Origin of the sequence: Pseudochrobactrum sp. B5, assembly GCF_001939785.1 — a bacterium.
GTDB lineage: Bacteria > Pseudomonadota > Alphaproteobacteria > Rhizobiales > Rhizobiaceae > Pseudochrobactrum > Pseudochrobactrum saccharolyticum.
In genome coordinates this window covers 400,868-458,538 of sequence record NZ_MOYL01000001.1, presented here as the reverse complement: position 1 = coordinate 458,538, position 57,671 = coordinate 400,868, and the positions used below count along the sequence as shown (strand labels likewise).

At 52.9% G+C, this 57,671-nt stretch carries 42 protein-coding genes, 2 pseudogenes and 1 riboswitch (1 of these 45 cut by a window edge); of the genes and pseudogenes, 26 read left to right on the top strand and 18 right to left on the bottom strand.

Features of this window, described 5'->3' with window-relative positions; all coding sequences use genetic code 11:
• The first annotated feature begins 204 nt into the window (after positions 1-204).
• From BKD14_RS02090 to BKD14_RS02060, 7 genes are all read left to right on the top strand, one after another.
• Positions 205-492, top strand: a complete 288-nt coding sequence (locus tag BKD14_RS02090) for an integration host factor subunit beta (RefSeq protein WP_033315997.1) — start codon at positions 205-207, stop codon at positions 490-492.
• A 149-nt stretch (positions 493-641) separates the two neighbouring features.
• The gene (locus tag BKD14_RS02085; protein WP_022710697.1) at positions 642-968 is read left to right on the top strand and encodes a LapA family protein; all 327 of its coding nucleotides are present in this window, start codon (positions 642-644) and stop codon (positions 966-968) included.
• A gap of 385 nt (positions 969-1,353) precedes the next feature.
• On the top strand, positions 1,354-2,328 hold the full coding sequence (locus BKD14_RS02080) for an ornithine cyclodeaminase family protein (protein WP_075654087.1): 975 nt from the start codon (positions 1,354-1,356) through the stop codon (positions 2,326-2,328).
• 183 nt (positions 2,329-2,511) lie between these two features.
• On the top strand, positions 2,512-3,687 hold the full coding sequence (locus BKD14_RS02075; protein ID WP_075654086.1) for a class I SAM-dependent rRNA methyltransferase: 1,176 nt from the start codon (positions 2,512-2,514) through the stop codon (positions 3,685-3,687).
• Positions 3,684-4,547, top strand: coding sequence for an RNA methyltransferase (locus BKD14_RS02070; RefSeq protein ID WP_075654085.1), 864 nt, complete (start codon positions 3,684-3,686; stop codon positions 4,545-4,547). Before BKD14_RS02075 ends, BKD14_RS02070 begins: the two co-directional genes overlap by 4 nt.
• A 28-nt stretch (positions 4,548-4,575) precedes the next feature.
• Positions 4,576-5,058 carry a signal peptidase II gene (gene lspA / locus BKD14_RS02065; protein ID WP_022710695.1) on the top strand — a complete coding sequence of 161 codons (483 nt, stop codon included), beginning with the start codon at positions 4,576-4,578 and terminating at the stop codon, positions 5,056-5,058.
• 460 nt (positions 5,059-5,518) lie between these two features.
• The gene (locus BKD14_RS02060; protein ID WP_225688275.1) at positions 5,519-6,298 is read left to right on the top strand and encodes a GNAT family N-acetyltransferase; all 780 of its coding nucleotides are present in this window, start codon (positions 5,519-5,521) and stop codon (positions 6,296-6,298) included.
• Between the two features lie 40 nt (positions 6,299-6,338).
• Here the strand turns inward: BKD14_RS02060 and BKD14_RS02055 are convergent, their stop codons facing one another.
• Complete coding sequence (locus BKD14_RS02055) at positions 6,339-6,704, bottom strand: VOC family protein (RefSeq protein WP_075654084.1); 366 nt, start codon at positions 6,702-6,704, stop codon at positions 6,339-6,341.
• A 20-nt stretch (positions 6,705-6,724) separates the two neighbouring features.
• Positions 6,725-9,412, bottom strand: a pseudogene (gene mutS / locus BKD14_RS02050) (DNA mismatch repair protein MutS); the annotation flags it as partial.
• Positions 9,413-9,913: 501 nt separating this feature from the next.
• Between mutS and BKD14_RS02045 the strand changes: the two are divergent.
• The 4 genes from BKD14_RS02045 to trpS all read left to right on the top strand — a co-directional run bounded on the left by BKD14_RS02045 (position 9,914) and on the right by trpS (position 18,159).
• Complete coding sequence (locus tag BKD14_RS02045) at positions 9,914-12,229, top strand: NADP-dependent malic enzyme (protein ID WP_075654083.1); 2,316 nt, start codon at positions 9,914-9,916, stop codon at positions 12,227-12,229.
• 143 nt (positions 12,230-12,372) lie between these two features.
• The gene (locus BKD14_RS02040) at positions 12,373-15,192 is read left to right on the top strand and encodes a [protein-PII] uridylyltransferase (RefSeq protein ID WP_075654082.1); all 2,820 of its coding nucleotides are present in this window, start codon (positions 12,373-12,375) and stop codon (positions 15,190-15,192) included.
• A 68-nt stretch (positions 15,193-15,260) separates the two neighbouring features.
• Positions 15,261-16,862, top strand: a complete 1,602-nt coding sequence (gene murJ / locus BKD14_RS02035; protein ID WP_075654081.1) for a murein biosynthesis integral membrane protein MurJ — start codon at positions 15,261-15,263, stop codon at positions 16,860-16,862.
• 229 nt (positions 16,863-17,091) lie between these two features.
• Positions 17,092-18,159, top strand: a complete 1,068-nt coding sequence (trpS, locus tag BKD14_RS02030; RefSeq protein WP_022710686.1) for a tryptophan--tRNA ligase — start codon at positions 17,092-17,094, stop codon at positions 18,157-18,159.
• A 40-nt stretch (positions 18,160-18,199) separates the two neighbouring features.
• Here the strand turns inward: trpS and BKD14_RS02025 are convergent, their stop codons facing one another.
• The gene (locus BKD14_RS02025; RefSeq protein ID WP_075654733.1) at positions 18,200-18,946 is read right to left on the bottom strand and encodes a class I SAM-dependent methyltransferase; all 747 of its coding nucleotides are present in this window, start codon (positions 18,944-18,946) and stop codon (positions 18,200-18,202) included.
• Between the two features lie 265 nt (positions 18,947-19,211).
• Between BKD14_RS02025 and BKD14_RS02020 the strand changes: the two genes are divergently transcribed.
• Positions 19,212-19,739: a universal stress protein gene (locus BKD14_RS02020; protein WP_028233568.1), complete on the top strand. Its 528-nt coding sequence runs from the start codon at positions 19,212-19,214 to the stop codon at positions 19,737-19,739.
• A gap of 89 nt (positions 19,740-19,828) precedes the next feature.
• A complete protein-coding gene (locus BKD14_RS02015; protein WP_075654080.1) occupies positions 19,829-20,395 on the top strand; it encodes a NifU family protein in 567 nt (188 codons plus the stop codon).
• Positions 20,396-20,467: 72 nt separating this feature from the next.
• Here BKD14_RS02015 and BKD14_RS02010 read toward each other — a convergent pair whose 3' ends face one another.
• The gene (locus BKD14_RS02010; RefSeq protein ID WP_075654079.1) at positions 20,468-21,088 is read right to left on the bottom strand and encodes a L,D-transpeptidase; all 621 of its coding nucleotides are present in this window, start codon (positions 21,086-21,088) and stop codon (positions 20,468-20,470) included.
• A 142-nt stretch (positions 21,089-21,230) separates the two neighbouring features.
• On the opposite strand from BKD14_RS02010, the gene BKD14_RS02005 reads away from it, so the two are divergent.
• The gene (locus BKD14_RS02005) at positions 21,231-21,725 is read left to right on the top strand and encodes an MmcB family DNA repair protein (protein ID WP_075654078.1); all 495 of its coding nucleotides are present in this window, start codon (positions 21,231-21,233) and stop codon (positions 21,723-21,725) included.
• 33 nt (positions 21,726-21,758) lie between these two features.
• Here BKD14_RS02005 and BKD14_RS02000 read toward each other — a convergent pair whose 3' ends face one another.
• The 3 genes from BKD14_RS02000 to hrpB all read right to left on the bottom strand — a co-directional run bounded on the left by BKD14_RS02000 (position 21,759) and on the right by hrpB (position 26,613).
• A complete protein-coding gene (locus tag BKD14_RS02000; protein WP_075654077.1) occupies positions 21,759-22,322 on the bottom strand; it encodes an ActR/PrrA/RegA family redox response regulator transcription factor in 564 nt (187 codons plus the stop codon).
• Positions 22,323-22,537: 215 nt separating this feature from the next.
• Positions 22,538-23,842, bottom strand: coding sequence for an ActS/PrrB/RegB family redox-sensitive histidine kinase (locus tag BKD14_RS01995; RefSeq protein WP_075654076.1), 1,305 nt, complete (start codon positions 23,840-23,842; stop codon positions 22,538-22,540).
• Positions 23,843-24,135: 293 nt separating this feature from the next.
• The gene (hrpB, locus tag BKD14_RS01990) at positions 24,136-26,613 is read right to left on the bottom strand and encodes an ATP-dependent helicase HrpB (protein ID WP_075654075.1); all 2,478 of its coding nucleotides are present in this window, start codon (positions 26,611-26,613) and stop codon (positions 24,136-24,138) included.
• Between the two features lie 150 nt (positions 26,614-26,763).
• Between hrpB and BKD14_RS01985 the strand changes: the two genes are divergently transcribed.
• The 5 genes from BKD14_RS01985 to fghA are packed head-to-tail and all read left to right on the top strand — an operon-like array spanning position 26,764 to position 30,147.
• Entirely contained in the window at positions 26,764-27,045 is a 282-nt protein-coding gene (locus BKD14_RS01985) for a metal/formaldehyde-sensitive transcriptional repressor (protein WP_075654074.1), read from the top strand.
• Between the two features lie 29 nt (positions 27,046-27,074).
• On the top strand, positions 27,075-28,187 hold the full coding sequence (locus BKD14_RS01980) for an S-(hydroxymethyl)glutathione dehydrogenase/class III alcohol dehydrogenase (RefSeq protein ID WP_075654073.1): 1,113 nt from the start codon (positions 27,075-27,077) through the stop codon (positions 28,185-28,187).
• On the top strand, positions 28,187-28,654 hold the full coding sequence (locus BKD14_RS01975; RefSeq protein ID WP_075654072.1) for a GNAT family N-acetyltransferase: 468 nt from the start codon (positions 28,187-28,189) through the stop codon (positions 28,652-28,654). Before BKD14_RS01980 ends, BKD14_RS01975 begins: the two co-directional genes overlap by 1 nt.
• On the top strand, positions 28,651-29,313 hold the full coding sequence (locus BKD14_RS01970) for a DUF1345 domain-containing protein (protein ID WP_075654071.1): 663 nt from the start codon (positions 28,651-28,653) through the stop codon (positions 29,311-29,313). The genes BKD14_RS01975 and BKD14_RS01970 overlap by 4 nt, the downstream gene beginning before the upstream one ends.
• A 3-nt stretch (positions 29,314-29,316) precedes the next feature.
• A complete protein-coding gene (gene fghA / locus BKD14_RS01965; RefSeq protein WP_075654070.1) occupies positions 29,317-30,147 on the top strand; it encodes an S-formylglutathione hydrolase in 831 nt (276 codons plus the stop codon).
• A 238-nt stretch (positions 30,148-30,385) separates the two neighbouring features.
• Here the strand turns inward: fghA and BKD14_RS01960 are convergent, their stop codons facing one another.
• Positions 30,386-31,813, bottom strand: a complete 1,428-nt coding sequence (locus BKD14_RS01960; protein ID WP_075654069.1) for a cytochrome P450 — start codon at positions 31,811-31,813, stop codon at positions 30,386-30,388.
• A gap of 336 nt (positions 31,814-32,149) precedes the next feature.
• Between BKD14_RS01960 and BKD14_RS01955 the strand changes: the two genes are divergently transcribed.
• From BKD14_RS01955 to gyrB, 3 genes are all read left to right on the top strand, one after another.
• Complete coding sequence (locus BKD14_RS01955) at positions 32,150-32,539, top strand: hypothetical protein (protein ID WP_139316310.1); 390 nt, start codon at positions 32,150-32,152, stop codon at positions 32,537-32,539.
• 69 nt (positions 32,540-32,608) lie between these two features.
• Positions 32,609-34,303, top strand: a complete 1,695-nt coding sequence (gene cueO / locus BKD14_RS01950; RefSeq protein ID WP_075654068.1) for a multicopper oxidase CueO — start codon at positions 32,609-32,611, stop codon at positions 34,301-34,303.
• 331 nt (positions 34,304-34,634) lie between these two features.
• Entirely contained in the window at positions 34,635-37,058 is a 2,424-nt protein-coding gene (gene gyrB / locus BKD14_RS01945; RefSeq protein WP_238481690.1) for a DNA topoisomerase (ATP-hydrolyzing) subunit B, read from the top strand.
• Positions 37,059-37,108: 50 nt separating this feature from the next.
• On the opposite strand, the gene BKD14_RS01940 is transcribed toward gyrB, so the two are convergent.
• The 7 genes from BKD14_RS01940 to polA all read right to left on the bottom strand — a co-directional run bounded on the left by BKD14_RS01940 (position 37,109) and on the right by polA (position 48,539).
• Entirely contained in the window at positions 37,109-37,882 is a 774-nt protein-coding gene (locus BKD14_RS01940; protein WP_075654066.1) for an ABC transporter ATP-binding protein, read from the bottom strand.
• The gene (locus BKD14_RS01935; RefSeq protein ID WP_075654065.1) at positions 37,879-38,883 is read right to left on the bottom strand and encodes an iron ABC transporter permease; all 1,005 of its coding nucleotides are present in this window, start codon (positions 38,881-38,883) and stop codon (positions 37,879-37,881) included. Before BKD14_RS01935 ends, BKD14_RS01940 begins: the two co-directional genes overlap by 4 nt.
• Positions 38,883-39,755 (bottom strand): ABC transporter substrate-binding protein, encoded by an 873-nt coding sequence (locus BKD14_RS01930; RefSeq protein WP_075654064.1) that lies wholly within the window; start codon positions 39,753-39,755, stop codon positions 38,883-38,885. Before BKD14_RS01930 ends, BKD14_RS01935 begins: the two co-directional genes overlap by 1 nt.
• 2 nt (positions 39,756-39,757) lie before the next feature.
• The gene (locus BKD14_RS19645; RefSeq protein ID WP_175576049.1) at positions 39,758-41,662 is read right to left on the bottom strand and encodes a TonB-dependent receptor; all 1,905 of its coding nucleotides are present in this window, start codon (positions 41,660-41,662) and stop codon (positions 39,758-39,760) included.
• Positions 41,663-41,842: 180 nt separating this feature from the next.
• Positions 41,843-42,042: riboswitch (cobalamin riboswitch) on the bottom strand.
• Between the two features lie 208 nt (positions 42,043-42,250).
• Positions 42,251-43,261, bottom strand: coding sequence for an Ldh family oxidoreductase (locus BKD14_RS01920; protein WP_075654732.1), 1,011 nt, complete (start codon positions 43,259-43,261; stop codon positions 42,251-42,253).
• A 147-nt stretch (positions 43,262-43,408) separates the two neighbouring features.
• A complete protein-coding gene (locus BKD14_RS01915; protein ID WP_075654062.1) occupies positions 43,409-45,247 on the bottom strand; it encodes a DEAD/DEAH box helicase in 1,839 nt (612 codons plus the stop codon).
• A gap of 349 nt (positions 45,248-45,596) precedes the next feature.
• Positions 45,597-48,539, bottom strand: a complete 2,943-nt coding sequence (gene polA, locus BKD14_RS01910) for a DNA polymerase I (RefSeq protein ID WP_075654061.1) — start codon at positions 48,537-48,539, stop codon at positions 45,597-45,599.
• 498 nt (positions 48,540-49,037) lie between these two features.
• On the opposite strand from polA, the gene BKD14_RS01900 reads away from it, so the two are divergent.
• A complete protein-coding gene (locus BKD14_RS01900) occupies positions 49,038-50,429 on the top strand; it encodes a dipeptidase (RefSeq protein WP_075654059.1) in 1,392 nt (463 codons plus the stop codon).
• Between the two features lie 82 nt (positions 50,430-50,511).
• Positions 50,512-51,132, top strand: a complete 621-nt coding sequence (locus tag BKD14_RS01895) for a ribonuclease D (protein ID WP_075654058.1) — start codon at positions 50,512-50,514, stop codon at positions 51,130-51,132.
• Positions 51,133-51,174: 42 nt separating this feature from the next.
• Here the strand turns inward: BKD14_RS01895 and BKD14_RS01890 are convergent, their stop codons facing one another.
• The gene (locus BKD14_RS01890) at positions 51,175-52,263 is read right to left on the bottom strand and encodes an acyltransferase family protein (protein WP_075654057.1); all 1,089 of its coding nucleotides are present in this window, start codon (positions 52,261-52,263) and stop codon (positions 51,175-51,177) included.
• A 342-nt stretch (positions 52,264-52,605) separates the two neighbouring features.
• Here BKD14_RS01890 and BKD14_RS01885 point away from each other — a divergent pair.
• A pseudogene (locus BKD14_RS01885) lies at positions 52,606-54,618 on the top strand (transglycosylase domain-containing protein); the annotation flags it as partial.
• A gap of 420 nt (positions 54,619-55,038) precedes the next feature.
• Here BKD14_RS01885 and BKD14_RS01880 read toward each other — a convergent pair.
• Positions 55,039-55,506, bottom strand: a complete 468-nt coding sequence (locus BKD14_RS01880) for a GNAT family N-acetyltransferase (RefSeq protein ID WP_075654056.1) — start codon at positions 55,504-55,506, stop codon at positions 55,039-55,041.
• Complete coding sequence (gene glpK, locus BKD14_RS01875) at positions 55,507-57,003, bottom strand: glycerol kinase GlpK (RefSeq protein ID WP_075654055.1); 1,497 nt, start codon at positions 57,001-57,003, stop codon at positions 55,507-55,509.
• A gap of 139 nt (positions 57,004-57,142) precedes the next feature.
• Here glpK and BKD14_RS01870 point away from each other — a divergent pair, with 139 nt between their 5' ends.
• Positions 57,143-57,671, top strand: partial view of an SDR family oxidoreductase gene (locus BKD14_RS01870; protein ID WP_022711309.1) — the 5' portion only. 218 nt of this gene lie beyond the right edge of the window; the window shows 529 of its 747 coding nt (coding positions 1-529); its start codon is at positions 57,143-57,145; its stop codon lies beyond the right edge, outside the window.

The window sequence follows — 57,671 nt, the reverse complement described above, 5'->3', positions numbered from 1 at the left end:
AGCATAGGCATATTATTCATACTAAGCTGTCTCTGTTCCGACGGGGACAGCCCGCATACAGGTTCTGAGAGTATTCTTTTAGGGCGCATTCCCCGATCCTTATTAAAGGTGCGGGTCAGATGCGCAGTATATCAAAACCGGAAGCGCAGCGGTCCGTTTCAGACGGCCGGATTAAGCGCTAATATTGCAGAGAGGTCGAACGCAGTGATTAAATCTGAACTCGTGCAGATCATCGCCAGCCGCAATCCGCATCTTTTCCAGCGCGACGTGGAAAATATTGTCGGTGCAGTTTTCGATGAAATTACTGAAGCTCTGGCGGAAGGAAACCGCGTAGAGCTCCGTGGCTTCGGCGCCTTTTCCGTGAAAAACCGCCCTGCCCGCAACGGACGCAACCCGCGCACGGGCGAATCGGTCGATGTTGAGGAAAAATGGGTTCCGTTCTTCAAAACCGGCAAAGAACTGCGTGATCGCCTCAATAACGGCCACGATTAATCAATAATAGCTGCAGCGCATATACAAGCGTCTTTATGCGCAACATGCGAGCGGTGATATAAAATCAGGCACTTCTGCTATCGGGCATATTTATGCCTGATAGCACTTATATTTTATGCAGTGCAGCCCGAGAATTACGGATATTAAACATGACCAACCGTTTTCTGACACTTGTCATTGCCTTGCCGCTCGCAGTGATTTTAATTGTACTGTCGGTCGCCAATCGCAGTGCAGTCAGTGTGACGCTTGATCCGTTCAATCCCGGCAATCCTGCTCTGACCTATACAGCACCATTGTTTCTCTGGGTGCTGGGAGCTTTTCTTGTTGGTATTGTTACCGGCGGCCTGCTGATCTGGTTCACACAGGGACGGCACCGCAAACTGGCACGCAAGCGCAAAGCAGAAGCCGATGCACTCCTGACCCGCGCCAAACAGGCGGAAGCCAAGAACCTGCCATCCGCATCTTCCCTGTCCTGATCTCGGCGCTGCATCCATACAGACCACATATATTATCAGGCTTTTTCATCAACTTCATACAGATCGGCGCTTGTCTCCCACCCTCAGGCATGGGAACAATCTGTTGTTGTGAGAGCGCGTTTTGTGCGCCCGATCGGGCACACGGCGCTCTAAAACATGTCGCGGAAAAACGGGCACCGGTTTTCCGATAACGACATGCGTGAAAACAAGGAGATCGAACGAGCGCAGTGGGTATAATTAAATGCGCTACGCTCTAGATTCTTTATTTGGTCGCATTATCACGGGCGTCAAGTTGATCCAACTTGACTGTGAAATGCTCTAATGAAAATAAATGTCCGTGCATTGCAGGAGACAATGGGCGGCATCATAAAAGGCCTGACAAATAATGCTTCATATTTCCGCTGCTGCCGTTGATGATCTGATGACCTGGCCGGAACTGGTCGATGCGCTGGACAGCGCCTTCCGTAACGGTATGATCCAGCCTGTGCGTCATCACCATCCGGTTGAACGCCCTGAGGGCAGCCCGTCCATGTTGTTGCTGATGCCTGCATGGTCAGATTTCCATAAACTTGAGCATCAGTCGCAAGGCTATATGGGCGTTAAAATCGTCACCGTGTCACCGGATAACGGCCTGATCGACAAACCTGCGGTTATGGGTGTGTACCTGCTGCTTGACGGCATTACCGGCGAACCGAAAGCTTTGATCGACGGCCAGAGCCTGACCCGCTGGCGCACGGCCGCAGCCTCCGCTCTTGCCGCCCGCTATCTGGCACGGGAAGATGCATCGCGTCTTGTCATTATGGGTGCCGGAGCGGTTTCTTCCAATCTCGTCCGCGCCCATAGTTCTGTGCGACCGATCACCGATATTGCGCTTTGCGTGCGCAATCCGAAACGGGCAGAAGCAACACTCAAAGAACTGCGTGATGAAGGCTATAATGCCTATATTGCTGAAGATCATATCGCAGCCATTCAGCAGGCGGATATTGTTGCCGCCGGCACTCTGGCAACCGAACCATTGATTCACGGGAAACATTTGCGTCCCGGCACCCATGTGGATCTGGTCGGCGCTTTCACGCCGGATATGCGTGAAAGCGATGACGAAGCCGTGCTGCGCTCCCGTGTTTTTGTCGACACCAAAGACGGCGCTCTGAAAGAAGGCGGCGACATTACCCAGCCTTTGCGTGACGGCATTATCAAACCGGATCATATTCTCGGCGATCTGTTTGATCTGGCACGCGGAACAGTCAAAGGCCGCGTAAGCGATCAGGACATTACACTATTCAAATCCGTTGGTGCAGCCATGGAAGACCTTGCCGCCGGCATTATGGTCTATGAAAAGAGCCTGAAACAACAAGGCTGATCCTGTCCATCTCTTGCCCTGAAAAGCTTCAAACCATGAAGTTTTTCAGGGCACAGATGCATTTATAAGACATTCCCGTTTAGATTCAGCTTTCCCAAAAGGCTGCCATGCTCTACGAAACAGAAAATATTGCACCATCTGATGGTATAGTATTTTGAGTTTAACAGTTTCGGAGCAAACAGGGTGAAACCGCCAAAAGGAAAAGCCGCCAAATCTCATAATGGTTCATCAGCGCGATCTGCGGGCAAACCGGCCGCACAGTCACGCGATAACCGTAAAGCGGTGTCGGCTGCACCTTCGCAGGGTTTTAAAAAACCGCGCCCGAAATTTGCTAAAACCGAACAGAATGCTGCGGCTTTTGAAAATGCAGCACCGGCTGCACCGAAAAAAGTAACAGCTGAACCGGCTGTCGCCCAGCGCTCATTGCTGAAACTGACAGGCGAGCGACCTCAGCAAAACCTTCCTGTCATTCTTGAGACCAGCCCGAGCGAAGATTATGCGCTGCTCGACAGCGGTAACAGTCTCAAGCTTGAACAATACGGCCCTTACCGCATCATCCGCCCTGAGGCGCAGGCAATCTGGCAGCCTGCATGGCCGCAAAGCGAATGGGATAAGGCAGACGCTGTTTTCACCGGCAATACCGATGAAGAAGGCATGGGACGCTGGCACTTTCCGAAACAGCAACTGGGTGAAACCTGGCCAATGGCGTTGCAGGATGTGCGCTTCTTCGGCCGCTTCACCTCGTTCCGCCATGTCGGCGTTTTTCCGGAGCAGGCCGCGCACTGGGCTTTCATGGCGCAGCAGGTGCGCGATGCCCGTAAAAAACAGATCAACCGCTCCGTGCGTGTCCTCAACCTGTTCGGCTATACCGGCGTTGCCTCGCTGATTGCCGCCCATGCCGGTGCTGAAGTGACCCATGTGGACGCTTCCAAAAAAGCTATCAACTGGGCGCGTGAAAATCAGGCGCTGGCCGGTCTGGAAGACAAGCCGATCCGCTGGATCTGCGAAGACGCAACCAAATTTGTGGCGCGCGAAGAGCGCCGTGGCAACACTTACGACATTATCCTGCTTGACCCGCCCGCTTATGGCCGCGGCCCGAATGGTGAAGTCTGGCAGCTTTTCGACAATCTGCCGCAAATGGTCGATATGTGCCGCGCTATTCTCTCGCCGGATGCCCTCAGCGTTGTGCTGACTGCCTATTCGATCCGTGCCTCGTTCTTTGCCATTCACGAGCTGATGCGCGACCGCTTTACCGGTCGCGGCGGCGTGATTGAATCAGGCGAGCTGATCCTGCGTGAACGCTCTGCCGAACGCGCACTTTCCACTTCCATGTTCTCCCGCTGGATTGCCAATTCATGACCCAGAATAATGATTTTTCCCGCAAAGATACTCCGCGCACCGGTAGCGTTAAAGAAGTTACCAGCCTGACCAATCCGATCGTCAAAGACCTGCGTGCTTTGTCGATGAAGAAGTTCCGCGACCAGCAGGGCGTGTTTCTGGCGGAAGGTCTGAAACTGGTGATCGATGCCATTGATCAGGGCTGGCGCATCCGCACTTTGGTGTTTTCCAAAGCCGGTAAAGGCAACCCGCTGGTAGAAAAAGTGGCAGCCCGCACCAAAGCCGGTGGCGGTCTGGTGCTTGAGGCTTCAGAAAAAGTGATTGCGGCGATCACCCGTAAAGACAATCCGCAAATGGTTGCCGGTGTTTTTGACCAGCGTTTTGAAACACTGGATCACCTGCGCCCGCAGGGCAATGACACCTATATCGCTCTTGATCGTGTGCGCGATCCCGGCAATCTCGGCACTATCATCCGTACCGCTGATGCGGTCGGTGCCAAAGGTATTATTCTGATCGGTGACTGTACCGACCCTTATTCGATGGAGACTGTGCGCGCGACCATGGGTTCGGTTTTTGCCGTGCCGCTCTATCGCGCCAAGCATGACGAATTCATCAACTGGCGCAAATCCTATAAGGGTGTGCTGGTAGGAACGCATCTCAAAGGTGCGGTTGATTACCGGACGATTCCTTACACCAAGCAGCCGGTTGTGCTGATGATGGGCAATGAACAGCAGGGTTTGCCTGATGATCTTGCTCAAATTTGCACACATTTGGCACGTATTCCTCAGGCTGGCCGTGCGGATTCGCTTAATCTTGCCATTGCCACAGGCGTCATGCTCTATGAAATCCGCCGTGATGCTCTGGTTCTGGATGATCGCTAAACTAAGACACGCAGGAGTTTAAGCCCCTATGTCCCAACGTGCCACTCTCTGGTCTGTCCTGATTATCGTTTTCGCTGTCACCTCAGACCAGTATATCAAATTTCTGGTTGAGAGCGGCATGGACTATAATCAGCAGATTGATCTGCTGCCGTTTCTGGCGCTTTACCGCACCCATAATGAGGGCATCGCTTTCTCCATGCTGTCGTGGCTGCATGACGGCGGCCTGATAGCCATGACTGTTGCTGTCATCGGTTTCGTCTCCTATCTGTGGTGGACAACTGCACCGGAACGGGTGATCAGCCGCATCGGCTTTGCACTGATTATTGGTGGTGCATTAGGCAATCTCATCGACCGCAGCTTGCTCGGCTATGTGGTGGATTATATCCTGTTCCATCTGCCAAGCTGGTCTTTTGCTGTCTTCAATATGGCTGACGTTTATATCTCTACCGGTGCCGGACTGATTATCCTCGACGAACTGGTGCAATGGAGAAAGTCCCGCTCTGCGGGCTGAGGGGAGAAAGTCCCGCTCTGCAGGTTGAGGGCAAGTAGTCCCGCTTTGCTGGCTGAAACGCCTCAAAATCTTCACCAAATCCGGTCATTTCCCTGACAAAATCTCCGGCAAATCAATTTAAACGGATTTGCCGGCGGCTTTTTCACACGCTGCCGTTCTCCATACCTGTCAGTTTCACCGGCCTGACAAGACAATCTAAAAGGCATATGTCACATGCCTGACGCAGACATCCTCTATAAATACCGCAACTCAGAAACGTGGCTAAGCAGACAAAATACTTGCGGACAGCACTGAGACAGTTGAATCCGGCGGAGGATATATCTTGCCACAGGCTCTTGGAATTTTTTCACAAACCGCGCATGATGCACGCATGAAGCAAACACCACCAGATACGCTTGAAATAGGCGCCATTTTAGCTGATGCCGGTTTTTCTTCACTGGCCGGCCAGATACTGGGGCGTATGGGCAGTCTTATTGTGCGGATTGCGGATAATCCGGACACGATCCGTATTGCGCAAAAACTGCGCTACGATGTTTTTTACACCGAGCTCGGTGCGCAAAAATCTCAGAATACCATTCTCGAAGAACGCGACAGCGACCATTATGATGCGATCTGTGATCATCTGGTGGTTTATGACACATCAATCTCCGGCGGCGAGGCAGAGCAGCTTGTCGGCACATACCGGCTGATGCGCAGCGACATGCTCGCGGCTGGGCATACATTCTATTCTGCCGGTGAATATGAAATCACCAAACTGCTTGAACGCAAGCCCGGCCTGCAATTTCTTGAACTCGGCCGCTCCTGCGTCAAGCCGGAATACCGCTCCAAGCGTACGGTTGAATTGCTATGGCAGGGCATCTGGTCCTATTGCCGCCAGCACAGGATTGAAGTGATGTTCGGCTGCGCCTCTTTCCACGGTACGGTGCCGGAAGCCCATGCGCTACCGCTTTCTTTCCTGCATCATAATTGCCGCGCCGATGCGGAATGGGATGTCCGTGCGCTTGAGCAACATTACCGCTCGATGGATATTGTTCCGCAGGAAGCCATCAACCCGAAAGTGGCGCTGTTTTCCATGCCGCCACTGATCAAAGGCTATTTGCGCCTTGGCGCAATGATCGGTGACGGTGCCGTGGTTGACCATCAGTTCGGCACTACGGATGTGCTGATTGTTCTGCCGGTCGAGCGTATTTCCAGTCGCTACATCAATTATTACGGCGCTGAAGCTGACCGTTTTGTATGATGTGATGAAAACAAAAAGACCGGCAATATACCGGTCTTTTTTATATCTGATGCGATAAGATATTTATGACATATCCGAGCGGATCACGGACATAAAAACGCTGCACACCCCACGGTTCTTCCGTGAGCGGATAGATGATCTCAAATCCTGCAGCCTGTGCGCGATGATAGACTTCATCCAGATTATCGACCTCAATGGAAAGACGGGGCACATCCGTTCCGCCGCCGCCCTCTGTCGCTAAACTGAGCTGTTGGACAGGTCTGTTTTCTGCGGCCGCTCCGGCAGCCAGCGTTACGATCCACCCGTGATCCATAATCACATCCAGCCCCAGCAGTTCCTCATAGAAGACCCGCGCAGCCTGAAGATCAGAGCCTGCCAGATTAGCTACGATCCTCAGAACTGCCATGTCGTCTCTCCTGCCGGGTTTTAGTTTTTAACCGATAGCTGTTTCAGGCGGTATAAGGCTTCCAGCGCCTCACGCGGTGTCAGATCATCCGGATTAATCTCATTCACGGCGTTTAGCAAAGCGCTATCCTGCGCAGGTTTTGCCACTTCACGCGGTTTGGCCACGACAGCAAAAAGCGGCAGATCATCAATGATTTTTTCAGCCTTGCCGGAGGTTTCCCCCTCCTCCAAGCGATGCAACACATCGCGCGCCCGTTCAACCACCGCATCCGGCAGACCGGCAAGACGCGCAACCTGCACACCATAGGAGCGATCAGCGGCACCTTTGGCCACCTCGTGCAGGAACACGACATCGCCTTCCCACTCTTTCACCCGCATGGTGACATTGGCAAGCCGTGCCAGCTTCTCTGACAGTGCCGTCATTTCATGAAAATGCGTGGCGAACAAAGCGCGACAGCGGTTTTTCTCGTGCAGATATTCCACACTCGCCCAGGCAATCGACAACCCGTCGAAGGTTGCGGTACCACGACCGATTTCATCGAGAATGACCAATGAGCGTTCACCGGCGAGATTGAGAATGGCCGCGGTTTCGACCATTTCCACCATGAAAGTGGAACGGCCACGCGCCAGATCATCCGATGCACCGACACGACTGAACAGACGATCAACAATCCCGATATGCGCCGATGTGGCCGGAACATAGGAGCCCATCTGAGCGAGAATTGCGATGAGCGCATTCTGGCGCAGGAAGGTCGATTTACCGCCCATATTCGGACCGGTCAAAAGCCAGATCGCACCGAATTTCTGATCGCCCAGCGGTGACAAATCGCAATCATTGGCCACGAAAGGATTAGCGGCCTGTTTTTTCAGCGCCTGCTCGACAACCGGATGACGGCCGCCATCAATGGCAAAGTTCAGGCTATCATCGACTTTCGGGCGGCAATAGCCCTGCTCATCGGCCAGAACACCCAGCGCTGCCGACACATCCATCACCCCAAGAGCCGCAGCACCGGCACGAATAGCATCAGCATTTTCAACTGTGTGACGGATTAATTCTTCGAAAATCCCCAGTTCAATCGACAGTGCACGATCAGCGGCATTGGCAATTTTGGTTTCAAGTTCCGCCAGCTCCGTGGTGGTGAAACGCATAGCGCTGGCCATAGTCTGGCGATGGATAAAGCGTGCTTTGGCCTCATCCGTATCGGTCAGTGCACCGGCATTATTGGCAGTCACTTCAATGAAATAACCAAGCACATTATTATGCTTGATCTTGAGCGATTTAACGCCCGTCTCTTCCATATAATCGGCCTGAAGACCGGCAATCACACGGCGCGACTGATCACGGAGACTGCGCATTTCATCCAGTTCAGCATGATAGCCCGTGCGGATAAAACCGCCGTCACGTTTCAGCAATGGCAGTTCTTCCGCCAAAGTCTGATCGAGCAATTGCGCATATTCTTCCGGCAGTGCGAGAATAGCGCGGCAGGCCTGCGCCAGTTCTTCCGGCAATTGCTTATCCTGAAAGAGTTGGCGCACCAGATGTGCGGCCTGAAAACCGGCATGCAAAGCGCCGAGATCACGCGGGCCACCGCGCCCGACCGCCAGACGTGACAAGGCACGCGGCATATCCGGCACACCGCGCAAAGCAGCACGCAGCCCCTGTGCCAATGATGTTTCACTTAGAAAAAACGCAACGGAATCCTGTCTTGCAGCAATTTTTTCCGGCTCAGTCAGCGGCGCAGTCAAGCGCTCGGCCAGCAAGCGTGCACCGGCACCGGTGACTGTGCGGTCAACGGCTTTGAGCAGTGAGCCTTCACGATTGCCGGAGAGCGTTCGCATCAGTTCCAGATTGGCGCGGGTTGCCGGATCAATAAACAGCGACGAACCATCCGTCTCACGCTCTGGGCGCATCAACGGCGGACGCTCGGCAATCTGGGTTTTCTCTAAATATGCAATAGCACCGGAAATGGCGGAAAGTTCGGTGCGGTTGAACTCGCCGAAGCCATCCAAAGTTGCCACGCCATAATAGCGCTTGATGCGTTCTTCTGCCGTTGAACTTTCAAACAGGCTCGGATGCTGCGGCATGACAATCCGCCCGAGCAGATCCAGTACCGGACGGATTTGCGGATCCTGAAAGGCGGTTTCCGGCACGATCAGCTCGCTCGGATCAACGCGCATAATGTCGGCATAGAGTTTTTCAGGCGTGGTTTCCGTCATACGGAACTGGCCGGTGGAAATATCAATCCATGCCAGCGACAACCTGCCCTCTTCCGCACCTCTTACGCCACTTCCCATTTGTGCGCTACGCACACGGCCGAGGATCATCAGAAAGTTTGCACGCGCCGGATCAAGCAGTTTTTCTTCCGTGATCGTGCCTGGTGTGACAAGACGGATCACATCGCGTTTGACCACCGATTTCGAGCCGCGCTTCTTCGCCTCTGCCGGATCTTCCACTTGCTCACAGACGGCCACGCGGAAGCCCTTGCCGATCAGACGCTGCAAATAATCATCGGCCGTATGCACCGGCACACCGCACATCGGAATATCTTCACCCAGATGTTTGCCGCGCTTGGTGAGTGTAATCCCGAGAGCCTCTGATGCCTCAATCGCATCATTGAAAAACAGCTCATAAAAATCGCCCATACGATAGAACAACAAGCTGTCGGGATAGGCAGCCTTGATCTCAATATATTGTTCCATCATCGGCGTCGGACGCGCGGTGAGACCTGCATCATAAGTGCTCTGCGGCTCATCTGCGAGTTCAGGCGTCCGGTCAGGTTTTACTGAGGCTGTATCATGCTGCGTCATAGGGAATACACATGTTCCTGAAATAATTTTTCAAAATCCTGCACGAGCATTTCCGGTTTTGATTAAACCAATAGGAAATGCTCTGCCATTTTGTTTTCCGCGTATCTTGTTCCGAAAACCGCTTAACACTTTTCGGGATACGCTTCAGTTTAAAACTTCGAACAAAGCCCTGTGAAGCAGCCAGTTGCTTATATCCCCGTGATTTTCGCCGGAATGCGCCGATTATACGAATATTGTCTTTAAACATCGGAATCTTTTCAAATATTGCGCTACACAAACAGGCCGACTTGATATAAACACACTGCCCAGCCATCCGAAGGATGTTTCAATATATTATAATACTATGGCCGTTCACGCTGCATAAGCTGACAACCGCCCTCGCAGAGAAAATCGGAGGGGTCAATGACCAACGATAAGACCACCCAGAAGCCGCAATCTGGCCAGAAACCACAAGCCGGAAAAGGCACATCCCTGACGGAGCAAGAGGCGCTGGATTTCCACTCCCGCGGACGTCCGGGCAAACTGGAAATTACTCCGACCAAGCCAATGGCTACGCAGCGCGATCTGTCGCTGGCCTATTCTCCGGGTGTTGCTGTACCGGTCAAAGCGATCGCAGAAGATCCGGCCAAAGCCTATGACTATACATCCAAGGGCAATATGGTTGCCGTGATCTCCAACGGCACCGCCATTCTGGGTCTTGGCAATCTCGGCGCGCTGGCTTCCAAACCAGTGATGGAAGGCAAGTCTGTGCTGTTCAAGCGCTTTGCCGATGTGGATTCCATCGATCTCGAAGTCGATACCACCGATGTAGAAGAATTCATCAATTCCGTACGTTATCTCGGCCCGAGCTTCGGCGGTATCAATCTGGAAGACATTAAAGCGCCTGAGTGCTTCGTCATCGAAAGCCGTCTGCGCGAACTGATGAATATTCCGGTTTTCCACGATGACCAGCATGGTACTGCAATCATCGCCGCTGCCGGTATGCTCAATGCCCTGCACCTCACCGGCCGCGACCTGAAGACCACGAAAATGGTTTGTAACGGTGCCGGCGCTGCCGGTATTGCCTGTATCGAACTGGTCAAAGCCATGGGCTTTGCGTCCGAAAATGTAACGCTGTGTGACACCAAAGGCGTGGTCTGGCAGGGTCGTACTGAAGGTATGAACCAGTGGAAATCCGCCCATGCGGTCAAGACTGACAAGCGCACACTGGCGGAAGCCATGGAAGGCGCGGATATTTTCTTCGGTGTTTCCGCTAAAGGCGCGCTGACCGAAGATATGGTTCGCTCCATGGCCGATAATCCGATTATCTTCGCCATGGCCAATCCTGATCCGGAAATCACACCGGAAGAAGTTGCATCCATCCGCTCCGATGCGATTGTTGCGACCGGCCGCTCCGACTATCCGAACCAGGTCAACAACGTCCTCGGCTTCCCGTATATTTTCCGCGGTGCGCTCGATGTTCGCGCCACCACCATCAATGATGCGATGAAAGTTGCTGCGGCCAATGCGCTGGCAGAACTGGCACGCACGGATGTGCCGGATGATGTGGCTGCCGCCTATCAGGGCAACCGCCCGCGCTTTGGTCCGAATTACATCATTCCGGTACCGTTTGACCCGCGCCTGCTCTCCACCATTCCGGTTGCCGTTGCCAAAGCCGCAATGGACAGCGGTGTTGCAGGTAAGCCGATTGAAGATCTGGATGCCTATGCACGGTCTCTGGCTGCACGCCGCGATCCGATCGCCTCGACAATGACCGGTATTTATGACCGTATCCGCCGTCATACCAAGCGCGTGATTTTTGCCGAAGGTGAAGAACCGCAAATCATCCGTGCCGCCGTTTCCTTCACATCGCAGGGTCTGGGCAAAGCCATTCTGCTCGGCCGTGAAGACCGCATTCGTGAAACAGCCGAACAGGCCGGTATCGACCTTGGCAAAATCGGCATCGAAATCACCAATGCCCGTCTGTCCAAGCGCACCTCGGAATATGCCGATTATCTCTATGAGAAATTGCAGCGCAAAGGCTACCTGTTCCGCGACTGCCAGCGCATGATCAATAATGACCGCAACCATTTTGCGGCCTGCATGGTCGCCATGGGCGATGCGGACGGCATGGTTACCGGCGTAACCCGCAATTATGCCACCAGCATTGAAGATGTGCGTCGCGTGATTGATGTGAAACCGGGTCACCGGATGATCGGTGTATCGCTGGCTTTGTGCCGTGGCCGTACCGTTTTCATCGCCGATACTGCGGTGCATGAACAGCCGACAGCGGAAGAACTGGCTGATATTGCCGTGGAAGCCGCCAATGTTGCACGCCGCATGGGTTATGTGCCGCGCGTTGCCATGCTGGCTTATTCCACCTTCGGTCATATGTCCGGTGCGCGCTCGGAAAAAATTCAGGAAGCCGTGCGTATTCTCGAAAAACGCCATGTGGACTTTGAATTTGACGGTGAAATGAGCGCCGATGTGGCTCTCAACGGCAAGCTGATGGAATCCTATCCGTTCACCCGCCTGACAGGCCCAGCCAATGTGCTGGTGATGCCGGATTATCATGCGGCCTCCATCGCCGCGGATATGCTGCAGGAACTGGGCGGCGCAACACTGATCGGCCCGTTGCTGACCGGTCTCGACAAGGCTGTGCAGATTGTACCGCTGAGTGCCAAGGATTCCGACATTGCCAATATGGCGGCCTTTGCCGCCTATGCGGCAACCAACTGATTATTTCAGTACCCGAACTCAAAAGGCCGGAGCACTCTCCGGCCTTTCTTGTTTAGAGCAGAATGCAGACTTACCGTTGCGTTCAGCTTTAATCCATGCTCAGTTTTCTGCATCGTAACTTTGCTACTACGGAACCATGATCCATGCGCTTGTCCGATCTTCATCTTGACCGCATCATTGACAGGCAGGCGCTTGCTGCCGCGCTCACAGAGATCGTCAATGCAGATGCAAGCAAAGACCAGATGCGCAATCAGGTTCTGAAAACACTAAAAACCACATGGAAAGACGGTAAAGCCCGTGCCGAGACCATGTTGCTGGAAGACGGCGGCGGTATTGCCTGTGCCAGACGCATCAGCGGATTGATGGACCAGATCATTGCCGCACTTTATGATTTTACCGTTGAGCATATTTATCCGGCGGTGAACCCGTCCAAAGCGGAAAGCCTCGCCATTATCGCTGTCGGCGGTTACGGACGCGGCGGTCTGGCACCGGGTTCTGATATCGATCTGCTGTTTCTGCTGCCCTATAAGCAAACGCCATGGGGCGAACAGGTTGTGGAATATATGCTCTATATGCTTTGGGATATGGGGCTGAAAGTCGGGCATTCCACGCGCAATATTGATGATGCTATCCGCCTGTCGCGCGAAGATATGACCATCCGCACTTCACTGCTGGAAGCGCGTTTTCTCACCGGCAGCCAAGAACTTTTTGACGAACTCACCACCCGTTTCGATCAGGAAATCGTTGCCGACAGCGGTGCGGAATTTGTACAGGCCAAGCTGATTGAGCGCGATATCCGCCACAAGAAAGCGGGTTCAACGCGCTATCTGGTCGAGCCGAATGTTAAGGAGAGCAAAGGCGGGCAGCGCGACCTGCAGACCCTGTTCTGGATTGCCAAATATATTTACCGCGTTCATTCCACGGAAGAACTGATCAAGCGTGGCGTTTTCTCCCGCAGCGAAGCAAAACTGTTCAGCAAAGCTGATGATTTTCTCTGGGCAGTGCGCTGCCATATGCATTTTCTCTATGGCAAGGCGGAAGAGCGCCTGTCTTTTGATATTCAGCGCGAGATTGCCACCCGCCTCGGCTATACCGATCATCCGGGGCAGACCGGTGTTGAACGCTTCATGAAACATTATTTTCTGGTCGCCAAGGATGTCGGAGATCTGACCCGCATCATCAGTGCCGCGCTGGAAGAAGAGCAGTTCAAAGAAACACCGGGCACCGGCCAGATCTATTCCACACTGACCCGCAAAAAGCGCAAAATTGCCGGCAGTACAGATTTTATTCTCGACCATAACCGCATCAATATTGCTGATGATGAGGTGTTTCAGCGCGATCCGGTTAATCTGATCCGGCTGTTTTATCTGGCCGACAAGCACGGGCTGCAATATCACCCGCATGTCATTCAGCGCGTCAGCCGCTCACTGAAACTGATCAAAAGCGATGTGCGCAATGATAGGCAAGCCAACAAACTGTTTCTGGAAATTGTCGCCTCGCCGCGCACACCGGAACGTACCTTGCGCCGCATGAATGAATCCGGTGTGCTGGGGCAATTCATTCCTGATTTTGGTAAGATCGTCGCGATGATGCAGTTTAATATGTATCATCATTATACGGTTGATGAGCACCTGCTGCGCTGCATCGCCATCATGTCCGAGATTGAACATGAGACGCTGAAAAACGAGCATCCGCTCGCCCACAGCCTGTTGCCGACACTCAAAAACGACCGGCATCTGCTCTATGTGACCTTGCTGCTGCACGATATTGCCAAAGGCAGGCCGGAAGATCACTCCACCGCCGGAGCCAAAATCGCCCGTAAATTATGCCCGCGTTTCGGGCTTAATCCGTCAGAGACAGAACTGGTGGCATGGCTGGTGCAGGAACATCTAACCATGAGCAAGGTTGCGCAATCGCGTGACCTCAACGACCGCAAAACCATTGCCGATTTTGCCGCCATTGTGCAAACCACCGAGCGGCTGAAACTGCTATTGCTGGTAACAATCTGCGATATTAAAGCGGTCGGCCCCGGCGTCTGGAACGGTTGGAAAGGCCAGTTACTGCGCACCCTCTATCATGAAACAGAATTACTGCTGACCGGTGGTTTCTCAGAAGTGAGCCAGACCGAACGCAGCAATCAGGCACGTTGCCAACTGGCCGAACAACTCGGCCACTGGCCGGAGGAAAAGCGGAAAGCTGTTCTGGCGCTGCATTATGATAATTACATGCTGACAGTGCCGCAGGAAGACCAGAAGCGCCATGCGGATTTCATCCGTGCCAGCGATGAAGCAGGCAAAATCCTCAATATTCTGGCTCGCCCGCATGAGTTTGAAGCGGTGACCGAACTGACAATTCTGTCGCCCGATCATCCGCGTTTATTGTCGATCATTGCCGGTGCTTGTGCGGCCGCCGGTGCCAATATTGTTGATGCGCAGATTTTCACCACCACGGACGGACGCGCGCTTGATACCATCCTCATCAGCCGTGAATTCGACACCAATGATGATGAAATGCGCCGTGCAGCACGTGTTGGTCAACTGATTGAAGATGTGCTGACCGGCACCACCTATCTGCCGGAGGTTCTGGCACGCAAGACCAAAGCACGGCGCTCTGCCCGTGCTTTCCATGTCACGCCGCGGGTGCATATCAACAATACGCTCTCGGAGAAATTCACAGTGATTGAGGTCAAAGGGCTGGATCGCACCGGTCTGTTGTCGGAAATTACCAATGCGATTTCCGATCTTTCGCTCAATATTGCCTCGGCTCATATTACGACATTCGGTGAGAAAGTGATTGATACTTTCTATGTTACCGGTCTAGACGGGCAAAAAATCACCGGTACGACCAAGCAGGCCAATATCCAGAAACGCCTCCTCAGCTTGTTTGACAAGAGCGGGAGTGATAGCAGAGCACCAGATAATAAAAACGGCGATCCGAAAAAATTGCGCGAAACGGCAGGTTAATCCGGCTTGCGTCTTTTTAAAGTTTGCCGCACTGCCTGCCTGTCCTTCCCTATTCACGAGATGAATTCATGAGCCTGCTGAAAAAATTCGCAACTGTTGCTTCCGGCACGCTGATGAGCAGAATCTTCGGCTTTACCCGTGAAATGCTGATGGCAGCGTTTCTCGGAACCGGCCCTGTTGCGGATGCTTTCAACACCGCTTTCCGCTTCCCGAATACTTTCCGGCGCTTATTCGCCGAAGGTGCATTCAACGCCGCTTTCGTGCCGCTTTTTGCCAAAGAGATCGAGCAAAATGGTATGGATGGTGCCAAGCGCTTTTCTGAAGAAGTCTTCGGTGTGCTGTTCACCATTCTTCTCGGCCTGACCATTGCCATGGAGCTTTCCATGCCGTTTCTGGTCAGTACAGTTATTGCACCGGGCTTCACCAGTGATCCGGTGAAGTTTGAGAATACGGTCAATCTGGCGATGATCATGTTCCCCTATCTCGCCTGTATGTCGCTGGCGGCGATGATGGGCGGCATGCTCAACAGCCTGCATAAATATTTCGCGGCAGCCATTGCGCCGGTTTTTCTGAATTTCATTCTGATCGGCGCGCTGCTGCTGGCATGGGCGCAGAATTACGACCCGCTGCAAATCGGTTATGCCCTGTCCTGGGGCGTGATGGCGGCAGGCGTTGTACAGCTCGCCATTGTCTGGTTTGCAGTACGCCGCGCCGGTATCAAAATCGGCTTTCGCCGCCCGAAACTGACCCCCAATGTACGCCGCCTGCTCGTGCTGGCACTGCCTGCCGCAATTACTGGCGGCATTACCCAGATCAATCTGCTGATTAATACCAATATTGCATCCGGCTCAGCCGGTGCCGTATCCTCTCTCGTTTATGCTGACAGGTTTTATCAGTTGCCGCTCGGCGTGGTCGGTATTGCTGTTGCCACCGTTCTGCTGCCGGAATTGTCGCGTGCCTTGCGCGGCGGCCATATGCAGGAAGCCGGAAATCTGCAGAACCGTTCTGTCGAATTCACTCTGTTCCTGACATTGCCTGCGGCGGCAGCCCTGCTGGTTTTCTCCGAGCCACTGGTGCGCCTGTTGTTTGAACGCGGGCAGTTCGGTCCGGAATCCACGCTGATTGTTTCACAAATTCTCGCAGTTTACGGTCTCGGCCTGCCAGCCTTTGTGCTGATTAAAGCTTTTATTCCGGGGTTCTTTGCCCGTGAGGATACCCGCACACCGATGATCTTTGCCGGTATTTCGGTGGTGGTGAATGTGACACTGGCGCTGATCCTGTTCCCGCGTCTCGGCCCAACCGGCATTGCCACGGCGGAAATCACCGCCGGTTGGGTCAATGCCGTTCTGCTGCTGTCCGTTCTGATCTGGCGCAAACATTGGGATTATGATGCCGGTCTCATCCGCCGTATTCCGCGCCTGATTATCGCAGCAGCGATCATGGCCGCAGCTCTGTATTTTGCCGCTCAATATTTTGAAACCTATTTGAGCAGGCAGGCAGGACTACTGGTACAGGCAACAACGCTCGGCCTTCTCGTGATCGGCAGCATGATTGTTTATTTTGCGACGGTTTTTGCCATTGGCGGTGCCAGCCTCTCCGCCCTGAAAGGCAATATGCGCCGCCGTAAAAAAGCAGCGGCAACGCCGGAAAATACAGATATTTCCGCTTGATTGCTTTTCAGCACTCTGGCAGTAATAACGCATCCGGAAGACAGGATTACACGCCTGCCTTCCGGATATTTTTTATAATCCAAACTTTTTAGCCAAGACTGGCAGCATGCGTCCAAACCACATATGCCAGCCTTAAAAGCAACCCCAGAGCATCCCTGATTATCAAACCTTACGTTTCGACGATAATCACGCTCGACCGGCTCTCCACCAGCTTCAGGATTTATCAAGAATGAACACCTTCAAAGAACGCATTTTCTCCGGCGCACAACCAACCGGCAATCTTCACCTCGGCAATTATCTTGGCGCATTGAAGCGTTGGGTCGCCTTGCAGGACGATAAGGATTGCATTTATTGCGTCGTTGATATGCATGCGCTGACAATTCTGCCGGATCCTGTGGAACTTTTAAATTCCACACGCGAAATCACCGCCGCCTATCTGGCTGCCGGTCTTGATCCGAAGAAGAGCATTGTCTTCAATCAGAGCCGCGTGCGCCAGCATGCGGAACTTGCATGGGTGTTCAACTGTATTGCACGTATCGGCTGGATGAACCGCATGACGCAGTTCAAGGACAAAGCCGGTAAAGACCGCGAAAATGCCTCGCTGGGTCTGCTGGCCTATCCGAGTCTGATGGCTGCTGACATTCTGCTCTACCGTGCTACCGCCGTGCCGGTTGGCGACGATCAGAAACAGCATCTTGAACTGACACGCGACATTGCGCAGAAATTCAACAATGACTATTCCGACCGCATTGCCTCACTCGGCATCGGCGTGGAGATGGCTGTTGGTGATGAAACTGTATCGGGCTTTTTCCCGATTACAGAGCCGCTGATTTCCGGCCCTGCAATGCGTATCATGTCGCTGCGTGACGGCACCAAGAAAATGTCGAAATCCGATCCGTCCGATCTGTCGCGCATCAATCTGATTGATGATGAAGACACCATCACCAAGAAGATCCGTAAAGCCAAGACAGATGCCGATGCTATTCCTTCAGAAGTAGAAGGGCTGGAAGGCCGTCCGGAAGCGGATAATCTGATCGGTATCTTCGCAGCTCTGACCAACACGGACAAGGCAGCCGTCTTGCGTGATTTCGGCGGCAAGCAGTTCTCTGAGTTCAAAGCATCGCTTGCAGAACTCGCTGTTTCGCAGCTTTCACCGATCACCCATGAAATGCGTCGACTGGTAGCCGATCCGGCCTATATTGATGCCGTTCTGCGTGACGGTGGTGAACGCGCAAGCGTGATTGCCGAAGAAACCATGCACAATGTCCGCGACATTGTCGGCTTTCTGCAGAAATAAAAATACAAAAAAGGCAGGGAATTCCCTGCCTTTTTTATTTCTATTGCACCTCGAAGGTCAGAGTACCAACTGAGCCCGTATCAAAATCGCCTGATTGATAATCGCCGTAGATTTTGATTTGCGTAAAACCTGCCTCACGCAGTGCCAGTTCCAGCTCGAACACGCCCCACCAGCGTAAAGAAAATAGTTCCATCTCCGTTGCCACCAGTTGCGTGTCTTGCCATAGCTCATAACGCAGCTGCGATGTCACCACCTGTTTGACATAGTCCGTTGCAGTGCGCATTTCCTGCAAGGTCAGCAAATCTTCGCCATCCTGCCAGTGCCGTGCACGTGGTGCGTGATCCATGAAATCACCGACCACAGAAATATCCAGCAGTAATTTGCCGTTTGGAGCCAGCGCCTCTTTACTGCGTCGCAGGAAACTCATCGCATCAACAACATCGGTCATAAGCTGGAAAGAATCGGCTGGCAGCACAATCGCCGCAAATTTTTGCGCATAATGAAATGTCGTGAAACCCTGCCTGCTCAGCTCTGCATTTACACCATATTGCGCACAATTTGCTTTGCATAAAGCAAGCATTTCAGGAGACAGATCAAACCCGATGACGCTATGCCCCGCCTGTGCCAGCGGCACCAGCATACGGCCATTGCCTGTGGCCGGTTCCAGAACCGGCCCTGTGATGGTTTTCAGGCGTTCGAGATAGAATTCCACATCACCGAAAGAGCGCCCGACCGGTTTATCCAACTCGTAAACACGCGAGGCCAGCTTGCCATAAGTCTTCGTCATTTTTTGAATTTTTCCTTGTCCGCAGCAAGCAGAGACAGGCTTAAAAGCCGCAAAACTCTGCCGCACATAAAAAATCATTCCGCTACACAGTAATGTGAAACAGCAAGAAATGCAGGACGATAGCCTGTCCTTTCAAACACAAAGTGCCTGAAAACACAATATAAACGACGGGCATAGATTTTACGCTACAGGTTCTGGGACAGAAAATTGCGCAATTTTCATAAGGCAAATATGTAAAATTTCGCCCCGCCACAAAATTGTCATCTTGCAGTCGGGCCTATTGAGTGGCAAATTCCCGCGCATGGTTTCAAAACGTCTTAGCCGGGAAGCCGGCCACCGCCGTAAATTTCTTGTCTCAATTGATGAAACGCCCGAATGCGGACGTGCGGTTGCCTATGCATCACGCCGTGTGCGCAATACCGGCGGCGCATTGGTGTTGCTGTTCGTCATCGACCCGTCTGATTTCCAGCAATTCCTTGGTGTCGGCAATATTATGCGGGCAGAGGCACTGGAACGGGCGCAGACAGCCCTGAATAAATATGCAACGCAATTACGTGAGCAATACGGCATTGAGCCTGAACTGATTGTACGCGAAGGGCAGACTGCGGAAGAAATTCACAGCCTGATTGAAGAAGATCAGGATATTGCCATTCTGGTACTGGCTGCCGGTTCCGGCAAAGAAGGTCCAGGACCGCTGGTACAGTCGATTGCAGGGCGCGGCGCATCCTTCCCTGTTCCGGTCACAGTCATTCCGTCAGATCTTTCTGACGATGACATTGATGCCGTCGCCTGAAACACCTATATTAAGAGCAATCACGCAACTCTGTGGTCATGGTTGCCGTATTTTCTTTACAGCCCCTCATTTAACACGGGAGAACTTCAATGTTCATCCAGACTGAAGCCACACCTAATCCGGCGACCCTGAAATTCCTGCCGGGTAAAGTGGTTATGCCGGAAGGCACTGCTGATTTCCGCGATGCGGACAGCGCCGCCAATACCTCGCCTCTCGCCGCTAAACTCTTCGCAGTACCAGGCGTGAATGGTGTATTTTTCGGCTATGATTTCATCACTGTCAGCAAAGACGGTGCGGAATGGCAGCATCTCAAACCGGCTATCCTCGGTACGATCATGGAACATATGATGTCCGGCGCACCGGTCATGGCGTCAGAACAGTCCAAAGGTCACGATCATACCGAAGGCGAGTTCTTCGCCGATGCGGATGCGGAAATCGTTGAAACCATCAAAGAACTGATCGAAACCCGCGTGCGCCCTGCTGTGGCGCAAGACGGCGGCGACATCACATTCCGTGGTTTTGAACATGGCGTTGTTTATCTGCATATGAAAGGCGCCTGCTCAGGCTGCCCGTCTTCAACAGCAACACTGAAACACGGCATTCAGAACCTGCTGAAACATTTCGTTCCGGAAGTTCTGCAGGTTGAAGCTATCTGAGATTTCAGAAATATCATCAATAAAAAACGCGGCTTAAAAGCCGCGTTTTTTTATTATCTCTGCCATACCAGATTACAGCACAACAACCTTGGCACCGACACCGGCACGATCATATAGATCCATAATATCCTGATTAATCAGACGGATGCAGCCGGAAGATACATTCTTGCCGATGGACCACCATTCCGGCGTCCCATGGAGACGATAGCCGCTGTCACGTCCGCCTTTATACAGATAGAGCGCACGGGCCCCCAGCGGATTATTCAGACCGGGTTTCATGCCACCGGCATATTTTGCCAGTTCCGGCTGGCGCTTGATCATCGGTGCCGGTGGTGTCCATGTCGGCCATTCACGTTTCATGGCAACTTTGGCATTGCCTTTCCACTGAAAGCCCTCACGACCAACACCGATACCATAGCGCATCGCCTTACCATCCGGCTCAACATGATATAAAAACTTGTTCTGCGTATCGACGACAATTGTGCCGGGCGCTTCTGTCGTTTCATATTTAACCTGCTGACGGCGATATTCCGGTGCGATTTTCTGAACAGGAACCGTCGGCAGCACATAGGTTGCATCTGTAACACTGGAATAGGATGCCGTACTGGTCTGAAAAGGTGAGGTTGTCGAACAACCGGCCAGCGCCATTGTCAAAAAAAGACCCGCGGCAGAGAGTGCATTTCTGTATACCATTTTTCCCCTCAGAAAACCGTAATGACAGTCAACATTTGTTGGGAACAAGTTAACCATTGATTCTTAATCAATCATTAACCATGATTATCTTTTATAAAATCCGTTATCCAAGATAAACGGACACCTATACTGACAGAGACACATGCCAATTATCTCGCCTTTTCAACAACATCCTCTCAGTGACGGCCGTCAGTCCGAACTGGCATTGCTGGTGCGGCGCGGCGTGCAGCGCCTGTGCCTTGATCTGAATATTCATGTTTTACCTGAAATTTCTCTGCGTTCAGGCAGGCGCGCCGATCTGGTCGGGCTGACGCGCAAAGGTGAAATCTGGATTATTGAAATCAAATCATCTGTCGAGGACTGGAAAGCCGATCAGAAATGGCCGGATTACCGCAATTATTGCGACCGGCTGTTTTTTGCCACCCATGCACAGATGCCGCGTGAAATCTTTCCGGAAGATTGCGGTTTTATACTCTCGGACGGTTATGGCGGGGAAATTCTGCGCGATGCACCAGAGCACAAACTGGCACCGGCCACACGCAAAGCGCTGACATTACAGCTGGCACGGATCGGCGCAAACCGGCTGACACTTGCAGAAATGGCAGGCGTGTCGATGCCGCTCAGTGATGCCGACTGATGAAACCAGCCGGCATGATTATAAACATAAAGCTTAACGCGGAGCGCGTTTGGCCAGAATACGCTGCAATGTGCGGCGATGCATGTTCAGACGGCGTGCTGTTTCAGAAACATTGCGTTCGCACATTTCATAAACGCGCTGAATATGTTCCCAACGCACACGATCTGCGGACATCGGGTTTTCCGGCGGCGCAATCTTCTCACCGTCACGGCGGGTCAGCGCTGCAAAAACCTCATCCGCATCCGCAGGTTTGGAAAGATAATCAATCGCACCGATTTTGACGGCATTCACAGCGGTGGCAATATTGCCGTAACCGGTCAGCACAATTGCGCGGGTATCTTCACGCTTGCTGCGGATAGCTTCAATAATGTCCAGACCATTACCGTCACCGAGGCGCATATCAACAACGGCATAGGCCGGAGCTGCCAGCTTCACAGCAGCAATGCCTTCCTCAACGGATTCAGCTGTTGTTACTGTAAAACCACGGCTTTCCATAGCACGCGCGAGCCGCTGCAGAAACGGTTTGTCGTCATCAACCAGAAGAAGCGAAGGATCACTGCCGATGGCAAGGTGATCATCCTGACTCATATCATCCATCAGGTATTCCTTACTCGTCTTTTGTCTTTTTACTTATTGCTGCGCCTGCGTCAAAAAGTCAAATATGCAATGTAACTATTCATGTAAAACGACAAAATTCATAGCATTTCACAGAGATTTTACTCAAAATATGCCTGTAAAGGCCACAGTTTCAAACACTGAAAAACGAATCTTTCAGTCTCAGACACCCTCCCTGCTTCTCCGGAGAATCGGATTTATGCTGTCAGCGCCTGCCGCGACCAGACAATCGTAATTTCCGCACCGCTTTGACCCGGTTCAGGACGATTGGCAAAGGAGATATGCGCACCGGAACGCTCCAGCAGTGTTTTGGCAATGAACAGCCCAAGCCCCAATCCACCACCATTGCGCTCATCGCTGCGGCGCGACATATAAGGCTCACCGATCCTGTCGAGCATATCCACCGAAAAGCCTTTGCCGTCATCACGGATCGTGATGCGCACCGAATTCTCGTCCCAACCCCAGACGACTTGTGTCTCGGTCTTGGCAAAATCCACGGCATTCTCGATCAGATTACCCAGACCATAGATCACACCGGGATTACGACGGACAACCGGCTCGGCAATCATTGATTTCGGATCCGGATTTTTCTCAACATCAATCTGAATACCGAAATTGCGATGCGGCGCGATGACTTCTTCGATCAGAGAAGACAATGCCAGTTTCGACATATGCTCTTCGCCTTCCGAAGACAGGCTGGTGAGACGCTGCAGAATTTCGCGACAACGCTGCGCCTGAGAGGACAGCAGCTGAATGTCCTCGGCATAACGGTCATCATTTTTCAAAGCGCGCTGCATCTCCTTGACCACCAGTGTGATGGTCGCCAGCGGTGTTCCCAATTCATGGGCAGCAGCAGCAGCCAGACCATCCAGCGCCGATAAATGCTGCTCGCGCTGCAAAACCAGTTCCGTCGCGCTCAAAGCATCACCCAACAGGCGCGCTTCTTCAGCAATACGATAGACATAGACACCGCTGAAAATCAGCGTCGAAACAATGGCACACCAAACGCCGATGACGAACATCAGCGGCAGTTCCAGCGTCATGCCGCTATACCAAGGCAAAGGCAGATGCCACACCACCAGCACGTTGGCACAGGCAATCGCCATCAGGCCGAGCAGCAAAATACTGCGCACAGACAGAGCGGTTGATGCAATAATCACCGGCACGACCAACAGCACGGCAAACGGATTTTGCAGACCGCCGGTCAGATAAAGCAGGCCGGTGAGTTGCAGAATATCAAAGGCTAAGACCAACAGAACCGTACGTAAATCCAAACGATGATTGAGCTGGTAGCGGAAAGATAAGAACAGGTTCAACCATGCCGATACGGCAATCAGCGCGAAGCTGATACCGAGCGGAAACACAAAATGCAGCGACAGAGAAACGAACAAAACGGCTGCGGTCTGGCCGGTAATGGCAAACCAGCGCACGCGCACCAATGTTGTGAGACGCAAGCGACGGGAAAGCGACGAGGCCCGGTTTATCAGATCACCATTTGCCATGCAGTCATTCCCCGTAAATTATCGCGCATAAAATGCCTTATGCGGCAAAATCACGGCACACGCAAGTTAATCTGCGCCATCCTGCCGCAGGGCAATTGCGACGCTATATTTCAACTATGGCGAGCCGAAAACGGTGTTCATCGAGAACCGGAGCGGAGCGTACAATAGTACGTGAGCCTAGGTAAGCGCAGAAGAGTGCCATTTGCAGGCTGCCGAAGCATTGTTACTCCAGTCAAGTTGTTTCAACTTGACTGGAGTAACAATGCGACAAATCAAAAAAAGAGCCGAAATATTCAAGTCCCGCGTGGTTTGGCACGCCGAGTGGGATCAGCCTCTGCGGGATTTTCCGGCCAGACATGGCGGGGATAACGGCCGCGCATATCGGTGCGCACATCGGCCCATGAGCCTTTCCAGAAATTCGGCAAATCGCGGGTGATCTGGATCGGCCGGTGCGCCGGAGATAGTAACTCCAGTAGCAGCGGCACCGTATCGCGGGCAATGGAAGGATGCGTTGTCAGACCGAACAATTCCTGCACCCGCACGGCAATCACCGGTTCATCGCCCTCATAATTAATTGCGATATTGGAGCCGGTCGGCACAGTAAAATGTGTTGGTGCCAAAGTATCAATCTGCCGTTGCAGATCAAACGGCACGAGAGAGCGCAGGCCATTCATCAAAGCAGACTGACTGATTTTATCGAGCCGCGCCTCTCCGGTCAGAAATGGCAGCAACCAGTCTTCCAATGTTGCCAGCAGATGCTCATCATCCATCGACGGCCATGGCTCACCAAGCCCGCGATAAAGCCAGCCAAGACGGCGGCGCAGCGTTAAGGCTGACTTATCCCAAGGCAGAATATCCAAACCATATTGGCGCACAGCCTGAACTACACCGAGATCAGCAGCCTCACCCGATGGTGCTGCCAGATTTTTCTCCGACAGGGTTATTGCCCCCAACCGCACCGCTTCACGGGCACGCAAGGCCTTGCGTTCAGGATCGTAGATGATCTGTTGTCCGCCCTCGATCTGGCTCACCAAACTCTTGCGGATATCCTCTTCACTCACCTCAGCGGCAGAGAGAATACGCTGCGCCCCTGCCCGTCCGGTCAGATCAGCAACCACCAGCCACTGCACGCGGGAGAGATGTTGGCTGGCATCCAGCTCACCACCGCGCCCATTGGCCAGAATAAACTGACCGCCATTGCCACGCGCTTTGGCCACGCGATCCGGATAGGCATCCAGCAGCAGACGACCCGCATGGGCATCGTCTTTGCTTTGCGCATTTGCAGCCGGTAAGTCTTTAATCAGCGAGCGTGCCAAGCCACGCGCCTTTTGCGCACGATCACCGCGATCCCGACGAAAACGGGAAAGCCGAGCATCGAGATCAACCTCATTACCGCCAAGGCCGCGCTCGGTCATCAGCACGGCAAGCTCTGCTGCCTGCAAGGCCTCGCCGCGATTGACAGCCTCTGCCACCATATGGGCAAGCCGCACCGGCAAAGCCAGTTTTCTGATCTGCTCGCCGGATGCTGTCAGCCGCCCGTCTGCATCCAGTGCGCCAAGCCGTTTCAGCAAGGTCGCCGCTTCTTTCAGGCTGGCTGCTGAGGGCTGATCGAGCAAACGCAAATCGCTGACATTTTGCACGCCCCATGCCGCACAATCGAGCAGCAACGATGACAGATCAGCTTCCAGAATTTCCGGCGTGGTAAAGCGTGGCAGAGAAGATGTTTGCCCCTCATGCCAGAGCCGGATCGCTATACCAGATTGGGTTCGCCCCGCACGCCCTGCCCGCTGGGTAATCGCCGCCTGCGATGCGCGCACTGTCTCCAGCCGTGTCAGGCCGGTCGCCGGTTCAAAACGCGGCTGGCGCGACAACCCGCTGTCGATCACCACCCGTACGCCGTCGATGGTAATAGAGGTTTCAGCAATCGAGGTCGCCAGCACCACTTTGCGTTTACCTTCGGGTGCCGGTTTGATCGCTGCATCCTGATCGCGCCCGTCCATTGCGCCATAAAGCGGGCAGAGCATCACATGCTCACCAATGCGCCCTTCAAGGGCACGAACTGTACGCTCAATCTCGCCCTGACCGGGCAGAAAACACAGCAGGCTCCCCTGTTCATCCGCCAGAACGGCACGAATTGTCCGCGCCATAGCATCTTCAATCCGCTCATCGGCTTTGCGTTCCTGATAGCGGATTTCTACAGGAAAACTGCGGCCTTCACTCTCCACTACCAGCGCATTATCGAGCAGTTCCGCCACCCGCGCACCGTCAAGCGTTGCCGACATCACCAGAATTTTGAGATCGGGGCGCAAGGCTCCCTGCACATCCAGCGCCAGCGCCAGTCCGAAATCAGCATCCAGACTGCGCTCATGGAATTCGTCAAACAGCACCGCACTGATGCCAGACAATTCCGGGTCATCAAGGATCATACGGGCGAACACGCCTTCCGTGACCACCAGAATTTGTGTCTGCACATTATAGCGGCTGTCGAGGCGCATCCGGTAACCGACTGTTTTGCCAACCTCTTCGCCGAGCAAGCGTGCCATTTGTGTGGCCGCAGCGCGCGCCGCCAGCCTGCGCGGTTCCAGCACAATAATCCGCCCGTCCTTGCGCCAGTCTGCCTGTAAAAGATGCAGCGGCACCAAAGTTGTCTTACCCGCACCGGGCGGCGCAACCAGAACGGCAGAACCGCCAGCCTGCAAGGCATGATCCAGTTGCGGCAGTGCCTCACGGACAGGCAAAAACGGAAGGGATGAAACGGACTGCTGAGGCAAAGACAACGCACCTGATAAATGATTCTGATTGCTGCGAATTATAAACAGCCGCGTTATGCTTTACTATTCTTGAGGAGCAGATATGGCACATCAATTGACATACTCCCCCATAGTATATATTTTCATCACCATATTCATCGGTAGAAAACTATGCCCCACTCACCGGAAGCCAAGAAACGCGTCATGACACGCCTGCGCCGCATCAAAGGTCAGGCGGAGGCATTGGAGCGCGCGGTTGAGGAAGGCACAGAATGCGGTGCGCTTCTACAGCAGCTTGCCGCCATGCGTGGTGCCGCTACCGGCCTGATGGCGGAAGTTCTGGAAAGCCATTTAAAAGAGACCTTCCAACAGCCGCAGAAAGCCCTGTCTCCGACTGAAATGGATACAGAAATCGACCAGCTTATGCGGATTATCCGCTCTTATCTGAAATAAAAGACCACTGATTTAAGAGGAACAAAGCCATGAAATCGCGCGCAGCCGTTGCCTGGGAGGCCAATAAGCCACTCACTATTGAAACAATCGAAATCGGTGGTCCGAAAGCCGGCGAAGTTCTGGTGGAAGTGATGGCAACGGGTGTATGCCACACCGACGCCTATACGCTGTCCGGCCTTGATTCCGAAGGCAAGTTTCCGGCCATTCTCGGTCATGAAGGCGCAGGCATTGTGCGCGAAGTCGGTGCCGGTGTTACCACGCTGCGTCCGGGCGACCATGTGATCCCGCTTTACACACCGGAATGCCGTTCGTGCAAAACCTGCCTGTCGCAGCGTTCCAATCTCTGCACCTCGATCCGCGCCACGCAGGGTCAAGGTCTGATGCCGGATCGTACTTCGCGCTTCTCCTGCGACGGCGGCGAAATCTTCCATTATATGGGCTGCTCGACCTTCTCGAACTTCACCGTTCTGCCGGAAATCGCGCTGGCCAAAGTGCGTGAAGATGCGCCTTTCGACAAGATCTGCTATATCGGCTGTGGTGTTACCACCGGTATCGGCGCGGTGATTTATACCGCCAAAGTGCGTCCGGGTTCCAATGTTGTGGTGTTCGGCCTCGGCGGTATCGGCCTCAATGTTATTCAGGGTGCCCGCATGGTTGGTGCCGATAAGATCATCGGCGTTGATATTAATCCGGCCAAAGTGGAAATGGCGAAGAAATTCGGCATGACCGACTTCATCAATCCGCGTGAAATCGGCAATGACAAAGTGGTGCAGGCCATTCAGGATCTGACTGACGGCGGTGCAGACTATTCCTTCGACGCAACCGGTAATACCGATGTGATGCGTCAGGCACTGGAATGCTGCCATCGCGGCTGGGGTGAAAGCATCATCATCGGCGTGGCTGAAGCAGGCAAGGAAATCGCCACCCGTCCGTTCCAGCTGGTCACCGGCCGCGTCTGGAAAGGCACAGCATTCGGCGGCGCACGTGGTCGTACCGATGTACCGAAAATCGTTGACTGGTATATGGAAGGCAAGATCAATATTGATGATCTGATCACCCATAAAATGCCGCTTGATGAGATCAACACCGCTTTTGATCTGATGCATGAAGGCAAGTCGATCCGCTCGGTGATTACATTCTGATGACACAGTTTTTTTCCCGCTGGAACGAAATCGACGATCTGACACCACGCGCACTCTATGCAATGCTGAAACTGCGCATGGATGTCTTTATTGTCGAACAGAATTGCGCTTTTGCAGAAATTGACGGCAAGGATATCGGTGCATTTCACCTGAGCATTCTTGATGGTGAGGAACTCGCGGCAACGCTGCGGGTTCTGCCACCGGAAGAGAATGAAGCAGTAAAAATCGGCCGTGTTGTGGTAGCGCCAAACTATCGGGGCTATAAACTCGGCCAGCGCCTGATGCAGGAAGCTGTTGATTTTGCGCAAGCACGCTTTCCTGACCAGCCAATTGAGCTGGGCGGGCAAAACCATTTGCAGAAATTCTACGGTTCTTTTGGCTTTGTCGCCATTTCCGAAGAATATCTGGAAGACGGCATTCCGCATATCGACATGCGTCTGGAACCGGCAAACGGAGCCTCTGTATGAATTTTCTGCTGCGCCGTCATATGTCCTTCTATATTGCAGCGGCATGCGGCGCGGCAGTCTTTCTGATCTGCCGGATTTTTTCTCTCTCACCGGCACCGGTAATTGCGGTCAATTGTTTCTTCATCCTCTATCTGCTCATGGCTTTAAAAGCCTTGCCGCATTTAAGTTCAGCTTATTTGAAGAAACATGCTGCAAGCACTGACGAGCCGGTCTGGATTATTTTTCTGGTCACGTTTGCGACTGTGATTTCCTCCATCACCTCGCTGTTCATTCTTATAAACCAGCAGCAACAACAGCATGATCTGTTCACATTTGCTGCGACACTGGCTGCAGTGCCGCTTGGCTGGTTCACCATTCATATGATGACAGCGCTGCATTATGCCCATCTGTACTGGGAACCGGATCAGACCACGCCCAAAAACGGAAGCTCAGGACGCAACCATAAAGGCGGCTTTGAATTTCCGAATACGCCGGAGCCCTCCGGTTATGACTTTGTCTATTTTGCTTATGTGATAGGCATGACCGCACAAACCTCCGATACCAGCGTCACGACACCGGCCATGCGCAAGGTCACTCTGCTGCACAGTATCGTTTCCTTTTTCTTCAATACCGTACTTGTTGCTGCGGCGGTTAATGTCGCTGTGGCTCTGGGGAGTTAGTTCATGGAAATCATTTCAAAGGCAAAAGCCTTCGGCGGCACGCAGGGCGTCTATCGCCATAAAAGTGAAGCCTGCCAGTGTGATATGACTTTTGCTTTGTTCCTGCCACCGCAGGCAGAGCACGGCCCCGTGCCTGTCCTCTGGTATCTCTCCGGCCTGACCTGCACCCATCAGAATGTCATGGATAAAGGTGAATATCGCCGTCTTGCCACCGAGCTTGGCATTGCTATTCTCTGCCCTGATACCAGCCCGCGCGGTGATGATGTGCCGGATGAGCCGGATAACTGGCAGTTCGGTAAAGGCGCAGGCTTCTATCTCGATGCTACAGAAGCGCCTTTTGCCAAAAACTATCAGATGTACAGCTATGTTACAGAAGAACTGACCAAACTGGTGGCTCAGGAATTCCCGCTGGATATGTCCCGTCAGGCAATTACCGGCCACTCCATGGGCGGCCATGGCGCAATCACCATTGCGCTGAAAAATCCTGAACGTTTTAAATCTGTCTCAGCTTTTGCACCGATTGCCCAGCCTTCTACTGCCGGATGGTCAAAGCCTGCCCTTGAGAAATATCTCGGCAGTGATCAGAGTGCATGGCGCACTTATGACACAACCGCGCTGATTGAAGACGGTCACCGGATTGAAAGCCTGCTGGTTGATCAGGGGACTTCGGACAGTTTTCTGGATGATGGACTGCGCCCGTGGCTGCTACAGGAAGCCTGTGCCAAGGCGGCCATCCCACTCACATTGAATATGCGGGAAGGCTATGACCATTCCTATTATTTCATCTCAACCTTTATGGATGAGCATTTGCGTTGGCACGCTGCCCGCCTGTGATATTCCGGCTTTGATGGTCTGCAAATGGCGCGTTTCTGCGCTTCCGGTGCTCATGTGCACACGGCACCGCACGCCCAACAGGGCGTGCAAAGGATGCCGTGATCTAAATAGCTGCATAATCTTATCTTTAATCAAAGAGGATTAAAGGATTATGCAGGGTACACTGCGCGCCGGTTCTCGAACCACACCATTTTCGTCACATCAAAAACGGAATATGTGTCATGTGCCGCGCTGAAACTCAGCGCGGCGTCACCTTCATCAGCAAACCGTTTTTAGGCTGAGTGGTCAGTTTCTGTACCGGCCACGGCTTCGCATTTCCCACCATATCAAAACGATGCTTTGACAACAGAACCGCCAGAGCAATCACCGCTTCCTGCATGGCAAAACTGCCGCCGATACAGACGCGCGGGCCTGCACCGAATGGCAGATATTGAAAACGGTCAATCTTGTCGCGGTTTTGCGGATGGAACCGCGCCGGAATAAATGCCTCCGGATTATCCCAATATTTCCGGTGCCGGTGGATTGTCCACGGCATCACGATCACCGCCGTACCTGCCGGAATTTTCAGGTCGCCAAACTGATCATCCGCAAGCGCCTCACGATTGATCGAGGGAGCAGGCGGATAAAGCCGCATCGCCTCCTCAAAAGCGGCGCGAGTCAGAGGAAGCTTTTCCAGCCATTGATGCGGCGGTAAATCCTTGCCTTCACCATTCATGAATGCATCAATTTCCGCTTCCACGACAGCGCGCTCTGATGGGGCTTGCGCCAGTAAATAGAGCGTCCAGCCCAGTGCCCGTGCGGTTGTTTCATGCCCCGCGCCGATGAAAGTAATCAGATTATCCTCAATCTCATCCCGCGACAGGCCATCCGGTTTTTCAGCAGAAGTTTCCGTCTGCAATAACAGTGTCAGGAAATCATTCGGCACGGCTTCACCACGATCCATCCGCTCTTTGCGCAGCTGAATCGTCTCCGCCACAATGGAACGGAAAAAGCCTAATGAACGTCGGCCACGCAATTGTGTCAGGCGGGGCAACCAGTCCGGCGCGCCAAGCAGATCAAACGGATCGACCCGTCCCATCGTCTCGAACAGACGATCTGTCTGGCGGGCAAATTCCTTCGGATCACCGGCAATCTCGCCGGAAAATAATGTCTCTGCCAGAATATCATAGGTCAGCAATGTCATGTCCCGCGACACATCTGTCACTGTGCCTGATATGCGATAGCGGTTGGTGAAGGTCTGCGCACTTTTCAGCATGGCATCAGCGAAGCCATGAATATGACGCGGTGTGAACACCGGTGCCATAGCTTTGCGTGAACGCCGCCATGTCGAGCCTTCGGCGGTCAGCAACCCGTCACGCAGGATCGGGCGCAATACGCGCTGACGGATGGTGCCCATCGGATAATTTTGCGGATTTTCCACCAGAACATGACGGATCAGCGTCGGATCATTGGCGATAATCGTATGCATACCGAGCCAGTTCACCTCAACCCACGGCTCATTATAGGAAGGCTCGCCCCAAAGCTCTAACGGGTTACGATAGACAATCCGCATCAGCTCCAGCCGCCCGACCGGATCTTTTCGCGGAACCGGTGCCGGTGGCACAAAAGGGTGCTTTGCCGGAATTGCACCGGCATTTAAAAGTGAAGATCGTAGCAATTCAGTCATGATGCCATCCTGAAAATGTTTCATCATGCTGTTCTGGTATCAGCCTTGTGCCCCCAAACACATGCCGCAGTTAAATGTCTTCATTCAACGTCCGCAAGCATGTGTCACTCAAGAATCCAGAGCGTACACAGCAAGTTGAATGCGCTGTAAAGGCTCTGGCAGCACCGGAAACAGCGACTACCTCAAACAGATATAGGAAAGACAATAAGGCAAAACAGCGATCCCGCAAATTTTGCCGTAATTATCTGACAGGAAACTTGGAACGCGCACTGGTCAAGGCTGTCCCGCCTGCCTATATGTGCTGTTAACTTCAGAGAAATATGAAAGCCCGCTTCCGTGTCATCCGCAATCAACAGCATTATCAGCCTGCCATACCGGCTTATGCTGTTTCTGCTTGCGTTCATGATGCTGCAGTTTTGTGCCTTTCAGATGTCTGCACAGGCTTACACACCTGTTATGCCGCTTGCAGCCGAAATTACACATGTTGCGCCGGCGCATGAAATGATGGATCACGGGCAGCACAATAAAGCGCCGGAAACCGGCCAGCATCACAGCACCAAGGGCATGGCCTGTGCAGTCAGCGGCTGTGTTATGCCTGTTCCTGTAGCACCGGTTATGGCACAAATTGATGCCTTTCCGCGCGCACTAAGCGCGCCCTATATGCAGGTCTTGCACGGACTGCCGCCTGCCCTTTCCGATCGCCCTCCGATCTCTGTTTGTGCCTGAAAATCACAATGCACCGCGCTGACCTTCGGCGCAGGTGATAATATTTTCTGACATAAACGGAGTATTCCGATGAAAACACTTAACCGTCGTCAGGCCATGCTGTTCGGCCTTGGTGGTCTGTCCGCTGTTACCCTGCCAGCTCTGCATCTCAACCGTGCAAGCGCACAAGGCGCCCATGATATGCACAATATGGCACCTGCCGCATCTGCTGCTCCAGCAGGTGTAAAACTGCCTCACCCTGCCCTTTTGCAGCCGGATAATAGCGGATTGGTCAAGCTGAAGATCGCCAAAGGCCGCCACAGTTTTCAGGCTGGCAGCAGTGCCGCTTCCGCCGGTATTAATGGTAATTATTTCGGCCCTGTTCTGCGTCTGCAAAACAAATCCCATGTGCGCTTCGCTATTGAAAATGCGATGGATGAAGTCACCACTCTGCATTGGCACGGGCTGATGATCCCGTCTGATATGGATGGCGGGCCGCATAATGTGATTAATGCGGGCGCTGTATGGCAGCCGGAATTTGACATCAATCAACCGGCATCGTTCAACTGGTTCCACCCGCATACACATATGGAAACCGCCCGTCAGGCACATATGGGTGCGGCCGGTATGTTGCATGTCAGCGATGGCGGCGACCGTGAACGCGGCCTGCCGGATACATTCGGCACTGACGATCTGTTTTTGGTATTTCAGGATCGCCGCGTGATTGACGGTGACAATGTTTATGCGCCGGATTTCATGGATCTGATGCATGGTTTCCGGGGTCAATATCTCACCGTCAACGGTGCTATTGCCCCTGTTGCCACAGTGCCGCAAAGCATTGTGCGCCTTCGCCTGCTCAATGCCTCCAATTCGCGTAATTATCACTTCCATTTCAGTGATAGCCGGATGATGCATGCGATTGCGTCCGATGGCGGCTTCCTCGCCAAACCGGCAGCGGTGGATATTCTGACCATTGCACCGGGTGAGCGCTATGAAGTGCTGGTCGATTTCTCCAATGGTATGGCTGCGGACTTTACCAGCCTGCCTGATGACGGCTCCGGCAGAACACCGAAACTGAGTGATGCACAAAGCCTTGAGCATCTGATGCGTTTTGAGGTGAGCGATGATCTGAAAACCGATGTGATGAAACTTGTTTCCGCATTGGAAGAACCGGCTGCTGCCGATCCGGCCAAGTCCGCCAAAACCCGTTCTTTCGTCTTTGATGAAAACATGGCCGGTAACATGGCGATGATGCGCAAGAAAATGATGGGCGGCGAAAGCTCCCCTATGGGGCAGATGGACCATAGCAAAATGGATCACAGCCAGATGGGGCAGATGCCAATGCCGCAACCATCAAAGATGCAGGAAATGATGTCCGGAGAGATGGATCATGGCGAACATTCGGCACGTTCAGCTGACCAGATGGGACCATCGCTGACTGCTGCCACCTCCGGCATCACCATGTCGATTGCGGATAAGCCTTTCGACATGAGCCGCGTGGATGTGGAAGCCAAGCTCGGTTCCATGGAAATCTGGAAGCTGAAATCTGTTGAAATGGGACACCCGTTCCATATTCACGGTGCCAATTTCCGTGTCCTTTCCAAAAATGGTCAGGCAGCACCGGATTATCAGGCCGGATGGAAAGACACCGTGCTGGTCGACGGAGAAGCCGAATTGCTGGTTCACTTCAAAGCAGAGGGCAAACGCTCACATCCGTTCATGTTCCATTGCCATGTGCTGGAGCATGAAGATGTCGGTATGATGGGACAGTTTGTAACTGTCTGATCCGCGCTTTTGAAGCAGAATTGAACATATACGCGCCCGATGCGGACAGGCTCTTACAAGGCCTTTCGCCTCGGGCGCGGTTTATTACATAAAAACTGGTAATTATGCCGTTTTTCAGCGCTAAAATTTGGTAAATCGGCTCTCAGCGACTATATTAAAGAGACCATTTCAGCCTGATTCGTTTCAGCACTTTCCGGCCCGTTCCGGTAAGCCGGAATCTATAATCAGCCAAATTTTTTACCGGACGGCATAAGCCTTACGGCAACGCTAACGAAAGTCTTTCATGAGCGAGACCACTGAAAATCCTCACGGCGAGAACCTTTCCGCAGATATCAATGCGACTAATCCTGAATATGGCGCAGATTCCATCCGCGTTCTGAAAGGGCTTGATGCGGTGCGCAAGCGCCCGGGCATGTATATCGGTGATACGGATGACGGCTCCGGCCTGCATCACATGGTTTACGAGGTGGTGGATAACGCGATTGACGAGGCGCTTGCCGGTCATGCGACACTGGTTACCGTGACATTGAATGCCGACGGTTCCTGCACAGTGACCGATAACGGCCGTGGTATTCCGACCGATATCCATAAGGAAGAAGGCGTGTCTGCCGCTGAGGTTATCATGACCCAGCTGCACGCAGGCGGTAAATTCGACCAGAACTCCTATAAGGTTTCCGGTGGTCTGCACGGTGTGGGCGTTTCCGTGGTGAACGCGCTTTCCATCTGGCTGAAGCTTAAAATCCGTCGCGCCGGTAAAATTCATGAAATGAGCTTTACCCATGGTGTGGCTGATGCACCGCTGGTGGAAACCGGTAATGCGGGCGATGAAACCGGTACGGAAGTGAGCTTCCTGCCGTCGCCGGACACTTTCACCATGGTTGAATTCAGCTATGAAACACTGGAGCGCCGTCTGCGCGAACTGGCATTCCTGAATTCCGGCGTGCGCATCAAACTGGCTGATAAGCGCCATGCGGATGTGATTGAGCAGGTTCTGCATTATGACGGTGGTCTGCAGGAATTTGTCAAATATCTCGACCAGTCTAAAAAAGCACTGCTTGAAAATCCAATCTATATTATCAGCGAAAAAGACGGCATGACCGTTGAAGTCGCCATGTGGTGGAACGACACCTATCATGAGCGCGTGCTGTGCTTCACCAATAATATTCCGCAGCGTGACGGTGGTACGCATCTGGCTGGCTTCCGCGGTGCGCTGACCCGTCAGATGACCGGCTATGCGGAAAGCTCCGGCATTGCCAAGAAAGAGAAAGTCAATCTGACCGGTGATGACTGTCGTGAAGGTCTGACAGCGGTGCTTTCCGTGAAAGTGCCGGATCCGAAATTCTCATCCCAGACCAAAGACAAGCTGGTGTCTTCGGAAGTTCGCCCTGTCGTGGAAAGCCTCGTTAATGAAGCGCTGGCCACATGGCTGGAAGAACATCCAAGTGAAGCCAAAGTGCTGATGTCCAAGGTTGTGGAAGCGGCTGCCGCGCGTGAAGCAGCGCGTAAAGCCCGCGATCTGACACGCCGTAAAGGTGCGCTCGACATTACCTCCCTGCCGGGCAAGCTGGCAGATTGTCAGGAACGCGACCCGGCCAAGTCCGAAATCTTCATCGTTGAGGGTGACTCGGCTGGTGGCTCTGCAAAGGGCGGTCGTTCGCGTCAAAATCAGGCTATTCTGCCGCTGCGCGGTAAGATCCTTAATGTGGAACGCGCCCGTTTTGACCGTATGCTCTCCTCCGACCAGATCGGCACGCTGATCACTGCGCTCGGCACTTCGATCGGTAAGGATGAGACCAGCGGTTTCAATCCGGAAAAGCTGCGCTACCACAAAATCATTATCATGACGGATGCTGACGTCGACGGCGCTCACATCCGCACCTTGCTGCTCACATTCTTCTTCCGTCAGATGCCGGAGCTGATTGAGCGCGGCCATATCTATATTGCGCAGCCGCCGCTCTATAAAGTGACACGCGGCAAGTCTTCGCAATATATCAAGAACGAAGCCGCCTTTGAGGACTTCCTCATTGAAACCGGCCTCGAAGAAGCAACTCTGGAACTCGGTAATGGTGAAGTCCGTGCCAGTGCCGATCTGCTGTCGATCATCAATGATGCCCGCAATCTGCGTACAGTGCTGAACGGCCTGCATACACGCTACGACCGTGCAGTGATCGAGCAGGCTGTGATTGCCGGTGCGATGAATGTGGAAGCGTCCAACGATCCTGCGAAAGCACAGGCTCTGGCCGATGCGGTTGCCAAACGCCTCGACATGATCGCCGAAGATATGGAACGCGGCTGGAGCGGCACCTATTCACCGGAAGAAGGTTTCCGCTTTGAACGCATGCTGCGCGGCGTAAAAGATACCGCAATTATCGACATGGCGCTGCTTGGTTCTGCCGATGCCCGTCAGCTGGATCGTTTCAGCGAACGTCTGCATGAGGTTTATTCCACGCCGCCGGTTCTGCGCCGCAAAGATAAGAGCGAAACCATTTCCGGTGCGCTTCAGCTTCTGGAAGCAGTCTTTGCAACCGGCCGCAAAGGCCTGTCGCTGCAGCGCTATAAAGGTCTTGGCGAAATGAATGCCGAGCAGCTTTGGGAAACCACACTGGATCCGAATGCACGCTCGCTGCTGCAGGTAAAAGTGACCGATGCAACCAGTGCCGATGCCCTGTTCTCGCGCCTGATGGGTGACGAAGTGGAACCACGCCGCGAGTTCATTCAGGACAATGCGCTCAGCGTTGCTAATCTGGACGTTTAATCCATTTTGCATAATCACAAAAAACGCCGGAAATTCCGGCGTTTTTTTATTTATCTTACAATATGTGTCGGCTGGATAATCAGACCGTCCGGTGTTTGCGTACGAAACACCTCTACGCCATAGAGATCGCGGATCACGTCTTCCTTCAGAATATCCGCCGGTGTGCCATCAGCCACCAGACAACCGTCTTTCAACAAAAGCAGGCGGGTACACCAGCGCGCGGCCAGTCCCAGATCATGCAATGTGCAGATAATGCTGCGGCCACGTGTGGAAATCTCGCGGAAAATCTGCATCAAACCCAGCTGATGTGCCGGATCAAGCCCTGCCACCGGCTCATCGGCCAGCATCAAAGGCGTGTCCTGCGCAATGGCGCGGGCTATCAGAACCCGTGCCTGCTCACCGCCGGATAATTCCCGCGCCGATTTATCGCGCAGATGAGTAATCTCCAGCGCTTCTATGGCAGAGGTAATCTGGTGCTGATCTTCTCTGCTCAGGCCGGAGAATTGCGGCAGACGGGCAAGACGGCCGAGCTGCACCACAGCCTCAACGCGCATATTCCAGCTGATCTCCCGATCCTGCGCAATATAGGACAGAAACTGCGCACGTTTTACGCTTTTAAGCTGCGCGCTTTCCTGTCCGTTCAAAGTGACAGAACCCTGATAGAGCAGTTGTGCCAGCAAAGCACGCAGCAACGTTGACTTTCCCGCACCATTCGGGCCGATCAGACCGACAAACTCGCCTTCACCTATGGTGAAAGAAACTCCGCCGATTATGATACGTTGCTGGCGGGAAACCGAGAGATTTTCAACGCGTAACAGGCTCAAATTTCTGCTCCTTTGCGCAATCTCCACACCAGATGCAGGAAGAATGGGGCACCGATCAAAGCGGTCAGAACGCCGAGTTTCAGATCCTTCTCCGGAAGAATAAGACGTACAAAAATATCAGCTGCCAGCAACATAACCGCTCCGCCCAGTGCCGAAGCCGGTAGCAGACGCGACGGGCGCGAACCAACAAACGGGCGCAAGACATGCGGCACTACCAGCCCGATAAAACCAATTGTTCCTGCCACAGCCGTTGCCGCGCCAACACTCATTGCCGTGCCTGCCACCACGAGAAATTGCACTTTGCGTAAATCAACACCCATGCTGGCAGCGGTTTCCTGCCCTAAAGTCAGCGCATCCAGTGAACGGCCGGAGAGGATCAGCATAAGCCAGCCAAGGCTCATAAACGGCAGCACCAGCCAGACATGGCTCATGGAACGGTCATTTAAGGAGCCGAGCATCCAGAAGACAATTTCCATCAGGGCAAAAGGATTGGGTGCAAGGCTCAGTGCCAGTGACGTCAGCGCTCCGGCAAAGGCAGAAACCGCAACGCCGGCCAGAATAACTGTAATCGTAGAGCCGCTGCCGCCTGCCAGAAACTGCACCAATAGAACAGCGATAAATGCAAAACCCAGCGCCATCAGCGGCAGACTTAAAGGAAACAGCAAAGACAGTCCGCTATAAAGCGCCAGTACCGCACCGAGTGAGGCAGATGAACTAACACCAAGCAATCCGGGCTCGGCCAATGGATTGCGTAAATAACCTTGCAAGGCAGCACCGGACAAACCCAATGTCAAACCGATCATCAAGCCTAGTAAGGCACGGGGAAGCCGCAATTGCTGCATGATCAGCACTGTATCGCTGTCGCCTATCCCGAACAGGCCGGACAGCCCTTGCATAAAACTGATGGAAGACGAACCGGTCAGCAGTGAGATAGCAAACAAGGCGATCAGCACCACGCCAAGCACAAGCAACAGACCATAATAGCGCCGGTTCTGATCCATCATCGCTCTCCGTTTGCCTGTCTGGCACGCTGCAATATTTTCACCGCTTCCAGCGTATAGACTGAACCGCACGACCAGCTGCGCGCAGGTACAGCCACATGCTGTGTTTTACGCCCCTGATCACTTACCAAAGCCTTCATAACCGGATGCCGGTAATTCTGATAGGCCAGTGCCGGTTTCTCATAAAATTCAGGCTCAATGATCATATCCGGCTTCAGGCGAATGAGATCTTCCAGCGATACGCGCCCTGCTGCCAGTCTGCTGTCACTGGCACCAAGATTGGTAATATCCAGCAGCTTCATAATCTCATCAGACAATGTTCCCACGCCGGAGGTGTAACCATTAGGCTCATAAAGCAGCGCGGATACCGGTTGAGTATTCTTCTGCAAAGACCCAAGCATCTGATCAATTTCAGCAATTTGTGCCTGTGCATTATCTTGCTGCCCTAGCACCTGCCCCATTTGCGTGATCTGCTGGCGGATATCAGCAAAACTCTGCGCATAGCCGAAACGCTCAATCCTGATACCTTCCCGCTCCAGAATTGCAAGCTTGTCCGGCGCTGTGTAGACCGAGGCCAAAACCAGATCGGGCTTCAGCGCCAATATTTCCTCAAGACCGGAACGGTTGAGATGATAATTTCCGGCCTGTTTTGCGACCGGCGAAGAAACCGGATCTGCCGCAATATGGCTGACAGAGACAATCTGAGACGGATCAGCCAGCGACAGTGCCAGAATATCCGTACAAAGGTTGAGCGAAACCACCCGCTTCGGCAGTATCTGAGCCTGCGATGGTAAGATGCAGAAGCACAAAAGGCAGGCCGCGATAACGGCCTGCCTTTTGGTAAAGCTGATGAGGGCGGTTAAACGCACCATTCTCAGAAAGAGGCTTTCAAACCGGCAAATGCGCCGCGACCCGGTGTATTATAGCCATAGACTTCCTGATATTTTTTATCAAACAGGTTTTCGATACGGGCATAACCTTCAAGCTTGTCAGTGAACTTATAGCTGCCGCCGATATTAACAACGGTATATTTGTCCAATGTCACAACAGATACCGGAAATGTGCCAACGTTATTATCTTTCATGTTGCCATTGAATACAGCTTCGCCAAACAAACGGGCACGATCCTCATAGAATGTATAAGCCACATTCACAGAACCGGAGTGACGCGGCACTCGCACTAAATCTTTGTTATCTGCCATTTTAGCAGAGGTATAAGTATAAGTTGCTCCTGCAGTCAAACCATCAGTCAGATTTAACGTAGCTGACAGTTCAACACCGTGTGTACGCGTTATCCCTGGTATATTAATGAGTTTATTGCCATTGCGACTGATTTTGTCACGAAAACGGTTGTTAAAATACGTTGCATCCAGAAGCAGCCTGCCATCAAATAAACTCTTCTCAACACCAATGTCCCACCCCAAATTATGCTCTGGCTTCAGCTCTGGATTGCCTACAAAGCCTTCAGGGCCGAAGTAAAAGACGCCAAACTGTTCGATAAAATCGGGGTTTCTGACACCAGTACCGACAGAACTGTGCAAACGCATGTCTGTATCTGGAATAGCCCAAGCGGTACTCACTGAATAAGTCGTTGCGTCTTTGAACTCATCATTCAGATCATGACGCAAAGCTAAATTTAAATAAAACTGATCCCAGAATTCGCCATTATACTGACCAACAAAACCATAACTATCGCGTTCATAATCTTTTGTTGTCGAAAATGTCTCGCGCTTCCAGTCGATACCACCGGTAATCGTATGATGAGCATCTGCAAAACTTGGCGTATCAAAAACATAGCTTGCCTGATAAGATCCGGTATAACGCCGACCTTTCGTTTCATATACAGGGAACATAGGCGTGACGTTCTTATAATGTATCGAATTGCCTGTAAAACGCAGTTTTTGAGTTAAAGCATCCTCAAGACCAGTCCATGTTAACCCAACCGATCCTAATAGATTGGATGTCTGACCATAATTGTTTAATGAATCAGCCGGATCTGGGTTCCAAACTGGATCAGCATCAAGATCCGTGCGATTTTTCATGTAACGTAAAGTCGCATCTAACTTAGCACTATCAGACAGATCAATATTGACCTTACCGTTCAATGTCAGATTGGTGTCGCCGTCTTTTTCATCACCAATATCGGAAATATTGAAGCCCTTCGTGCGACGGTAGGAGGCGGCCAGCGCCATATCATAATTTTCAGCACCGCCCTGCAAGAGAACACCGCCGAGCCATGAGTTCTGGCTGCCGGCTTCCGTTGTACCGCTGATTTTGAAACCGTCGCGTTTACCACCTTTGGTGATGATATTCACCACACCGGAGGCAGCACCTGCTCCCCAAAACGCGCTCTGAGGACCGCGCAGAATCTCGATCCGATCAATATCATCAGCTTGAATAGCGCCAAAATCAAATGCACCGCCTTCAGCACTACTGACTTCAACGCCGTCAACCATTACCAGTAAATGATTAGCTTCTGCGCCACGCACACGAATATTGGTCATACCGCCTTTTGTACCCTGACGCGACACGGCAAAACCCGGCACCATACGCAGAGCATCGGCTACATAACGCACCTGATTTTGCTCAAGCTGCTTGCCGGTAATCACAGTCACTGCACGGCCGGTCTTGCCTTCTTCAATCGGCGTGCGACCAGCTGTTACGAAGATTTCTTTAAGCTGTACCGGTTTCTGCTTTTTCTCTTGCGCCAGCGCATTGCCAAGGCTGAAAAATGTCAAAGCCGTTCCGAGTACCAAAATGGATTTTTTATGCTGCAACAAATTGCGTGTCATGCTGTCCCGCCATAGATCAGACAATGCACGCTTTATCCGCATTACATTGCCCTGAATGATACAAACCGCATTTGAGACAGGCTGAATAAACAGTCACTTATCCGCATACGGCAACATTTTAACAATGCCACCGTCACGGACGTCCGCGCCTGCGCACCCCTCGTGCACCGGCTGGTGACCGGAAAAGGCAGGTCTCCTGACTTGCGGGTCATCACGAACGCTCCGCCTTCCCGTCCACGAGGACAGTGGCTTACCGGAGGCCGCTCACCGTTACAGTTGCGGGGGCAGTCACGGATTAAGCACCGTGTTCCCTTTTCATTTGTCTGAAACAATGCTGCCCAGACAAAACCTTTTCCATGTAAAGCGATAACAATGCACCGCTTCACGGTCAATTCTTAAGCAATTATGAACTGCGTTTTTCAGCAGGGCGTGATACTTGTGCCGCAGTTTCAAAATGATAGAGCATAATTCCTTAAACTTGGATCAGTTTAAGGTAAAATCATGCTCTAATTTTAAAGTGTTAGAGCGACCTTTGTGTGCCAAGTCTGGCACACGGCGCTCTAGACGATTTAGCCGTTACAGCGCACGGATATCATCGTAAAGTTTCTGCGGAATTGTCACCGTGCCATTGGCCAGACTGCGTTCACGAGCTTCATAGCGACGCTGCGATGGCAGCCGTGCCCCCTGATCTGTAATCGCCGAGAACATTTTCTCCGCCCGCCCCATATGCTCTGCCATTGCCGCACCGAGGAAACTCTCCGGATTCAAGGCAATCACGATTTCCCCGTGTTTCGGCGTTGCACCACGGCCATTATCCCACTCCTGAGATTCAAGGCTCAGCATATCGCCTATCAATGGTCCCGCCAGTAGTTCGACCATGGCAGACAAAGCCGAACCTTTATAACCGCCGAATGTCAGCATCGCGCCTTGCAGTGCAGTCTCAGCGTCAGTTGTCGGCTCACCATCTTTATCAACTGCCCAGCCCAATGGGATGGGCTTGCCTGCACGGCGATGCAGTTCAATCTCACCGCGTGCCGCAGCACTGGTAGCAAAGTCGAAAACAAACGGATATTTGCCTGCACGCGGCCAGCCGAAAGCGATCGGATTGGTACCGAACACACCGGTTTTGCCACCCGCAGGTGCAACCCATGAATGGCTCGGCACCATTGTCAGCGAGACAAGACCATGCTCTGCCAGCATTTCCACTTCCGGCCACAGAGCCGAGAAATGCACACAATGATTGATCGCCATCGCGGCAATGCCAAGCTTGCGGGTTTTCTCGACCAGCATCGGCAAGCCTTTTTCCAGCGCCAGCAAAGAATAACCGCCCTTGGCATCCACGGCGACAATACCGCCTGCACGGTCTTCCACTACGGGCTCCGCATCCAGCACAACAGCACCGGTTTTAATGGTCTGAGCACAGCTCAGCACCCGGTAAAGCCCGTGTGAATCGCATTCATCACGCTGGCAGCTTTGCAGCAAACGCGCATTGGCCTGCGCATGTTCTTCAGAAAGACCAAGTTTAATAAAGGTCTTTTCCGCAAGATTGTAAGCTTCATCAAGCGTGATGGTAATGGTTGCGGTCATAGCTGCGATATCCTCCCTGCGCATAAAGCCTGCTTTAAAAGCAGCCTAATATATCAGATACCTAGCCCAGCCATTACGAAACAGCAAGTTATTACCTTATGAAAATAAAAAACCCGCTCAGAGAGCGGGTTCTTCAAAGCTTAGATATCAGCGGGAGAATTTACGATCGCCGCCTTCACGTGGCTTACGCGGGCCTTTTGGCTTATCGCCGTAAGGCTTGCCTTCGCCGCCTTTAAAGCGGGATTTGCCTTTCGGCGCACCCCAGCCCGGCTTATCGTCGCCGCCACGCTTGTCAAAGCGACGTTCACCACCGCGATCAGAACGCGGGCCACGGCTTTCCTGCTCAGGTGCGGTTGAAGTGCGGATCACCAGGCCTTTTTCGCCGGTACCCTGTTCTTCAACAGTCGCAAAATATTCTTTGGCTTTTTCGCTGTTAATCTCGAAACGGGTTTCGTTTTCGAGAATACGGATCGCACCGACATCACCCTTGGAAACCTGACCGGCTTTACAGATCAGCGGCAAAATCCATTTCGGATCGGCACGATGTTTGCGACCAGCCGACAGTGTAAACCATGCACCGCCATTGAAGGAGGAACGATCTTCACGCGGAGCACGCTCGGAGCGCTCGCCACGTTCACCGCGTTCGCGTGCCGGTGCACCCAAAGCGCGTACCGGACCTTCAGAAACATCTTCCGGTGCCGGACGGCTTTCGATTTCACGACGCAGATAAGCGGCTGCGATCTGTTCAGGCGTATAACGCGCCTGCAATTCGCGCATCAGCTCCTGCATGTCTTCAGGAATCTCATCGCTGAGGCGTTCGTTGCTGAGGATAACCTCACGAACTTTTTCCTGAACCGCATTAATGGTCGGCGCTGCAATGCTCTTGGCATCCAGACGTGTCATTTGCAGCAGACGCTCAGCCGAACGGCGACGGGAGAAAGGAACCACCAGAATACAGGTGCCCTTACGACCGGCACGACCGGTACGACCGGAGCGGTGCAGCAATGTTTCACCATTATTCGGCAGATCGGCGTGAATAACCAGATCGAGATTTGGCAGATCGATACCGCGTGCAGCAACGTCAGTCGCTACGCAAACGCGGGCACGGCCATCGCGCATGGATTGCAGCGCATTGGTACGTTCAGCCTGTGACAATTCACCGGAGAGCGCCACAACCGAGAAACCGCGATTGCTCAGACGGCTTGCCAGATGCTTCACGCCTTCACGGGTGGAAGCAAAGATAATGGTATTGACATTATCATAATAGAGCAGCGTGTTGATGATCGCGTTTTCGCGCTCATGCGGCGGCACAATCATTGCCTGATAGGTAATATCAGCGTGTTTTTCATGGCTGGCGGTTGCAGTAATGCGCAATGCATCTTTCTGGAAACGCTTGGCAAGCAAAGCGATTGATTTGGAAACCGTCGCCGAGAACATCAGTGTGCGGCGGTCTTCCGGAGCTTCACCGAGAATAAATTCCAGATCTTCGCGGAAGCCGAGATCAAGCATCTCATCAGCTTCATCAAGCACAACGGCACGCAGATCAGACATGTTCAGCGCACGGCGGGTAATATGATCGCGCAGACGACCCGGTGTACCCACGATAATATGTGCACCGCGTTCCAGATTGCGGCGTTCTGTGCGGATATCCATACCACCAACACAAGTGGTGATACGGGCACCGGTTGGCGCGTAGAGCCATTCCAGCTCACGGGCAACCTGCAAAGCCAGTTCGCGTGTCGGCGCAATAATCAGAGCCAATGGCGCACGCGGGGCTTCCAGACGATCGCCCTGTTCGAGCAGATCAGCTGCCATGGCAATACCAAAGGCAACAGTTTTACCGGAGCCGGTCTGAGCGGAAACCAGCAGATCGCGACCGTCATTGTCAGGCGTCAGCATAGCTTCCTGAACGGAGGTCAGTTCCTCATAGCCACGAGCTGTGAGCGCACCGGCAAGGGCAGGTGCAATAGTAGAAGGCAAGGTCATGAATGACTTTCAGCAATGGCTCACCCACGCATCAACTGGCCCCGACATTATTTGCCCTGAAGTTTCAGAAGCAAATGTCCCATCCCTGGCTTCATTCATGATGAAACGGCAAAAAGCCGTATACCATGCTTTCACACATCCGTGACCGGTAACGTAAATAAGCAAACAACAATAAGTGATGATGCTGCGCTACGTAAAGGCGAATGACATTGAGGTCAACCTGCAACGGGCGATTGTTACAATCTATTCCGCACAGAAGACCAGTCTTTCACCTTTTAAGGCGCTTATGTTGCAAAACCGGAGTTCTGCAACATGTTCTGGTGCCTCTTACTGCATTAACTGCATAAGATCAATGCGCTTCATCCCAGTTTTGCGCGGCTCTGGCATCAACCTGCAACGGCACAGCCATCGAAACAGCCGGCATTGCCGCATTGACCATCACCTCACGCACCACTTCAATGGTCGCATCAACCTGCGCGTCATCAACCTCGAAGATCAGTTCGTCATGCACCTGCAACAGCATTTGCGCATCGAGCTTCGCATCTGCCAGTGCCGGTTCCATGCGGATCATCGCACGGCGGATAATATCTGCCGCCGAACCCTGAATAGGCGCATTGATCGCGGCACGCTCGTTAAAGGCTCGCACCTGCGGATTGCTGGCTTTGATCTCCGGATAATGAATGCGGCGACCGAAAATGGTCTCGACATAGCCTTGTTCACGCGCAGCAGCCTTGGTTGTTTCCATATAATCCTTGATACCGGGGAAACGCTCAAAATAGGTACGGATATATGAGCTTGCCTCTTCACGCGGAATGGACAGCTGATTGGCAAGACCAAAGGCCGAAATGCCGTAAATAATACCGAAATTAATCGCTTTAGCACGGCGGCGTACTTCTGACGGCATGCCTTCCACCGGCACGCCGAACATTTCAGAGGCCGTCATTGCGTGAATATCAATACCGTCATCAAAGGCTTTTTTCAGCTGCGCAATATCGGCCACATGCGCGAGTACACGCAGTTCAATCTGACTATAGTCGGCAGAGATCAGCTTTTTGCCCTGCGGCGCCACAAAGGCTGTGCGGATTTTACGGCCTTCTGCGGTGCGCACCGGAATATTCTGCAGGTTCGGTTCTGACGAAGACAGACGTCCTGTCGTCGTTACCGCCATAGAATAAGATGTATGCACCCGCTTAGTTTCAGGGTGAATATAACCGGGCAATGCATCCGTATAGGTGGATTTGAGCTTAGTCAGCTGGCGCCAGTCCACAATCTTACGCGGCAGCTCATGGCCTTCCGCCGCCAGATCCTCCAGCACCTGCGCAGAGGTCGACCACTGGCCGGTTTTGGTTTTTGAACCACCCGGCAGGCCGAGTTTGCCAAACAGAATATCGCCGAGCTGCTTCGGTGAGCCGATATTCATCTTTTCACCGGCAAGCGTATAAATCTCGTCTTCAATAGCGGCAGCCGATTGCGCCAGATCACCGGAAAGGCGGGAGAGAATTTGGCGATCAACGCTGACACCGCGCTCTTCCATCCGCGCCAGCACTTCAACCAGCGGGCGTTCCAGCCGCTCATAAACCGACGCCATGCCATCGGCCGCCAGACGCGGTTTCAGCACCTGCCACAGGCGCAATGTGACATCGGCATCTTCCGCACCATAGGCGATAGCGCGATCAATCGGCACCATATCAAAAGTCACGGCCGATTTTCCGGTACCCGCTACTTCCTTATAAGGAATTGTTGTGTGCCCAAGCCAGCGTTCTGCCAGCACATCCATGCCATGGGTGCCGGTGCCTGCATCCAGCGCATAGGACAGCAGCATCGTGTCGTCAAAACGCGCAATATTAATGCCGAGACGATGCATGACCAGCCAGTCATATTTCATATTCTGGGCAATGATCAGCACTGACGGATCTTCCAGCAGCCGCTTTAGTTCTGCAAGGGCTGCATTCAGCGGAATTTGCCCTTCAATCAGCCCGCCGCCGAGCAGATCACCCTGACCGGATTTATGTGTCAGCGGCACGTAACAGGCTTTGCCTGCCGCCAAGGCCAGCGAGAAACCGACCAGCTCGGCCTGCATCGGATCAAGCGAGGTTGTCTCGGTGTCAAAAGCCACAAAACCCTGATCAATCGCCTGATCGATCCAGTCTTTCAACACCGCAATATCGGTAATGCCAACATAAGCAGAATGATCGATCTTGTCAGAAGTGCCTTGCGCTTTGCGTGCTTCCACCAGAGCCTGCGGCCGCATCAGCTGGCCGTTGTTTTCTGCACTTATAGTCGCAACCGCTTTTTCCGGTACGGAAGTTTCAGCAACATCTGTGCCACGATCAAGATCAGGGCCGCGTGCTTCCGCACCCCACTCTGTCTCCACAGTAATCGGCTCAATCTCGGCCGCAACCGTATCTGTGGCCTCAGCCACACGGCGGGTCAGCGTGGTCAGTTCCATCGCCTTCAGGAAGCCGATCAGCTTCGGCCCGTCCTGAGGTTCCAGCATCAGCCCGTCAAGATCAATCTCCAGAGGCACATCATTCTTCAATGTCACAAGCTGACGCGAAATGCGGGTCTGATCCGCAAAAGCGATAATATTCTCGCGGCGTTTATTCTGTTTAATCTCGGAAGCACGGGCAAGCAGCGTATCCAGATCGCCGAATTCTTCCAGCAATTGCGCGGCAGTTTTGGGCCCGATGCCCGGAATGCCCGGAACATTATCGGTTGAATCACCGGTCAGCGATTGCAGGTCGATCATTTTCTCCGGCGGCACACCCCATTTTTCAATCACTTCAGGGATTGAAATCTGCTTGTCCTTCATGCCGTCATACATCGAGACTTGTTCGGTCACGAGCTGCATCAGGTCTTTATCGGAAGAGATGATCGTGACTGTCGCACCGGCCTCTTCGGCAAGTCGGGCATAGGTGGCGATAATATCATCCGCTTCATAGCCTTCCTTTTCAATGCAAGGCAGGTTGAAAGCATGAGTGGCCTGACGGATCAGGCCGAATTGCGGGATCAGATCTTCCGGCGGGGCAGTACGGTTGGCTTTATATTCCGGATAGATTTCCTTACGGAAAGTCTGTGACGAATAATCGAAGATAACCGCAAAATGGGTCGGCACCACACCGACATCCGTATTGCGCGCATCTTTCAGGAGCTTCCACAGCATATTGCAGAAACCGGACACCGCACCAACCGGCAAACCGTCTGATTTGCGGGTGAGTGGCGGCAAGGCGTGATATGCGCGGAAAATATAGCCGGAGCCGTCGACGAGGAAGAGATGATCACCTTTTTTCATGGTAAAAGATGTAAAGCATAAGCGCGAAAAAAGAAATCACGCCATATCGCTCGTTACGAAATAATCCTCGCTTATCTTCCGCCCTGTCCGGCGCCCTATAAGCAATAACTTTTTTGTGACTGATACGCCGCGTTTCAGCCCTTGTATTGCCACTTTTTCTGGCCACATTAGCCCTATCGACAACATTGTCGGTTTCCGTTTTTCGGCATGTCCCCCGCCGGAAAACCGGGGTGGTAGCCTCCCCCCCCCTCTGGCTGCCACCATTTATTACAAGCCGTTACGGTTCCCCTCACCGTAACGGCTTTTGCTTTTCCGGTTAAAGACAACAACTGCCATTTATTGTTGCGCATTGTGTTTACGCAAAAGCCGTTCCCACTTTTACAGCAAATGCCCGACATCATCCCTGTACAGTCTCCGGCCATTTACGCTAAAACCGTCCGGACTTTAAAAACACATTCATGCTTTGCGAGTCGAAGCATGCTTTTTCATGAGGGTAACATGTCAGCACTTGAACCTGTTCTTCAGCACCTCGATCAGAACCTCGACCACAGTGTCGATCATCTGTTTGATCTTCTGCGCATTAAATCCATTTCCACAGATCCGGCTTTTAAAGCCGATTGCCGCAAAGCTGCGGAATGGCTGGTAGAAGATCTGAAGAGCATTGGTTTTGATGCCAGCGTGCGCGATACACCGGGTCACCCGATGGTTGTTGCCCATCATGAAGGTGCAACGGCAGATGCCCCGCATGTGCTGTTTTACGGCCATTACGATGTGCAGCCGGTTGACCCGCTGAATCTCTGGGAAAATGATCCGTTCGATCCTGCAGTGAAAGAAGTTGAAGCCGGCCGTAAAATCCTGACCGGTCGCGGTACATCCGACGACAAAGGTCAGCTGATGACTTTTGTCGAAGCCTGCCGCGCCTATAAAGCAGTCCACGGCCAGTTGCCGGTTAAAGTCACCATCTTGTTTGAAGGTGAAGAAGAATCCGGCTCACCATCGCTCAAGCCATTCCTCGACAGCCACAAAGAAGAACTCAAAGCCGACGTGGCTCTGGTTTGCGACACCTCGATGTGGAACCGTGATACACCGGCGATCTGCGTTGGCCTGCGCGGGCTGGTTGGTGAACAGATCACCATTAAAGCCGCTGACCGCGATCTGCATTCCGGTTTCTTCGGTGGCGCGGCTGCCAATCCGCTGCATGTACTGTCAAAAATTCTCGCTGACCTGCATGATGAAACCGGCCGTGTAACTGTAGAAGATTTCTATGACGGCGTGGAAGAAACACCGAGCCAGGTTCTCAAATCATGGGAAGGTCTTGGCCGCACCCCTGAGAATTTCCTCGGCCCTATCGGTCTTTCCGTACCGTCAGGCGAACAGGGACGCAGTGTTCTGGAACAGACATGGGCGCGCCCGACTGCCGAAGTCAACGGCATGATCGGCGGCTATACCGGTGAAGGTTTCAAGACTGTTATCGCCGCAGAAGCATCGGCCAAAGTTTCCTTCCGCCTCGTACATAAGCAGGATCCGGATAAAGTCCGCGCCAATTTCCGCAAATTCGTCGAGGCCCGTCTGCCTGCCGATTGCCGCGTGGAATTCCACCCGCATGGCGGTTCACCGGCTATCCAGCTTTCCTATGATTCACCACTGGTCACACAGGCCAAACAGGCTTTGTCTGACGAATGGCCGAACCCTGCGGTTCTGATTGCCATGGGCGGTTCTATTCCGATTGTCGGTGACTTCGACAAATTCCTTGGCATGGACTCCCTGCTGGTCGGTTTCGGCCTTGAGGATGACCGCATCCATTCCCCGAATGAAAAATACGAGCTGTCCTCCTTCCATAAAGGGCAGCGCTCATGGGCTAGAATTTTGGCGGCACTTGCCGCCAAGTGAGGCCAGAATTTTGGCGGCAAGTGCCGCCAAGGGGCGCGCATTCTCGCCGCACTTTCAAAGAAATAAGATAACGGAACTTTCAATGACAACTATCCGCGTTCATAAAAACGATCTGCCTGATCTTGATAATTATCAGGTGGATTCCGTCGCTATTGATACGGAAACGCTGGGGCTCAATCCTCTGCGTGACCGTCTGTGTGTCGTACAGATTTCACCGGGCGATGGCACAGCGGATATTATCCAGATCGAAAAGGGGCTGAAAAAAGCCCCTAATCTGGTCAAGCTGCTCAAAGACCGTTCGATCACTAAAATCTTCCATTTCGGCCGGTTTGATCTGGCAGTGCTGGCACATACATTCGGCGTGATGCCGCAGCCGGTTTTCTGCACCAAGATTGCTTCGAAACTGACCCGTACCTATACGGATCGTCATGGCCTGAAAGAAATCTGCTCGGAGCTTCTGGAAGTATCCATTTCCAAGCAGCAACAGTCTTCTGACTGGGCAGCAGAAACCCTGTCTCAGGCGCAGCTTGAATATGCAGCGTCCGATGTTCTCTATCTGCATCGTCTGAAAAAAGTTCTGGAATATCGTCTGCAACGCGATGGTCGTGAGAAACAGGCTGAAGCCTGCTTTAAATTCCTGCCAACCCGCGCAGAGCTTGATCTGATGGGTTGGGACGAGCAAGACATCTTTGCTCACGCTTAAAAATTTAAAGCCCGCTTTAAGCGGGCTTTTTTATGATCTGTTTTATACACGCACCGGAACAGTCCCGCTTCGATCAATGATAGCCCATTGCGGCCGTGCGAACAGAAAGCGGCCGTAGCCGGTTTTATCAATCAGCACATAGAGAATGACCGGCAGGATCACGCCCATCGCCATAGTCAGCAGCGAAATCGTGCCGACATCGGTAATGATACCTGTTTTAAGCAGCACTGTGCGGGTAACCGCCATTGGCAGGAAGAATGCCAGATAAACAACGATGGAATGTGCGCCCAGATAGCTCAGCACCCGATGCACAATATTCGCGGAGCTTAAACAGGCGAGCAGCGATGATACGCTGATAATCGCCAGCGCACCAAGGAAGCCGAGGAACAGCGAGACCAGCGGCAATTCGCTATAGCCGCCCAGACCGCCCGCCTGCCATGCCTGTCCGCTCAGCAGCGACTGGCCGAATTCCGGTACAGGTGTGAACACCATCTGATATTCGACAAAAGCCCAGAGCAGCAGGCCGGTTACGGCAATCATTTTGTTGCGCGCTACCCATTCGGCCATACGGAAAATCTGCGGTGCCAGTGCATAACCGGCATAGAAATAGACAAAGCGTGAGCAGAATTCGTCAATCATGATCCAGCCGGTATGGATCGGCAGGATTTCCAGAATGGCCAGCATGGTCAACACCAACCAATGCGGCACGTCACGCATGAAACGTGTCGCCAGAAAGAAAAACGGCAGAATATAAATAAACCACAACGTGCCGAAAGGCTCGATAAAAGCCATCAGATAAGCACTGACAACCCCGGAAACACCGCCCTCAGCCATGATGCCCGGTGCTTTAAAAACAAACTGAATAGTCAGCCACAGCACATAGAAATACAGAAAATGCACGACTTTGCGGTCAAGATAGCGCAGCCACGGCCGGTCGATCACCGCACTCAGAAACAGGCCTGAGATCAGAAAGAAATCCGGCATACGGAACGGTTTGGCAAAGGCGACCACATAATGCATCCAGCCGGTCTGACCGGCGGCCTCTTCCACACCCAGCGTTGAATGCATCATCACAACAAAAATGATGCATATCCCTTTGGCGATATCGACCCAGTCAATCCGTTGTGTCACGCTATACCTATCTGAACCAGTTTAACCTGTTTTCTATAATGAAATATCACAAAAGCTGAATAGTATTTTCGTGTGCGGCCTGCATTAGATGAACTGGGGCATTTCCAGTTTTAATCAGAATATCAGAATGCTCTGTCCATTTGCTATTACGCGCATCTTTCACCGAAAACCGCTGCACGTTTTTCGGTATGTGCTCTTAAGTACATTCTTGAATACAAAGCATAATTTCAAAGCCCTGATGACAGCATTATACTGTTAGCAAAACTTTACTGCTCTTTAAACTGCCTCAATTACGGTGCAAAGCACAGCTATTCAATTTTTTAAGCAGGTTTACCAACGCATATGGCTTCCAGAGATTCAAAAGACCGACGCATAGAACCGTCCTTCGGAAAGCCAGAGACGCCTGCCAATAAAGATGAAATGCGCATTGATGAGAGTGACCGCGTGAATGGCAGCGCATCCAAAAAACGTGCACCGCGTCCTGAACGCGCTTCCCGAAAATCAAAAAAGCAAGAGCAAGCCTCTGGCTCTTTCCGCTGGTTGCGTCGTCTGTTCTACTGGTCATTTGTCCTGATGCTGTGGGGCGGTATCGCCCTTGCCGGTGTGGTGATCTATATCGCTGCCAAAATGCCGCCGACCAGCGACTGGGCTATTCCTGACCGTCCGCCGAATGTCAAAATCCTTGATGTGAACGGCAAACTGATTGCCAATCGCGGAACAACCGGTGGCGAGGCTATCGGCTTGCGGGAAATGTCGCCTTTCATTCCGCAGGCAGTCATCGCCATCGAAGACCGGCGTTTCTATTCCCATTACGGTGTTGATCCGATTGGTCTCGGTCGCGCCGTCTTTACCAATATTACCAAAGGTCGTGCAGTACAGGGCGGCTCTACCATCACCCAGCAGCTGGCCAAGAACTTGTTTCTTTCACCGGACAGAACGCTGGAACGTAAGGTGCAGGAAGTGATGCTCGCTTTGTGGCTGGAGCATACTTACACCAAAGACCAGATTCTGGAGATGTATCTCAACCGTGTTTATCTCGGTTCCGGTGCCTATGGCGTGGATGCCGCCTCACGGCGCTATTTTGATAAATCTGCCAAGGATGTGAACCTCACCGAAGCCGCCACACTGGCAGGTCTGCTGAAAGCACCGTCACGCCTCTCGCCTGCCCGCGACCCGAAAGCTGCCAATGACCGCGCCAAGCTGGTGCTGGCCGCTATGCGCGATCAGGGGATGATCGGCCTCAAAGAACAGGCTATTGCCGAAAGTGAACCACCGACACGTGCCGCTGCCTATTGGTCAGGGTCGGAAAATTATGTTGCAGATGCCGTATTATCGGAACTGCCGAAGCTGATCGGTGAAACCAAAAGCGATGTAACCATTCATACCACTGTTGATCTGGATTTGCAGAAGGTTGGTGAAGAGGCCATTCGTGATCTGATTTCGCAGAACGGCAAGAAAATGGATGTCAGTCAGGGCGCCCTCGTCTCCATTGACGGCACCGGTGCCGTGCGCGCGATGATCGGCGGCTATGACTATGCCAATAGTCAGTTTGACCGCGCGTCGGAAGCCCGCCGCCAGCCTGGTTCCACTTTCAAACCATTCGTCTATCTGACAGCACTGGAGCAGGGACGCACACCGGATTCCATCCGCAATGACGCGCCGGTGCGCATCGGCAAATGGACACCAAGCAATTATAACGGCAAATATTTCGGCGAAGTAACGCTGGCAACAGCTCTGTCTCACTCGCTCAATTCGGTTGCTGCGCAGCTGGTGATGGAAGTCGGTCCGCAGGCCGTGGTCGATACCGCCCATCGTTTCGGTATTCAGTCTGCCCTCACCACCAATGCCTCACTGGCACTCGGCACATCGGAAGTCACGCTAATGGAGCTGACGGATGCTTTTGTGCCTTTTGCCAATGGCGGTTATCGCGCACCGGTGCATATGATTACCACAATCACCGGTAATGACGACAATGTGCTCTATGAATATCCGGCTGAACAACAGCAACGGATTATTACCGAGCAGGTGCTGGGCATGATGAATGCCATGCTGCGCCGCACAGTTGAAGACGGCACGGCAAAACGCGCCAAATTCGGTAACTGGCCCGCTGCGGGTAAAACCGGCACCAGCCAAAGCTCGCGTGATGCGTGGTTCATCGGCTATACGGCCAATCTGACCACCGGCGTGTGGTTCGGTAATGATGACGGCAAACCGACCAAGAAAGTCACCGGTGGCGGCCTGCCTGCAATGGCATGGAAAACCTTCATGACTGCCGCCCACAAAGGTGTGCCGGTTGCTGATTTGCCGAGCACTTATGAAATTCAGAATGTGCTGCCGGGCGGTAGCGACGAGCTGCCGGATGCAACGGCCAGTATCGGCCAGCAACCACCTGCATCAGGCAATAGCGGCTATCCTGCCTTGCCGGAAAATGATGAGACTTACTGGCCACCAGCCCCCGGTGCACCGCGCCAGCCTGACGGTGCGCAATTGCCGTCTCAGCAAAATCAGCCTGCGCAACCGCCGATCTCCGTTCAGGAAAACCCTGCACCGGTTGGAAATACAGCGCCGCCGGTTCAGGATAATTCAGGCTATCCGACGCCTCTGCCTGACAATTCCGGTTATCCGGTACAGGCACCGCAGGGCAATAATGCACCGCCGCCGGTGGCCGGAGATCCGGCCTATGACGGCCCCCGCCCGCAAGGTGATGTCGGCGGACAATCCGTGCGTAAAAACACGACATTGCTGGACGTGATCATGGGCAACGGGGAATAGGCTTTATCTCAGAGATTTTCGCATCGGGAAGGACGGCATGCCCGACCTTCCCGTTTTGGCATCGCCCTCGGGCAAATAACCGAGCTTTTCATAAAACTGTTTTGCTGTGGCCGTGCTGGTCAGACGGCTCACAACCTGCCCCTGCTCTTTAAGCCAGCATTCAGATACTGCCATCAAAGCCTTGCTGACACCGCGATACTGATAATCCGGTGAAACATAATTCAGCAAAACACCGTCTGTTGCCGAGACAGCAGCAACACCGGCAATCCGCCCGTCAATCTCGGCAACAAAATAGATCTGCCCCTCGCGCGCAATCCATCCCCGCAGATTGTCTTCTGTTTTATTGGCAAGCCATTGGCTTAAAATCTGCGGATCATTCTGATGATCCGCGGCACAAAGCTCCCTGATCGAGCGGCGCAGAACCGTGCAAACCTCTGCCGCATCTTCTGCTGTCGCCGCCCTTATCAGCATTTATTGCTTCGCTCTGAGTGTGCTGCGCACAGACTTATGCCAGCCATTGATTTTACGTTTGCGCAAAGCAGGCTCCATCAGCGGTTCAAAACGCTGCTGTTGCTGCCAGTCTTCGGCAAAAGCCTGCATATCGCCCCAAAGACCGGCTTTCATACCTGCAAGCCATGCCGCGCCCAGCGCCGTGGTTTCCAGAATAACCGGACGGTCAACCGGCGCGTTGAGAATGTCTGACAGATTTTGCATCGTCCAGTCGGAGGCAACCATACCGCCATCAACCCGCAGAACAATATCGCTGGTGTCCGTTTTCCAGTCTTTATGCATTGCTTCAAGCAGGTCATGTGCCTGATAAGCAACGGATTCCAGCGCGGCTTTGGAAATTTCAGCAGGACCAGAATTACGGGTCAGTCCGTATATGGCACCACGCGCCTCTGCATCCCAATGAGGAGCGCCCAAGCCCACAAAAGCAGGCACCAGATAGACATCCTGTGTCTCATCGGCTTTGAGCGCCAGCTCACCGGATTCCGCTGCATTTTTGATGATTTTCAAACCGTCGCGCAACCATTGCACTGCAGCACCGGCAACAAAAATCGAACCTTCCAGCGCATAAGTCACCTCGCCGTTCAGACGATAGGCAATAGTCGTCAGCAAACGATTGCGCGACAGAACTTTATCCTTGCCGGTATTGAGCAGCGCAAAACAACCGGTGCCGAAAGTCGCCTTCAACATACCTTTAGCAAAACAAGCCTGACCGATCATTGCCGCGTGCTGGTCACCCGCCACACCGAGGATCGGAATTTCCACGCCCAGCACATCAGCTTTTGTCACACCGAAATCATCAGCACAGTCTTTCACTTCCGGCAGCATGCTACGCGGAATGTTGAACAGTTTCAGCAGTTCTTCATCCCACTCATTCCTGGCAATATTGAACAGCAATGTGCGGGAAGCATTGGTGGCATCGGTGGCGTGAACCTGACCGCCGGTCAGCCGCCAGATCAGAAAACTGTCGATTGTGCCGAACAGCAACTCGCCCTTCTCTGCTTTTTTACGCGCACCGGACACTTTGTTGAGAATCCATGCCAGCTTGGTTGCGGAAAAATACGGATCGAGCAACAGGCCTGTCTTGCGGCGGATACGCGGCTCAATACCCTGTTTTTTCAGTTTCAGGCATTCTTTTTGCGTGCGACGATCCTGCCAGACAATCGCATTATAGACCGGCTTGCCGGTTGTCTTATCCCAAACCACTACCGTTTCACGCTGATTGGTAATGCCGATTGCAGCCACATCTTCCATACTGGCGCTGGCATTTTCAACCGCCTGTTTGCAGGTCGCGACAACGCTTTGCCAGATTTCTTCCGGATCGTGCTCGACCCAGCCGGATTTGGGATAATGCTGTGTAAATTCCTTTTGTCCGAGACCGGTGATCTTATGGTTTTGATCGAAACAAATGGCTCTGCTGGATGTTGTACCCTGATCGATTGCCAAAATCAGTTTCGACATAAATATCTCCGTTTCTCAAAAGCATCTTTTAAAAAATTATATGCTTGAATCATTCAGTGCCAAATTTAAACACGCCTTGCAAATTTTAAAATCTATAGTGATAGTGTCCACTTAAAATTAGCAATAAAGGCCGATTAAAATGACTGATACGCCTAAAAAAACCATCGTACTGACCGGTGCCAGCCGCGGTATCGGCCATGCAACCGTGAAGCGTTTTTCACGGGCGGGCTGGCGTGTCATTACCTGCTCACGTCAGGATTTTTCCGACAACTGCCCGTGGCCTGCTGGCCCTGAAGATCATATCAAGGTTGATCTGGCTGATCCGGAAGATATCGGTCGTGCGATTTCGGAAATCCGCCGTCGTCTGGAAGATAATGGCGGTCAGCTTAATGCATTGGTCAACAATGCCGGTATTTCGCCAAAAGGCGCTGGCGGAAGCCGCCTCAATTCCATTGAAACCCAAATGGCCACATGGCGCGATGTGTTTCAGGTGAACTTCTTTGCACCGATCATGCTGGCGCGCGGATTATTCAAAGAACTGGAAGCAGCGCAGGGCTCGGTGGTCAATGTCACCTCTATTGCCGGAAGCCGTGTGCATCCGTTTGCCGGTACCGCCTATGCAACTTCGAAAGCAGCACTGGCCGGTCTGACCCGCGAAATGGCCTCGG

What these genes read in the sequence shown, in the direction of transcription:
- BKD14_RS02005 (WP_075654078.1), top strand. Translation starts at nt 21,231, where the DNA reads ATGCCAATTATCTCGCCTTTTCAACAACATCCTCTCAGTGACGGCCGT.
- BKD14_RS01975 (WP_075654072.1), top strand. Translation starts at nt 28,187, where the DNA reads ATGACACAGTTTTTTTCCCGCTGGAACGAAATCGACGATCTGACACCA.
- glpK (WP_075654055.1), bottom strand. Translation starts at nt 57,003, where the DNA reads ATGTCGAAACTGATTTTGGCAATCGATCAGGGTACAACATCCAGCAGA.
- BKD14_RS01920 (WP_075654732.1), bottom strand. Translation starts at nt 43,261, where the DNA reads ATGACCGCAACCATTACCATCACGCTTGATGAAGCTTACAATCTTGCG.
- BKD14_RS02060 (WP_225688275.1), top strand. Translation starts at nt 5,519, where the DNA reads ATGGGCAGTCTTATTGTGCGGATTGCGGATAATCCGGACACGATCCGT.
- BKD14_RS01995 (WP_075654076.1), bottom strand. Translation starts at nt 23,842, where the DNA reads ATGGCAAATGGTGATCTGATAAACCGGGCCTCGTCGCTTTCCCGTCGC.
- BKD14_RS01880 (WP_075654056.1), bottom strand. Translation starts at nt 55,506, where the DNA reads ATGCTGATAAGGGCGGCGACAGCAGAAGATGCGGCAGAGGTTTGCACG.
- BKD14_RS02010 (WP_075654079.1), bottom strand. Translation starts at nt 21,088, where the DNA reads ATGGTATACAGAAATGCACTCTCTGCCGCGGGTCTTTTTTTGACAATG.
- cueO (WP_075654068.1), top strand. Translation starts at nt 32,609, where the DNA reads ATGAAAACACTTAACCGTCGTCAGGCCATGCTGTTCGGCCTTGGTGGT.
- BKD14_RS02040 (WP_075654082.1), top strand. Translation starts at nt 12,373, where the DNA reads ATGCGCTTGTCCGATCTTCATCTTGACCGCATCATTGACAGGCAGGCG.
- BKD14_RS01980 (WP_075654073.1), top strand. Translation starts at nt 27,075, where the DNA reads ATGAAATCGCGCGCAGCCGTTGCCTGGGAGGCCAATAAGCCACTCACT.
- BKD14_RS01900 (WP_075654059.1), top strand. Translation starts at nt 49,038, where the DNA reads ATGTCAGCACTTGAACCTGTTCTTCAGCACCTCGATCAGAACCTCGAC.
- BKD14_RS02000 (WP_075654077.1), bottom strand. Translation starts at nt 22,322, where the DNA reads ATGGATGATATGAGTCAGGATGATCACCTTGCCATCGGCAGTGATCCT.
- BKD14_RS02015 (WP_075654080.1), top strand. Translation starts at nt 19,829, where the DNA reads ATGTTCATCCAGACTGAAGCCACACCTAATCCGGCGACCCTGAAATTC.
- BKD14_RS02085 (WP_022710697.1), top strand. Translation starts at nt 642, where the DNA reads ATGACCAACCGTTTTCTGACACTTGTCATTGCCTTGCCGCTCGCAGTG.
- fghA (WP_075654070.1), top strand. Translation starts at nt 29,317, where the DNA reads ATGGAAATCATTTCAAAGGCAAAAGCCTTCGGCGGCACGCAGGGCGTC.
- BKD14_RS01970 (WP_075654071.1), top strand. Translation starts at nt 28,651, where the DNA reads ATGAATTTTCTGCTGCGCCGTCATATGTCCTTCTATATTGCAGCGGCA.
- BKD14_RS02070 (WP_075654085.1), top strand. Translation starts at nt 3,684, where the DNA reads ATGACCCAGAATAATGATTTTTCCCGCAAAGATACTCCGCGCACCGGT.
- BKD14_RS01930 (WP_075654064.1), bottom strand. Translation starts at nt 39,755, where the DNA reads ATGGTGCGTTTAACCGCCCTCATCAGCTTTACCAAAAGGCAGGCCGTT.
- BKD14_RS01895 (WP_075654058.1), top strand. Translation starts at nt 50,512, where the DNA reads ATGACAACTATCCGCGTTCATAAAAACGATCTGCCTGATCTTGATAAT.
- BKD14_RS01935 (WP_075654065.1), bottom strand. Translation starts at nt 38,883, where the DNA reads ATGGATCAGAACCGGCGCTATTATGGTCTGTTGCTTGTGCTTGGCGTG.
- BKD14_RS02055 (WP_075654084.1), bottom strand. Translation starts at nt 6,704, where the DNA reads ATGGCAGTTCTGAGGATCGTAGCTAATCTGGCAGGCTCTGATCTTCAG.
- BKD14_RS02025 (WP_075654733.1), bottom strand. Translation starts at nt 18,946, where the DNA reads ATGACGAAGACTTATGGCAAGCTGGCCTCGCGTGTTTACGAGTTGGAT.
- BKD14_RS01960 (WP_075654069.1), bottom strand. Translation starts at nt 31,813, where the DNA reads ATGACTGAATTGCTACGATCTTCACTTTTAAATGCCGGTGCAATTCCG.
- BKD14_RS01985 (WP_075654074.1), top strand. Translation starts at nt 26,764, where the DNA reads ATGCCCCACTCACCGGAAGCCAAGAAACGCGTCATGACACGCCTGCGC.
- BKD14_RS02080 (WP_075654087.1), top strand. Translation starts at nt 1,354, where the DNA reads ATGCTTCATATTTCCGCTGCTGCCGTTGATGATCTGATGACCTGGCCG.
- BKD14_RS01915 (WP_075654062.1), bottom strand. Translation starts at nt 45,247, where the DNA reads ATGACCTTGCCTTCTACTATTGCACCTGCCCTTGCCGGTGCGCTCACA.
- BKD14_RS02045 (WP_075654083.1), top strand. Translation starts at nt 9,914, where the DNA reads ATGACCAACGATAAGACCACCCAGAAGCCGCAATCTGGCCAGAAACCA.
- murJ (WP_075654081.1), top strand. Translation starts at nt 15,261, where the DNA reads ATGAGCCTGCTGAAAAAATTCGCAACTGTTGCTTCCGGCACGCTGATG.
- trpS (WP_022710686.1), top strand. Translation starts at nt 17,092, where the DNA reads ATGAACACCTTCAAAGAACGCATTTTCTCCGGCGCACAACCAACCGGC.
- polA (WP_075654061.1), bottom strand. Translation starts at nt 48,539, where the DNA reads ATGAAAAAAGGTGATCATCTCTTCCTCGTCGACGGCTCCGGCTATATT.
- lspA (WP_022710695.1), top strand. Translation starts at nt 4,576, where the DNA reads ATGTCCCAACGTGCCACTCTCTGGTCTGTCCTGATTATCGTTTTCGCT.